This is a genomic window from Sphingobacterium chuzhouense (assembly GCF_014692525.1).
Classification (GTDB): Bacteria; Bacteroidota; Bacteroidia; order Sphingobacteriales; family Sphingobacteriaceae; genus Sphingobacterium; species Sphingobacterium chuzhouense.
On record NZ_JACNYL010000001.1, the window covers coordinates 1,153,428 to 1,211,098 of the forward strand.

At 42.0% G+C, this 57,671-nt stretch carries 42 protein-coding genes, 1 tRNA gene and 1 pseudogene (2 of these 44 cut by a window edge); 10 read left to right on the forward strand and 34 right to left on the reverse strand.

Translation table 11 applies throughout. The features are described from left to right. From H8B21_RS04430 to H8B21_RS04440, 3 genes are all read left to right on the forward strand, one after another. Window positions 1-1,247: the 3' portion of a RagB/SusD family nutrient uptake outer membrane protein gene (locus tag H8B21_RS04430; protein WP_190312554.1), read on the forward strand. Its footprint begins 553 nt before the window's first position; the window shows 1,247 of its 1,800 coding nt (coding positions 554-1,800); the start codon falls outside the window, past its left edge; the stop codon is at window positions 1,245-1,247. Between the two features lie 24 nt (window positions 1,248-1,271). After that, on the forward strand, window positions 1,272-3,131 hold the full coding sequence (locus H8B21_RS04435; protein ID WP_190312555.1) for a DUF5006 domain-containing protein: 1,860 nt from the start codon (window positions 1,272-1,274) through the stop codon (window positions 3,129-3,131). A gap of 64 nt (window positions 3,132-3,195) precedes the next feature. Further along, window positions 3,196-4,728, forward strand: coding sequence for a sulfatase family protein (locus H8B21_RS04440; RefSeq protein ID WP_190312556.1), 1,533 nt, complete (start codon window positions 3,196-3,198; stop codon window positions 4,726-4,728). Between the two features lie 65 nt (window positions 4,729-4,793). Here H8B21_RS04440 and H8B21_RS04445 read toward each other — a convergent pair whose 3' ends face one another. The 10 genes from H8B21_RS04445 to H8B21_RS04490 form a co-directional block, all read right to left on the reverse strand. After that, the gene (locus H8B21_RS04445) at window positions 4,794-7,304 is read right to left on the reverse strand and encodes a glycoside hydrolase family 2 TIM barrel-domain containing protein (protein WP_190312557.1); all 2,511 of its coding nucleotides are present in this window, start codon (window positions 7,302-7,304) and stop codon (window positions 4,794-4,796) included. Between the two features lie 68 nt (window positions 7,305-7,372). Continuing rightward, entirely contained in the window at window positions 7,373-8,185 is an 813-nt protein-coding gene (locus H8B21_RS04450) for a glycoside hydrolase family 16 protein (protein ID WP_190312558.1), read from the reverse strand. Window positions 8,186-8,266: 81 nt separating this feature from the next. Further along, entirely contained in the window at window positions 8,267-10,111 is a 1,845-nt protein-coding gene (locus tag H8B21_RS04455; protein WP_190312559.1) for a RagB/SusD family nutrient uptake outer membrane protein, read from the reverse strand. A gap of 42 nt (window positions 10,112-10,153) precedes the next feature. Continuing rightward, window positions 10,154-13,570 (reverse strand): TonB-dependent receptor, encoded by a 3,417-nt coding sequence (locus tag H8B21_RS04460; protein WP_190312560.1) that lies wholly within the window; start codon window positions 13,568-13,570, stop codon window positions 10,154-10,156. A gap of 89 nt (window positions 13,571-13,659) precedes the next feature. Continuing rightward, the gene (locus H8B21_RS04465) at window positions 13,660-14,796 is read right to left on the reverse strand and encodes a FecR family protein (protein WP_190312561.1); all 1,137 of its coding nucleotides are present in this window, start codon (window positions 14,794-14,796) and stop codon (window positions 13,660-13,662) included. A 66-nt stretch (window positions 14,797-14,862) separates the two neighbouring features. Then, a complete protein-coding gene (locus tag H8B21_RS04470) occupies window positions 14,863-15,381 on the reverse strand; it encodes an RNA polymerase sigma factor (protein WP_190312562.1) in 519 nt (172 codons plus the stop codon). Window positions 15,382-15,477: 96 nt separating this feature from the next. Then, complete coding sequence (locus H8B21_RS04475; RefSeq protein ID WP_190312563.1) at window positions 15,478-16,776, reverse strand: phenylacetate--CoA ligase family protein; 1,299 nt, start codon at window positions 16,774-16,776, stop codon at window positions 15,478-15,480. Window positions 16,777-16,819: 43 nt separating this feature from the next. Beyond that, entirely contained in the window at window positions 16,820-18,346 is a 1,527-nt protein-coding gene (locus H8B21_RS04480) for a phytoene desaturase family protein (protein ID WP_190312564.1), read from the reverse strand. Then, complete coding sequence (locus H8B21_RS04485) at window positions 18,343-21,987, reverse strand: 1-acyl-sn-glycerol-3-phosphate acyltransferase (RefSeq protein WP_190312565.1); 3,645 nt, start codon at window positions 21,985-21,987, stop codon at window positions 18,343-18,345. The genes H8B21_RS04480 and H8B21_RS04485 overlap by 4 nt, the downstream gene beginning before the upstream one ends. After that, window positions 21,987-23,171, reverse strand: coding sequence for a DUF2062 domain-containing protein (locus H8B21_RS04490; protein ID WP_190312566.1), 1,185 nt, complete (start codon window positions 23,169-23,171; stop codon window positions 21,987-21,989). Before H8B21_RS04490 ends, H8B21_RS04485 begins: the two co-directional genes overlap by 1 nt. 303 nt (window positions 23,172-23,474) lie before the next feature. On the opposite strand from H8B21_RS04490, the gene H8B21_RS04495 reads away from it, so the two are divergent. Further along, entirely contained in the window at window positions 23,475-24,011 is a 537-nt protein-coding gene (locus H8B21_RS04495; RefSeq protein ID WP_190312567.1) for a GNAT family N-acetyltransferase, read from the forward strand. Window positions 24,012-24,029: 18 nt separating this feature from the next. Here the strand turns inward: H8B21_RS04495 and H8B21_RS04500 are convergent, their stop codons facing one another. The 18 genes and pseudogenes from H8B21_RS04500 to H8B21_RS04585 form a co-directional block, all read right to left on the reverse strand. Then, on the reverse strand, window positions 24,030-24,410 hold the full coding sequence (locus H8B21_RS04500; RefSeq protein ID WP_190312568.1) for a hotdog family protein: 381 nt from the start codon (window positions 24,408-24,410) through the stop codon (window positions 24,030-24,032). Window positions 24,411-24,420: 10 nt separating this feature from the next. Further along, window positions 24,421-25,050, reverse strand: a complete 630-nt coding sequence (locus tag H8B21_RS04505; RefSeq protein ID WP_190312569.1) for a hypothetical protein — start codon at window positions 25,048-25,050, stop codon at window positions 24,421-24,423. Then, window positions 25,028-25,657 (reverse strand): outer membrane lipoprotein carrier protein LolA, encoded by a 630-nt coding sequence (locus H8B21_RS04510; RefSeq protein ID WP_190312570.1) that lies wholly within the window; start codon window positions 25,655-25,657, stop codon window positions 25,028-25,030. Before H8B21_RS04510 ends, H8B21_RS04505 begins: the two co-directional genes overlap by 23 nt. Beyond that, entirely contained in the window at window positions 25,647-26,420 is a 774-nt protein-coding gene (locus H8B21_RS04515) for a polysaccharide deacetylase family protein (protein ID WP_190312571.1), read from the reverse strand. The genes H8B21_RS04510 and H8B21_RS04515 overlap by 11 nt, the downstream gene beginning before the upstream one ends. Then, window positions 26,414-27,478 (reverse strand): beta-ketoacyl synthase N-terminal-like domain-containing protein, encoded by a 1,065-nt coding sequence (locus H8B21_RS04520; RefSeq protein ID WP_190312572.1) that lies wholly within the window; start codon window positions 27,476-27,478, stop codon window positions 26,414-26,416. The genes H8B21_RS04515 and H8B21_RS04520 overlap by 7 nt, the downstream gene beginning before the upstream one ends. After that, window positions 27,475-28,674 carry a beta-ketoacyl-[acyl-carrier-protein] synthase family protein gene (locus tag H8B21_RS04525; RefSeq protein WP_190312573.1) on the reverse strand — a complete coding sequence of 400 codons (1,200 nt, stop codon included), beginning with the start codon at window positions 28,672-28,674 and terminating at the stop codon, window positions 27,475-27,477. Before H8B21_RS04525 ends, H8B21_RS04520 begins: the two co-directional genes overlap by 4 nt. Then, window positions 28,674-28,931, reverse strand: a complete 258-nt coding sequence (locus H8B21_RS04530; protein WP_190312574.1) for a phosphopantetheine-binding protein — start codon at window positions 28,929-28,931, stop codon at window positions 28,674-28,676. Before H8B21_RS04530 ends, H8B21_RS04525 begins: the two co-directional genes overlap by 1 nt. 46 nt (window positions 28,932-28,977) lie before the next feature. Beyond that, window positions 28,978-29,526 carry a beta-ketoacyl-[acyl-carrier-protein] synthase family protein gene (locus tag H8B21_RS04535; RefSeq protein WP_190312575.1) on the reverse strand — a complete coding sequence of 183 codons (549 nt, stop codon included), beginning with the start codon at window positions 29,524-29,526 and terminating at the stop codon, window positions 28,978-28,980. 62 nt (window positions 29,527-29,588) lie between these two features. Continuing rightward, on the reverse strand, window positions 29,589-30,131 hold the full coding sequence (locus H8B21_RS04540) for a hypothetical protein (protein WP_190312576.1): 543 nt from the start codon (window positions 30,129-30,131) through the stop codon (window positions 29,589-29,591). 12 nt (window positions 30,132-30,143) lie between these two features. After that, window positions 30,144-31,562 (reverse strand): glycosyl hydrolase 53 family protein, encoded by a 1,419-nt coding sequence (locus H8B21_RS04545; protein ID WP_190312577.1) that lies wholly within the window; start codon window positions 31,560-31,562, stop codon window positions 30,144-30,146. 169 nt (window positions 31,563-31,731) lie between these two features. Next, the gene (locus H8B21_RS04550; protein WP_190312578.1) at window positions 31,732-33,588 is read right to left on the reverse strand and encodes a heparinase II/III domain-containing protein; all 1,857 of its coding nucleotides are present in this window, start codon (window positions 33,586-33,588) and stop codon (window positions 31,732-31,734) included. Next, window positions 33,585-34,841 (reverse strand): glycoside hydrolase family 88 protein, encoded by a 1,257-nt coding sequence (locus H8B21_RS04555; RefSeq protein ID WP_317170369.1) that lies wholly within the window; start codon window positions 34,839-34,841, stop codon window positions 33,585-33,587. Before H8B21_RS04555 ends, H8B21_RS04550 begins: the two co-directional genes overlap by 4 nt. 366 nt (window positions 34,842-35,207) lie before the next feature. Further along, window positions 35,208-35,831, reverse strand: a pseudogene (locus H8B21_RS20865) (DUF5017 domain-containing protein); the annotation flags it as partial. A gap of 8 nt (window positions 35,832-35,839) precedes the next feature. Further along, window positions 35,840-37,471, reverse strand: coding sequence for a RagB/SusD family nutrient uptake outer membrane protein (locus tag H8B21_RS04565; protein WP_190312580.1), 1,632 nt, complete (start codon window positions 37,469-37,471; stop codon window positions 35,840-35,842). Between the two features lie 6 nt (window positions 37,472-37,477). After that, window positions 37,478-40,609 (reverse strand): SusC/RagA family TonB-linked outer membrane protein, encoded by a 3,132-nt coding sequence (locus tag H8B21_RS04570; protein ID WP_190312581.1) that lies wholly within the window; start codon window positions 40,607-40,609, stop codon window positions 37,478-37,480. 163 nt (window positions 40,610-40,772) lie between these two features. After that, complete coding sequence (locus tag H8B21_RS04575) at window positions 40,773-44,738, reverse strand: hybrid sensor histidine kinase/response regulator transcription factor (RefSeq protein ID WP_190312582.1); 3,966 nt, start codon at window positions 44,736-44,738, stop codon at window positions 40,773-40,775. A 306-nt stretch (window positions 44,739-45,044) separates the two neighbouring features. Further along, window positions 45,045-46,130 (reverse strand): beta-ketoacyl synthase N-terminal-like domain-containing protein, encoded by a 1,086-nt coding sequence (locus H8B21_RS04580; RefSeq protein ID WP_223814828.1) that lies wholly within the window; start codon window positions 46,128-46,130, stop codon window positions 45,045-45,047. Window positions 46,131-46,159: 29 nt separating this feature from the next. After that, window positions 46,160-46,606 carry an acyl-CoA thioesterase gene (locus tag H8B21_RS04585; protein WP_190312584.1) on the reverse strand — a complete coding sequence of 149 codons (447 nt, stop codon included), beginning with the start codon at window positions 46,604-46,606 and terminating at the stop codon, window positions 46,160-46,162. Between the two features lie 95 nt (window positions 46,607-46,701). On the opposite strand from H8B21_RS04585, the gene H8B21_RS04590 reads away from it, so the two are divergent. Together H8B21_RS04590 and dcd are read left to right on the forward strand one after the other, a co-directional pair. Continuing rightward, the gene (locus tag H8B21_RS04590) at window positions 46,702-47,664 is read left to right on the forward strand and encodes an isopenicillin N synthase family dioxygenase (protein WP_190312585.1); all 963 of its coding nucleotides are present in this window, start codon (window positions 46,702-46,704) and stop codon (window positions 47,662-47,664) included. An 11-nt stretch (window positions 47,665-47,675) separates the two neighbouring features. Further along, a complete protein-coding gene (dcd, locus tag H8B21_RS04595; RefSeq protein WP_190312586.1) occupies window positions 47,676-48,212 on the forward strand; it encodes a dCTP deaminase in 537 nt (178 codons plus the stop codon). A 26-nt stretch (window positions 48,213-48,238) separates the two neighbouring features. Here dcd and prfB read toward each other — a convergent pair. Next, window positions 48,239-49,316 (reverse strand): peptide chain release factor 2 gene (prfB, locus tag H8B21_RS04600; protein WP_190312587.1). Its coding sequence is split into 2 segments (ribosomal slippage): window positions 48,239-49,255 and window positions 49,257-49,316, totalling 1,077 coding nucleotides; the frame shifts between segments, so codons are not numbered across the junction. Between the two features lie 69 nt (window positions 49,317-49,385). Between prfB and pgi the strand changes: the two genes are divergently transcribed. Further along, the gene (gene pgi, locus H8B21_RS04605) at window positions 49,386-51,032 is read left to right on the forward strand and encodes a glucose-6-phosphate isomerase (RefSeq protein ID WP_190312588.1); all 1,647 of its coding nucleotides are present in this window, start codon (window positions 49,386-49,388) and stop codon (window positions 51,030-51,032) included. Between the two features lie 48 nt (window positions 51,033-51,080). Here pgi and H8B21_RS04610 read toward each other — a convergent pair whose 3' ends face one another. The 4 genes from H8B21_RS04610 to H8B21_RS04625 are packed head-to-tail and all read right to left on the reverse strand — an operon-like array spanning window position 51,081 to window position 54,143. Then, complete coding sequence (locus H8B21_RS04610; protein ID WP_190312589.1) at window positions 51,081-52,220, reverse strand: TlpA disulfide reductase family protein; 1,140 nt, start codon at window positions 52,218-52,220, stop codon at window positions 51,081-51,083. A gap of 60 nt (window positions 52,221-52,280) precedes the next feature. Beyond that, the gene (locus H8B21_RS04615) at window positions 52,281-53,078 is read right to left on the reverse strand and encodes a TPM domain-containing protein (protein WP_223814829.1); all 798 of its coding nucleotides are present in this window, start codon (window positions 53,076-53,078) and stop codon (window positions 52,281-52,283) included. 7 nt (window positions 53,079-53,085) lie between these two features. Further along, window positions 53,086-53,520, reverse strand: a complete 435-nt coding sequence (locus tag H8B21_RS04620; protein WP_190312591.1) for a TPM domain-containing protein — start codon at window positions 53,518-53,520, stop codon at window positions 53,086-53,088. 44 nt (window positions 53,521-53,564) lie between these two features. Further along, window positions 53,565-54,143 (reverse strand): LemA family protein, encoded by a 579-nt coding sequence (locus H8B21_RS04625; RefSeq protein WP_190312592.1) that lies wholly within the window; start codon window positions 54,141-54,143, stop codon window positions 53,565-53,567. Between the two features lie 226 nt (window positions 54,144-54,369). Here H8B21_RS04625 and H8B21_RS04630 point away from each other — a divergent pair, with 226 nt between their 5' ends. From H8B21_RS04630 to H8B21_RS04640, 3 genes are all read left to right on the forward strand, one after another. Then, window positions 54,370-55,905: an NAD(P)/FAD-dependent oxidoreductase gene (locus H8B21_RS04630; RefSeq protein ID WP_190312593.1), complete on the forward strand. Its 1,536-nt coding sequence runs from the start codon at window positions 54,370-54,372 to the stop codon at window positions 55,903-55,905. 91 nt (window positions 55,906-55,996) lie between these two features. Continuing rightward, a tRNA-Gly gene (locus tag H8B21_RS04635) sits at window positions 55,997-56,069 on the forward strand. Between the two features lie 167 nt (window positions 56,070-56,236). Further along, window positions 56,237-57,064 carry a hypothetical protein gene (locus tag H8B21_RS04640; protein WP_190312594.1) on the forward strand — a complete coding sequence of 276 codons (828 nt, stop codon included), beginning with the start codon at window positions 56,237-56,239 and terminating at the stop codon, window positions 57,062-57,064. 72 nt (window positions 57,065-57,136) lie between these two features. Here H8B21_RS04640 and sufD read toward each other — a convergent pair whose 3' ends face one another. After that, on the reverse strand, window positions 57,137-57,671 hold the final stretch of the coding sequence (gene sufD / locus H8B21_RS04645) for a Fe-S cluster assembly protein SufD (RefSeq protein WP_223814830.1). 773 nt of this gene lie beyond the right edge of the window; the window shows 535 of its 1,308 coding nt (coding positions 774-1,308); the start codon falls outside the window, past its right edge; its stop codon occupies window positions 57,137-57,139.

Here is a 57,671-nt window from a genome sequence, read left to right on the forward strand (position 1 = left end):
AGGAATTGTTGCATAGCCGTTCTAAATTTAAAGGTCTACGTTTGTCCAAGGAAGCAGCCATGATCTTTGCCATGCGTGTAGCCTTATACGAAGGCACCTGGCAAAAATATCACAAAAATACCGTATTTGACGCCGAGGACAATCAATCGGTTTATTTTTTGGAAGAAGTAATGAAATGGGGAGATGAGCTGTTTCTACTAAATACACTGACGTTGCATGAGAAAGGAAATGGTACAGCTCAATCGGAAGAAGAGGCTTTTGGCCAGCTTTTTAACCAAAAAGATCTATCCTCGATATCCGAAGTGGTCTTTTGGAAACAATATTCCAATGCGAGTGGTATTTTTCACGCATTAACAGGGTTATTGGGAACTGGTGTCGTGGATCAAGCAGGGCCTGCCGGCTTGTCTTTGGAATTGGTCAATAATTACTTAAATAGCGACGGAACATTCATCCATCCACACGATGCTATTCATAAAGACTTCAATCAGATGTTTGTTGGTCGGGACGCTCGTCTTACCGCCACGGTAATGCACAGTGATACAAAATTCAGGTCTTCGGCCAGTGGAGCAAAACCTTTGCTGGTGCAGGCCTATTCCGATGCGGACAAGGACATTATCAACCCTCCTTATTTGAAAGGTGACGGTCAAAATAAAAATGTTACAGGTTTCCATATCCGACTCGGTGTGGATGAGACCTTTGTCAGTGGCAATGGAGAGACTGCTTTTGGTGTTATCCGATATGCAGAAGCATTATTATGTTATGCAGAAGCGGCAGAAGAGCTAGGCAAATGCGATGATAATGTCCTGAATAAGACCATAAAAGTTCTCCGAGAACGAGCGGGCGTAACGTATATCAAACCAAGTCTTATCGATCCCTCTTTTTCAGACTTTGGCTACCCATTGACAGCCAACCTACAGGAAATACGTCGGGAAAGAAGATCAGAGTTAGCTCTCCAAGGCTACCGATTGGACGACCTGATGCGGTGGAAAGGTCATAAACTTTTTCAGGGAAAATCTGGACGTGGAGCTTACTTTGGCCACGATGGCGTATTATACCAATCTTTTCCAGACATAGATGCACCTGTGTTGGCAACTATTTTGATCGATAATGAAAATTGGATGCACCCACTTCAACAATTCCTACCCGGAGGATATCAATTTAAGGAAAACAGGGATTACTTAATGCCTATACCTCCGGATGAGTTGGTGCTAAATAAACAATTGGATCAAAATCCGAACTGGAACTAACAAATTATGGACTACTACAACAAAATGATGATGAACAGAGTCATATACACCATACTGTCAATATTGATAGTGACCATCTTATATTCTTGTACGAAGAATTTACTGGATCCGCTCGTCAAGCCGGTTCCCTTGAAAGTTTCTCTCAGCAGCCAAAGTTTAGTAATGGGGGATGAATTAACCATTGAGATTTTTGTGGACGAGGAGGATAATGCAGAGGCCGTAAGTCCCGAAGAGTTTGATGTCTATCTTTCCGCTAAAGCGGGAACGAGAGACGTTGCAGGCGAGGTTTTCGAAAATATGCCGGAAAAAGTGACCTTTCCGAAAGGAGAAAAAAGGATAGCAGTCAAAGTTCCTATCTTAAAGGAAGGTATCACGTCTACTTATACATTGGATCTGACGACATTTGTACGTGGCTATAAAATCAGTGGGGCCACCCAATCGATTATTGTTTCCGATTTTCATTATACGATCGTCGGTTTGAAAAATAATCCCGATAAAGAAGTGCAGGAAGGTAGTGATTTTGTTTTGACAGCTAGTGTTGGGGTTCCTAGTTTGGAAGATATTGTGGTAAATATTGCCGCAAAAGTAGGCGAAGAAGATGAATATGAAAATCTGCCCGTTACACTTACGATTCCAAAAGGAGCAACTTCGATAGAGAGCGAAAACATTTTGCTCAAAGAGGATATGATCTATACTGGCAATAAAAATTTGACTTTGTTGATTTCCTCTAATGCAACCGTACATCCGATCTACGAAAGTGAGCTGATTATATTGAAAAGAGATATCGACGCGCCATTGGGGGCATTGCTTCAAGACGAGCGTTGGGTGTATGACAACCCGAGCATACCGTTCATGTCCAGTCGAAATAAAGCAGCGGTCGAGACGTGGTACGATAAGGATCCGATAGAAATGCATATAGGTGATCCACACCCCAAGATTTCGGGATGGAATTTTTATAATGCACTAGAATTTCATGCAATTCCTGCGGCATATGCCAATGTCACACCTAATACTTTCGGAAACTATGTTCCAAAAGGTTTTGCGGCACAAAACACAACGCTGGTGCAGACGGTTATGGCCGTGAACAATGATAAATATTCGACCATAACGAGTGAAGGATACCTGAAAATGTGGGCTGTCAAAGAGCCAACACAAGCTACCGGAGGTGCTTCTGGCATGAGAAATTATGGTTTTTCAGCTTTATATTCTTCTAAATTTAATGCAAATAATGCCACCTTTATTCCGCAACATACCCGCATCTATCCAGGTATGCGTATAGAAGTCAGGGCACGTGTTCGTGGCGAGAAAAATGGTTTCAACTGTGCCATCTGGCTACAAGGCAATGCACAGAGCAGTTTAGCTTGGCCATTGTATGGGGAAATCGATATTTTAGAGAATCCGGTGGGTTCAAAAACAGGAACCAATATGGCATATCAAACTTTTCATCTAAGCGACCAAGGGATGGCGGACTATAATCCGCATAGTGTAGTCAATATGCCTAATATGAGCGATTGGAATATCTATTGGGTGGAATTTGTGAACGAAAATACCGTCACGATGGGGATCAATGGCCAGGACAATGTCACACTTCGAAAGAGTGATATGAAAGACCCGTCTTTATGGCCATTTGATAAGGTCATTAATCCGGAGGGATTCCATTTTTTGTTGACATTAGGCGCACCAAGCGAATGGGGGCTAGGCAGTCCAACTCCTGCTGGCTGGGATTCGGCATTTGCTGATATTCTCTATAATGATAGCAAAACAAATCCAAGAACGCCAAGGCTAGAGCTGGATTGGATCCGATATTATACCAACGCCGTATACGATATAGGCAATAAGCAGAGTGCTTATACACATAACACAGCCAATGCTACTTTGTATTAATTATTTATTGTTTCCTATATTTGATGGTGGATATAGGAAACATTCTATACTATAGAAAAAAGGAATGAATTATTTATCAAAACTATTAGCCTTAATTTTTCTATGTATTTCAACCCTAACTTATGGGCAGGTGCAGAGAAAAAACATTATTATCATCATTTCAGATGATCATGCCTACCAAACAATCGGAGCATATGGATCTGAGATTGCCAGTACCCCGAATATAGATAGACTTGCCAAGGAGGGGGCACTTTTCAACAGAGCCTATGTTACGAATTCGATCTGTGGACCGAGCCGTGCAACGCTGTTGACAGGAAAATATAGCCACAAAAACGGCTTTAAAGATAATGAAACATCTAACTTTGATCACGGTCAGGATCTGTTTGTCAAACGACTTCAACTAGCCGGCTACAAGACTGCCTGGGTCGGTAAACAACACTTGGGAGATGTACCACAAGGATTTGATTACGCCAGTATCCTAGTCGGCCAGGGGCATTATTTCAATCCCGATTTCATCAATACCGACGGCAGTATGGAACGGGTAGAGGGTTACGTTTCCGATATTGTTACCCGCAAGGCGACAGGCTGGCTGGACACACTGGACAGAACCGCTCCTTTTTGTCTGATAATCGGCCACAAGGCCACACACCGTACTTGGATGCCGGATCCGCGTGACTTTGGCAAATATGATGATGTAGAGATTCCCCTACCGACGACATTCTATGACGCATACCAAGGTCGAGAAGCTGCAAAAGTGCAGGAAATGAGTATCGCCAAAGATATGCAGATGGGGTATGACCTAAAGATGTACAAAAATCCATCAGATCTGCGGAAAGACGGTAATTTCGCGAGAATGACCAATGAACAGTTTGACAAGTACCTAGCCTATTACCGCCCAATCCAAGAGCAACTGGAACAGTCGAACTTATCCGGACGTGCATTAGTAGAATGGAAATATAAAAGATATATGATCGATTATCTGAATACGGCGGAGTCCATGGATCGTAATATTGGTACTATACTGGAATACCTTGATCAACATAATCTTACCGACAATACCTTGATCATCTATCTATCCGATCAGGGTTTCTATATGGGAGAACACGGGTGGTTTGATAAACGCTTTATGTATGAAGAGTCTTTTAGAACACCAATGCTAGTCCGATTGCCAGGAGTAATCCAGCCCAACACGAAACTTAATTCTCTGGTCATGAACGTAGACATAGCTCCTACATTGTTAGAACTGGCCGGAGTGGACAAGCCACAGGACATGCAGGGAAAATCCTTTCTATCCAGTTTAACGGGGAAAAAGGGCAAAAGCAGAAAACACATGTATTATCATTATTATGAAAATGGCGAGCATGCAGTATCCCCTCACTTTGGCGTAAGCGATGGACGCTATAAGCTAATCCGTTTTTACAAAAGGATAGAAGGTTGGGAGTTTTTTGATCTGGAAAAGGATCCTAATGAACTGTCAAATGTCTACGGGCAAAAAGAGTACCATAAAGCCCAAAAGAAAATGGAGAATATACTCAAAAAGGAAATCCGCCGACTTGAGGACGAAGAAGCATACCGGATTTTACAATATAAAAACTAAAAAATCCCTATTTTTAGTTGTTACGAACGTCCTTGCAACGATGCTAAGGACGTTCCTTCCTACGCTTACTCACTGCGCACGGATACCATTGCTTTTTTCACTCCTTTCGCACTGGCTTCAAATATAATTTCACCACGTTCTTTGGTTGTTTCTAACACGGCGACTAGCTTTCCACTGAAGGCCTTCATCTTTGGCGCCTGGAACGATTCCAAACTTGCTGGATTCCCATTAGCTACTGCTTTGAAATTTCCTTTTCCTTTTACGGTAAAAGAAATTTCTCGATCATCCATTGGACACAAAATGCCATGTTGATCTACAACACTTATCGTAATATAAGCAAGATCTTTTCCATCCGCCTTTAAAATTGGCCGATCAACCTCCAACTTTAATCCATAAGGCTTTCCAGCCGTCACCACACTATCCACTGCCGCAATATGGCCTGCAGCATCATAAGCGACCACTTTCACTACGCCCGGTTCATATCTCGTGTCCATCCACATCAATCGATATCTTTTTTGGCGCACGAAACTATCCAACGATTGCTTATCGGCGGAGTCATCCCGTGTCACCGACAAGTCCTTGCTTTGAATCCCTTGGCTTTTCCCATTGATAAAAAGCTCCGCTTTGGGATAATTCGTATACACAAACACAGGTGTCGTGTCCCCTTCCCGACCCGGCCAAGACCAATGGGGTAAAATATGGAGTGTTTTTTCTTTCGTATTCCAATGACTCCGGTATAAATAGTATCTATCTTTTGGAATTCCCGCTAAATCGACAATACCGAATAGCGAGCTATGGCTTGGCCAATCGGTGTAATACGGTGTAGGCTCTCCTAAATAATCGAAACCTGTCCAGACAAATTCCCCAATGGCGTAAGGTAGATCCTCATGTTGAATGAAATTATCCTCAGGTAAATCGGACCAAGAGCAATGTTCTACATCATATGACGATGCTTGGTGATCATCATATTTAGCCATCGACCTTCTGACCACCGGAAATTTGTAGACGCCACGGGAACTGATTGTAGATGCTGTTTCTGAACCAAGAATAATCTGCTGTTGAAGTTTTTTGTATGCTTCACGATATTTAAACGGCCGATAATTAAATCCGGCAACGTCCATCGTAGAAGCAAAGGAGCTATTGATAACCGCATCGGGGTTATCCATACCTTGGGTTACTGGTCTCGTCGGATCCTCCCGATGACAGATATCTTGTAAAAAACGGGCTACTTTAGATCCTTCCGGGCTTGCTTGCTCGGGAACTTCATTTCCTATACACCACATGACAATGCTTGGATTGTTCCGATAATGATGAATGAGGTTCACCAAATCTTTTTCGGCCCATTCGTCAAAATATAAGTTATATCCATTCTTTACTTTGGGCAATTTCCATTCATCAAAGCTTTCGGCCATAACCATCATACCCATTTCGTCACAGGCCTTGACAAATTCTGGTGCTGGCATATTATGAGAGGTCCGGATAGCATTTACGCCCATATCCTTCAGTATCCGAATCTGTCGTCGGATAGCCGATTCATTGACTGCAGCTCCCAAAGGACCCAGATCGTGATGCATACACACACCTTTAAATACTGTCTTCTCGCCATTCAAATAAAATCCTTTATTAGGAATAATTTCTATCGACCGTATCCCGAAGGGAGTTTCATAGGTATCTTTGAGCTCACCATTAACATATAATTTACTAACAGCGGTATACAACGTAGGTGTATCCGGCGACCATAATTTTGGGTTGGAGACAAAGATAGTCTGTTGCTTTCCCCGGCTGTCATACGGGGTAATGGTATCATTGCCATAACCAACGGCCTGCCGCTCTTGATCAAAGACCTCCGTTCGTAAAACCAATGTTTCCTCCATATCTTCAAGCTGTCTATCTATCTGTGTTTTTATGGAAACTTCAGCGAAGTCTGCTTCGATATGTGGCGTCGTAATATAGGTACCCCAATGTGCTATTTTCGTCTTATTACTCAAAATAAGATGAACATTCCTATACAGACCGGCCCCTGGATACCAACGGGAAGATTCCGATAGATTCTCCAACCGTACAGCAATTACGTTCTCACCTGGAACGACGAATGCACTGATATCGAAGTAGAAACTATTATAGCCGTTGGGCCAATTTCCGACTCGCTTTCCGTTTACAAAAACGACTGCATTGCTCATCGCGCCATCAAATTGGAGCATACTGCGTTTGTCCTGCACATCCTTACCCAGTGTTATCTTCCTTCTATACCAACCTGTCCCCACAAAAGGAAGACCACCTGTACGCCCTGCATGTTCTAATGCTTCCTTTTGTCCATCTTGGGTAATAGCAGTATGCTGTTTATCATTATGAATGCTGAATGGGCCATATATTGCCCAATCATGGGGCACAGAAACCGTCTGCCATTTTGCGTCGTCAAACAGCGGAGCTGAAAATGTTTCTTCATCGTCTCTGCTGAACTTCCAATGGTCATCCAAAAGTATTTCCTCACGTTCTTGTGCCGACACCATAAAACAGCTGCAAGTGAGTATTAGACTACATAACTGTCGTAGTTTTCGGGTGCAAAAATTTCGCATGATGTATTGTTTTTAAAATAAATAACTATTTAAAAAAAGAATTTCGTTGCAACAAATGCATAGCCCTACTATTGATATACCTTAACCCAATCTACCAACATTTCCACAGGTAAGTCCGCGTCATCAACCGCCCCTACCCAAGCCCCACCTACGGCCTGATTAAGAATAAGATGGAAGTTCTGGTCAAAAGGCCACTGTTGATACCCCTTTCCGTCAACTTTTGGATAGACAAAAGTTTTTTTACCATTTACGCTAAACATGAGCAAGGTAGGCGTCCATTCTACTGCATACGTATTAAAAGCATCAACATCAATACTTGCCGTCGCGGTATTTGTTGGATTGGTAATACCTAGAGAATAGGTGTATTCACTGTGGAGTGTTTGATGTACAAAACCATCATTATTCAATCTCTCCATGATATCGATCTCCCCTGATTTCGGCCATCCACCATAAATCGATGCTTCGGGCATCATCCATATCGCCGGCCAAGCACCTTTACCACCCTTCATTTTGACACTAACCTCCACCTTTCCATAGCGAAAGGAGAAGTTGTCATAGGTAAAAACACAGCCCGTTTGATATTTAGCCGTATCGCTATCCTGGGTTTTATTTTTTATTGCTTTGAGGTATAAACACCCATCTTTTACATAGGTTACCTCCTCGGAATCCGTACAATATTTTTTCCAGTCGGGATTACCACGACCGGCGAAACTCCATTTTTTTTCATCTATCTTTTCGCCATTAAAGTCGTCATACCATATAAGATTTAACATGGGATTATTTCCGACGGGTGTGGAGGGAGTGACTCCTACGCCACTTTCGGGTTTAATACCGCTACATGCCGCAGCCACTGTTACAACAGCGAATAAGATCAGTTTCATTCTATACATTATCTTATCTATTTATTTTTCTGATCATCAATAGCTCAATTCCCTGATTATCATTGAGCATAACCAATGCATTTACCATCCTGGATTTTGAACTAAAACCTTGCTTTTCTGCATTTCCGTAAAAGGGATAGGATGGAAATATTGTTTGCGTTCAAAATACCGGGTTTGAAACCATGTTCTCTGGTAAAATGTCGTTTCACTACCCGCCATGTTCATTCCATGGAAATCCCCACCCTGCCTGCCTTCGGTATCTTCCGCAATCATCCATCTCCGTACATCAAAATAGCGTTGTCCCTCTGTCGCTAGTTCAATACGGCTTTCTCTCCGTATAGCTTGTCGTTGCAAATCCCGATTACCGACTATAGCCGGATTCAGCACTTGTAATGCCGGCAATCCTGCTCGTTCTCTCACACGGTTAATGTATTCAAGAACATTTGGATTGCCCGGTTCTACTTCATTTAGCGCTTCTGCATATAAAAGATAAAATTCAGCCAGTCGAAAAATAATAGATGGGCGGAATACCATTCTCACACCTGGACTAACCATGTGGACCGTTCTATTGTATCGCTTATAAAGAAGGTAACCATTGGGAGTATGCTGTCCGCTACGATCATTTGGACTACCCATATAAAAATGAGTAACGTTATTGGAAATATGCCAGCGCCTGCCTGCAAAGAATACCGTATTATAAAAACGTGGCTCGCGATCTATCCACATGTTGTAGACCTGAACCCCATTCAGCTCGCTTGTGCCTATTTCGGAATATAATGGTGATCCGTTCAAGAAGCCTGTCGAGCTGATAGGCAAACCATCCTTCATATAGAAATCGTCCACAAGTTCTTGGACAACAGCGGTACTGCCGATTCCATTAGGTTCACTCCGAGGAGTTGACCTCCGTTCAAAACGATCTCCCCATTCAATACCATTGAATCCGTTGACTGAAGTTGCCCAGATAATTTCCTTGCTATATTCTTGGAAGACTCTGTAAACTGATTGATCGGGATCAATATTACCGTTGTTGTCCCGAACTGTAAATAGCTCATAATTTCCTGCATCCGCATACTCGATAAATTCCCGCAATGCTTGTTCCGCTTTATTCCATTTGGAAGGATCGGCTGCCGGAAACAAGGAAGTACCATCGGAATTGGTCAGAGAAAGAGCTTCTTGGAATCCACCGTTAAATAGTGGACTGGCAGCGAAAATCCAAAGCTTTCCACGCAATGCCAAGGCAACCCCCTTGGTAGGCAATGCTTTAAAGTTATCATCGGTAATTGGGCTTTGTGGCAACAAGGGAATGACAGCTGTTAATTCACTATCGATGAAGTTAATAACATCATCTAAAGGACGACGGGGGACATCGAGATCTTCAAGAGGACCATATGCTCTATCCATAATAGGAATGGGTCCGTACTGCTCCATCAATAAATAATGATAATATGCGCGCACAAATAGAGCACTGATCCGCATCCGGTTAAATTCTTCTTCAGTAAGTTGGTCGGCGTTGGTACCGGAAGCAGGAATTACCTTGGCCTTTTCAAGAAAAATATTGGCCTGTCGAATTAACTGGTATAAGATGTTCCACCGATGGAAGCCCATATTGGAGGAATTTCTAACAGAAATCATGTAATTGGCATTATCTCCATACGAGGTGTTGATTTCATCGGTCATCCCTGTCCACGGATTATGTAGCCCAGTTTGTCCACCCCCGTCCCAATCTGCACGAACCATTTCCGAATAATCCGGTATCCCCGTAAAAATATTTGCATACCATCTTCTCGTATAAGAAGGATTGTCAAATATCTCGTCAACAGATTGCAAGCCGCCTGCAAGCTCATCCGATACGTCTAAATAGCTATCCGAGCAAGAACTCAACCCTAATATGAGCGTAGATATTGCGATTAAAAGTTTATTTTTCATTGTTATGTCGTAAATATGTTGGTTATAAATTCTTAGACCGTGTTAAAATGTAAACTCTAGTCCGAAAGTAAACATACGAGGTAGCGGATAATTTAGCCCACCATTGCTGTTTCCAGTTTCTGGATCCCAATGCTTGATTTCATCCCATACGGCGAGATTATGCCCCATCGCATAAATTCTCGCTGATTGTATTTTGATACGTTCTAGCAATGGTTTAGGCATATTGTACCCTATTTCAACATTCTTTAATCGTAAAAATCTTCCGTTGCGCAACCACCAAGTACTTGCTCTATTATTATTCGCAGAATTGGTATTACTACTATGAATACGAGGCATCAATACATTGTCTGTCGGGTTTTCTTCTGTCCATCGATCCAACGCAAAAGTTCGGTAGTTTGATTGGTCAACTCCCCACGAAAACGGATACCATCCCTCCGGTGTATTGCCTCCAAAAAGTACAGATGTATTTCCAACACCTTGAAAGAAAGAGCTGATATAGAAATTCTTATATTCCAAATTCATCCCGAATCCATAGACGATTTCCGGTGTCGCTGGGTTGCCGACTCCTCTTTGCTGGTCGAATGCGTCAATCAAACCGTCTCCATTCAAGTCCACGTATTTAATATCTCCTGGACCTATTCTTCCCCCCAATGTAGGGGTGGGAATCCCCTCTTTCAGTTGGTAGGATTTGGTGCCATTGGGGTTTTCTGTGATATTAAAATCATTATCGGTATATAGGCGCTCAGCGATGAACAACGTGTTTTCACTCACCCGAGAACCAGTCCACGCCATCCAAGGGTATGGTTGTGGCAACTCATCATATTCAGTAATTTTATTTCGAGCAAAAGTAAAGGTTCCTCGTAACCCAATGTTAAAAGCACCTGCTTGATGAGTTGCATTGATACTCCCATCGACACCCCAGTTTTCTACTTTCCCGTAATTCTCCCAAGGAGCCGCCCTAAAACCAACACTCGCTGGAATCGTTCTTCTGGTCAACAAAATGCCCGTTCTTTCGGATTTGAAGTAATCTGCTACGATCTCAATACGGTTGTTAAAAAGCCCCAGATTTATACCGTAGTTTTGCTTGTCTTCGATTTCCCATGACAAGTAAGGGGCTTCAAATCGACCTTCAACAATACCGGCACCTAGACCATTCGATCCCCCTCCATTGGTAATCCCTTGGTTGAAGCCTCCTGCCCCCATATTGAACGTCGGACGGTAAAGGAAACGTTCTCCACCCGTATTATCGTTACCCGTGCGTCCCATCGACACCCTAAACCGAACGCTAGTCAGATAATTTTTTATGGCATCAGGATAAAAAGACTCGTTGGATAGTTGATAGCTTACGCCCAACGCAGGAAAAAAACCAAAGCGATACCCCTTAGCAAACGTTTCACTTCCAGTATATCCAAAGTTACCCTCTATAAAATAGCGCCCATCATAGGAATAGGTAGCACGGCCAACAATTCCTTGTTTTCTGAAAGCAAGTGCCTCGTTATGGTACTGGCTTTCTTTTTGCATAAATAATGCCATTGCACCTACAGTATGTCTGTCGAATACATTGTTATAATTGAGCGAAGATTCCATATAGATATGTTTCACCGCACTAGAACCTTCTACGGGTTCACTCATGTCTTCCGTTCCAGAAAAAGTACGGGTGAAAATGAGATTCCCGGCCTCATCTCGCCCTGTAGCAAAATATCGGCTTGGATCATAGGTTCTTCTCGACGAGAAATCACCATCATAATCATAGCTGATAATTCCACGATAGGACAAGCCATTGGTGATGACGTCCAGCTTTTGATCCAACCGCACGGCCGATTGTATACGTGAGCGCCATTCCTTAGCATAGCCTGAGTTCATCAGCATATTATATGGATTCCGCATATTAGCATCGCGCTCTTGTGGAAATGTAGCGATCGTACCATCGCTATAAATCGGAGGAAAAACATAGGGCGGTGTAATTAACATCTGTCTAAAAATAGTTCCCGTACCTGTTCCAGGATAATTGTTCACAAGATATTGTCCACTTAAATCAACACTCACCATAGTTGTCTTTGTGACATCAATATCGATGTTACTTCTTAAATTGAAACGCTTGACACCGATATTGGTATCATAGCGATTATTGGGGTCGTCCTTAAAAATACCGCTTTCAGCGAAATATGCACCAGAGACAAAATAACGGGTACGTTCCGTACCACCGCGGGCGTTTAGTGTATATCGTTGATTGCGGGTTAGATCTCGAAGTAATGCATCCATCCAATTGGTGTTTGGGTAAAGATCTGGATCGATATTATTTCGGTAATTGGCAATCAGTTCATCGCTATAAATAGGCAGCTCGCCATCATTTCGAAGGGCTTCATTAAATAACGTGAGGTAGTCCGCTGAATTCACAAACTGAGGTAGTCGGGTTGGTTGGGAGAGACTATGTTCGGTACGGAAAGATATGACCGGCTTAGCAATACGACCTCTCTTAGAAGTAATGATAACCACCCCGTTGGCACCCTCGGCCCCATATACTGCAGTTGCTGCGGCATCCTTCAACACAGAAAATGTTTCTATTTCCTCCGGTTCAATATCATTGATAGAGCGCGGTATTCCATCAACCAGAACCAATGGTGACGTCCCTCCTGCAAAAGTACTAACTCCCCTAATCCAGAATTCAGAGTTATCGTATCCGGGCTCTCCAGATCGTTGGATAGCTATAAGACCAGAAACCTGTCCAGCTAAGTTATTGGAGAGGCTGCGGGTAGCGAATTGCAGCGATTTACCATCCACCGAGCTGATAGCACTTACTACTTCTGCTTTCTTTTGTTTGCCATAGCCTACTACGACTACTTCTTCGACTCCAGTTGCATCAGTCTCCAAAATCACGGTATAGGTTCCTGGAGCATTAACCAATATTTCACGAGAAGAAAATCCTATATAGGATACTACAATAATTGAATTTCGGGGTACTTCAAGGATAAACTTACCGTTCTTGTCCGTCAGCGTACCCACTTCTGGTCGTGATTTCAAGGCAACAGATGCACCAGCGATAATCGCTCCTGTACTGTCAGTCACACTACCCGTGACCTGGATATTATCTTGTTTTATCTGTCCTCTTGTTTTTAAAAGGGTAATATTATTCCCGCGTTTTGTATACCTGATTCCCGTATCCTTAAAGACGTTTTGTAATACTTGGTCAATAGGTTGGTTGCGAACATCGATACTAACTGGCTTTAAACTGGCCAACAAGCCATCGGCGTATAAAAAATGGAGACTATATTTGTCGGTAATTTGTTGCAATAATGTCTCTACACGTGCATTATTGACAACTAAGCTGATCATCTGTGCTTTAGCTTGAGCAGATAGCACAAATACCACCGTAAACAGCACGAAAATATAAGGTCGCACACTGGTAAATTTGGGCAACAAGACACTAGCCCACGTATTTTTTACGAAGTTTTTGTTCATAATTGATGTAATGGATGATTAGATTATTAGTTCAGTCTATTCTAACGGTTTGTTTGTATGGATTAAGTTTCGTTCATATACATATAGATTTATTTTGTAACGATTAATACTCTGTCTGTAATTTTAAATTTCAATCCTGAAATATCGGCCAAGCTGTATACAGCCTCCGCAAGTGTGGCTTTTTTATCGATCGTTCCGGTTATGGACCTGGATTGTTTGTCATCGATATGCAATCGGATATCGATATCATACCACGAAGCAAGCTTCATTAAAACGTCTTTTAAACTGTCACGTTTAAAGTAGAAATAGCCATCCTTCCAGGAGGTATATTTTTTTGTATCTACTCTTCTTGCATGAAGCCCTTTTGCACTATGATAAGCTTGATATCCTGGCTCCAGGAATAGGCGGTTCTCCTCTGTCTGAATACTTACACTGCCTTTCACTAGAGTTGTTAACGACCTTTCCCCGTAACGATCTACATTAAACGACGTTCCGTAGACTGAAACCGTATCGGTATCCGTAATTACGCGAAACTGTCTATCCTTATCTGGCGAAACTTCAAAAAAAGCCTCCCCTTTTAGTCGGACAGTCCGTGTTTCTTGGTTAAACGCTGGATCCACCTGAAGCGTACTTGACGCATTTAACCAAACGTTGGATCCATCCGGCAGTAAAATCTCGATATTACTAGCTCGGGGAGTTTGAATCGTCTTTACTTCAGCGAGTCGCTTTGCAAATACTTCTCCCTTTTCTGCAAATATGCTATCATTGGTAATCTGCAAAACTTCCTGTTCCACTTTCACGAATTTTCCGTCGGCCAGTTCTATAAGTGTTTGATTTTTGCCCGGTGTCACATCGTTCGCATGTCCAAATCTATGATCCGCAATAACCTCATTATAAAATACGGGATCCTGCCGATTGGGAAGTAGCCACCATGACAAAAAACCAACCAAAACCATCGCCGCCGCAGCGGCAATATAACGGTAGTAATGAAGTTTCCTTATCTTTGTTTGTCTCTGTGTTAGCCGTTTCCAAGTCTCTTGCTTCCTACTTTCAAAATAAACAAGCAGTTCCTCATTTATATTACGCTCTCTATCATAATCTTGGCACAGCTTATCCAATTGTTCTTGCGATAGGTGTATATCTAGCTCCTGACGTTCTACAGGAGTTAAACTACCATCCAAATACTTGGCGATAAGAGAGGCTAGATAAACAGATATTCTTTCCACGGTTTAATGTTCAGTTTTTACCTTTTGACATTATAACCCACGAAACTAAAAAACGGGTGGAAAGAATTATAAGTTTTTTAAGAAAAATAAAAGTGCTATTAAAAAATTAGTCGATACGCGCTCCTTCAACAGTTTAATACCACGCATTTTTTGGCTTTTTACAGTATTGATGGAAATATGAAGTTGTTCTGCTATTTCACTGTTTTTTAAGCCATCGATATAACTCATTCTTAGGATACGGCTGCACCCTTCCGGTAAATCTTCTAACAAATTTAACAACAAAACGGTCAATTCCGCCTTGATAATCTTTTCGTCGTATGCTTCTTCTGACTCGTTTTCAACTTTCTCTTCTAAATATTTAAGATGATATGCATTCTTTCGAATAAGATGCAAACAAGAGTTTTTAACACTTCGATATAGGTAGGGCACGGTAATATCTTCCACTTTTATCCTGTTATCCGAGGAGTTGATAATTTTTAAAAATACGGTTTGAACGACGTCTTCCGCACTATCTGGATCACCTAAAATAGACGTCGCATAAAGGCATAGACGGGCGTAGTTTTTCGTAAATAATACATCTATCATCGTCTCAAGTCTATTCAATAGCAACGTGCTTAGTAATCTCTTTATCCAACCAGGAAATGGAAACAAATATAGCGATAATTCCCATTGAGTATAAAATTATCCCTTTCGCTTATCAATAAACGTAACTGGCTTCCGACTTAAAGGATTAAAAATAATGCGTTGTAATTCTTCCGATGGTCGCTTTTCTACACGTGGTGCCACACGCAATTTTGCCCGAAAGTGATCTTTTATCTGCAATAGGAAGTCTTCTGCAGTTTCTTTTGTGCTAATGTAAATAACAATCTCGTCCGTTCCGATATCATTATGGGATATTTCAATAACGTGATGTTCAATTTCAGGGAAGCCAGCCAGTAGATCATGCATGGCGGGTGGATACAAGGTTGTCCCTTTATATTTCACCATCTGTTGTTTTCTTCCCTCTACCGGGCCAATCCGGTAGGTATTACGTCCACAACTACACGGAGCGATATGTCTGCGGACAATATCGCCGGTTTTAAATCGTAACAACGGAACACCTTGCACCCCTAAAGTCGTGATAACAAGTTCACCAGGCTCACCATCAGGTACGGGTTGCTCTTCCTCATCCAGCACCTCCGTAATAATAAGATCTTCATGAACATGTCCGCCTTGAAAAGCTTCACATTCCGTAAAAGCCGCACCCATTTCTGTAGATGCGTATGTAGAATACAGTTTTATCGGCCACTTTTCGCGTATACGCTGTGTCAGCAAGGAATCATGGAGCGAGGCATTCCGCAGAGACTCTCCGATACACAAAACAGCCTCTATACCAGCGTGGCGATAATCGATGTCGTGTTGTTCGGCATACTCCATCATTTTTAATAAAAAAGACGGTACCGCAATCAAAAACCGGGGTTTATGCTGCAAAATAACATCCCACTGCAGTTGGGGAATCCCAGAGCCTACACGTAGAATACCCGCACCAAGCTTCCGTAGACCAAGAAAATAGGCTAAACCTGCCATAAACCGTCTATCCATCGTGGTCATCAATTGTACCACGTCGCCCGGCTCTACACCAATAGTTTGAAACGAGCGCATCTCGTTATAGGCCAGACGTTCTAAATCTTCTTCCGTAAGTCCAAAAGTTACAGGCTTGCCCAGTGTTCCAGAGGTGGAACAATAATCGATAATCTTTTCCCGTCCGACACAAAAAAAATCTTCGTTGTGCGCTTGAATATCGTCTTTAGTTGTTGTCGGTATACGCTCTAAATCCTCTATGGTGCGAATCGTATCGATGTCAATATGATGGTTCTCAAACAATTGCTTATAATAGGACGAATGCTCCCGCAGATAAATCAATTGCCTTCGTAAGAGCTCCTCTTGATAAGCCTTAATTTCCTGCGGCGATTGCCTCTCCATAATTATCTGTTGTTTCATGATTTAGTATTCGCTATATCCTCCAAAAGAAGGACTATATCTCCTATTTCTCTTTAGCAGTAATTTTCCTTAATAAATACGATTTCCCCAATATTTCGGAACAAGTCGCTATCGCTCCCACTGTTACGCCCAAAATACCGTGCATATATACCCCATGCCCTGTCAAATACAGGTTTTCTATTTTCGTTTTCGGTGCGATAAACGTCTTCAAGGGGTCACTGGCATCCTTTATATGACCATACAGATTACCTTTATATGTTCCGATATAATCCCGATACGATAAAGGAGTCGATACATACGTCTGGTGAACAGCCTCTACCAACTCTGGAAAACGATGCTTCAGTTTCTTCAATAACTGTTCCGTTTTATTCCTTTTGAAAGTTTCATACCCCCCCCCTCGATCCGTTGGATGAACTACCGTATTTATCGTATCTGCCCACGTCTCCACTTCGTCAAAATGCATATAGGTCAATACGGTAAAGGTATCTGCATAGCCCGGATGGCGCGGATCCTCTGTCATCGACAACATGAACATATTTGCCCAATCGTCTTTTTTATAGGTAGCCGCATGCCAAACAGCATGTGCGTTTTGATGGTAATATACATTATGGGCTTTATACCGAACCTGTCCAGGTAGTAAAACCCCATGTAAACTAAACGAAGACGTCGTAACGGGTAAGGTCTGAATGCGATCATAAAAGGCCTTTCGAAAATATTCCTTTCCGACCAGTTGCAACGCTCTTTTCGGATCAACGTTCATAATAAACAGATCCCCTTGAACCTGGTTTCCGCCGTGTGTTATTGCACGACAGACTTGTCCATCTTCGATTTCCAGTTTTACGACTTCTTCGCGTTTATAAGCCTCTCCGCCCAATTTACGCAATTCACGGATCAATAATTTACTGATTTGACTACCGCCAAGTATACATTTGTAAGCACTTTGGATATAGGAATTGACAGCGAGTGCATGGACATAAAAGGGCGTTTTATCATCCTCGCCCGCATATAGGAAATTATTTCCAACCAATACCGCACGCAAACGTTCATTATCCGTTAACGTTGTAAAATAATCCTTAACACTTAGGCTTATAACTTCCGATGCATAACCCTCTCCATCTTCCGCATCATATAATGGGAACGCTTTACAAGTATATTGTAAATCGGCAACATAGCTAAGCAAAGCTGAACGCTCGGCCGGAAACGCCGCCGATAAACAATCCACAAACGCATCGTAGCCCTGCGCTATGGGGTAACACTCCTCTTCATCGCCAAAACAAATCTGGTCAAAAACTTTTGGCATGCGCTCCAGCCGAAGATGAGGCATAATCCCCAAATAGGAAAAATAACGGTGTAAATTCTGCCCTTCGGCCAAGCCTCCGATATAGTGCACGCCTGTATCGAACACTTTCTTATCGCGGGAAAACGTTTGCAAATTCCCCCCAAATTGATTGTTTTTTTCCAATACACAGACCCGTAATCCTTCCTTTGCCAGTATAACCGCTGACACCAAGCCTCCGAGTCCGCTACCTACGATAACGACGTCATATTGTCTATGTATTCCTTCGGTCATGTATAGCAAAACAATGAATCAGAAAGCGTATCTTCCTCCCATCCTAAAGCCCGTAATGACTGCGCTTTCCTAAAAGTATAGATTTCTTCAAAGGTCTCCAAAAGAGAAACGGGTAAACTAGCTATCTCTATCAACGGATGGATAACAAGTACGGTATATCCTTCTGCCGTATGCGGTGCAAAACGAACTTGGCGCTGTTTTATCCAATAAATACTCTCCGCCACCGCACGTCTCTCTTGATCTGCAATAATACCCAACAATTTCCGGTTCCCGCTCTGCAAGGACAACAGATAATCGAATTCACCATGCGTATCCGAAAGATGTGCAACGTGCGCCCCCTCTCCCAGATACGAATCTAGCTCATGATAATGCAGAGCAAAGCGGGCTATATTTTTCTTGACATCTCGCACAATATCCTCATCCTTATAGTAATAAGCCAGTTCTAATTTCTTTCGGAAATAGAACACACCTTCTTCGTTTTGACGCCAAGCACTATATCGCTTTCGAAAGTGTCTCATAACACGCTTGGTACGTTCCAGGTAACCTTCGCCAAAAGACGTATCATCTATACGAATGCGGTCTCCAATAACTGGTGTCATGGCTCCTCCGAAAATAAGCACATCACCTTTGGGTAATACATCACCATTTCCCAAAAGATAGATAGGTAGGATATCCAGCTGCAACTGCTCCGCAAGATAAAAAGCACCTTTGTGAAAACGCTTTACAACATTCTCATAAGAACGTGTACCTTCCGGAAACACAATCAACGAATAACCTTGTACAACTTTCTCCCGAAGGACATCTACCCCGTTTTCCAATCCTTGACTCACGGGATAAAACCCTAACGCTCTTACTGCCCTGCCAAAAACAGGAGAATTCCAGACCCAATCGTTTACCAGAAAAATGCCCTTCGGAACAAGCATACCGAGCGATAACGTGTCGAGAAACGAACTATGGTTCGCAATAATGACGGCGGGTTTATCAAATGTTTCTCTGCGCAGATTAATCGTCTTATGTTTTGTCTGCGGATGAAGGTATAGCACGGACTTCATAAATGCCGACATCGTTTTTCTAAAAAATGCGTCTTTCTTTTCCTTTGATAGAGGTAAAATCGACACGATCACCCGACCAAAAAAGGAAACGACCAAACATCCTATGCCGTAATAAGCAAAAAACAACAAAGACAATAAAAGGATCGTGATCGTAAAGGGAGACTTACCCTGTTTCGCCCGGTTGGAAATAAAGAAATGAAACAAGATAGGGTAGAATACAAAGGTAATAATGACGGCGGCAAACACCCCTATCAAGGAAACGGATGCAATGGACAACAGTGCCGGATGTTTAGCGAATACCAAGGCGCCAATCGCCAGTACTGTCGTTAATACGGCCAGTAAGATCGAGGTGCGATAGGTTTGCAGCGTATCCTTTCCTGTACTATATTGTTTCTGCAAAGCGGCCGTCATAAATATGCTAAAATCTACGCCATGTCCAAAAACCAACGTACACACGATCGCACTAAATATATTAAATTCCAACCCGAACAACCCCATCAGCCCTGCGGTGACCAATCCGGTGAGACCGATAGGAATTGCGCTCAGCAAAACCAGCTCTAGCCGACGAAAAAACACCCAAAGTATAAAAAGTACCGCAAAGAAAGAATAGCTTACCAAACGGTTGAAATCATCGCGCAATTGCCCTAAAAACGTTTCGTTCATGTTTTGGCGATCAACAACCAAAACATCTGCATTTTTCTCCATGGCTCGAAGAAACGGTTCCCGTTTAGCATCATCCAGCTTCACTAAGGTGGAAATAGTAAAGAAACCATTCCGCTCGGCGACAAAATCCGATAACCCCAACGCGCGTTGCAATTGAAAATCATGCCATCCTAACGCTTTCGGCTGTTCCTTCAATAACCTATAAAAATCGGCGTGGGTCTCTACTTCAAAACCATATTGTTCTCCTTCCTTTTGTAGACGAGCAATAAGGTTATCGGTATGCTGATTTTCCCAAAACTGATTCCACTTGTTAATCTTCTCATGCTGTAAAGTAGCGGATAGCGGTATAATCAAGCCATTATAATCCAGAATTTCTTTTTTGGTTTTTGCCGTGTTCAGATTTGACATCAAACGATCGGTCTTTTGCGCCGCGTCTTCAAAGGTCTTTCCTGTAGAAACCAAGTATACAGATTTAGATGACGTATTGGTCAGCTTATCCAATTTATGCTCCATCTGCTGCAACGCTTTTGGCACAAAATTTAAATCAGCCAGATTATTATTATAACCTACCCGTCCACCGGTAAAGCAGCTCAATACAATTAATACCAAACAAATAGCAATCAGTATCTTACTTCGCTCAAAAGGGAATGCCGCCAGTTTGTCCAATATGGAATTATGCCGAAGTTCTTGTTTTGGACGGTAAAGGTGCGGGACGATGAGCAATGTAAAAACAGCCGACGAAAAAATACATATCGATGCAAAGATGCCCAAATCCACCAACGCTTCCGAATGTACAAATAACAAGCATAGAAATACGACGGCATTCGTCGCTCCGCTCATTAACAGCGGACGCGTCAGTTCACGGTAAAGCGCACGGATATCACCAGATTTTTTATAGTGGGTTAGGATATGTAAAGCATAGTCAATGGTAATTCCAATCAAAACGGCAGCGACACTGAGTGATATCGCTGAAATAACAGGTTTGTAAAGATAAAGACAGGCCATACCAAACAAGGCTGCGAAAACGGTCGGTATAAAAACGAGTAGCGGAACATATATTTTTCGATAGAATAGGATAAGTAGCAGCATTAATACTGACATCGAAATCAGCACCGTCGTTGAAATATCCATCTTTATCTGTTTGGCATTCGCTACTGCAATAAAAGCCGTTCCATAATAAGAAATGGCGGCTTTCTGTTCAAATTGTTGATGTAATGTGTCTCGCAAGCGTTCAAGATGTTCTACTAGCGCGGTATTATGTTCGGTATCTGCACCTTGAAACGTCGGATCCAGAAAAAGCAGCAATTGGCTGGTGTCTTTGGTAGCTATAAATCCATCGTACAACATAAAATTTTCACCCACCGTATGCTGTTGCATTTTTTTCAATCCTAACAAAGCCAATCCCAACGGGTCTCTCTGAATAAAGTTCCGCATAACAAGTCCCGTGGGCGAAATCAACGTACGGTAATTTTCCGATACACGTTCTGCGATAGAATCGGGTTGTAATCGTTCGGCTATCGTGCGATAATCCCTTTCATCTAAAAACAACGGCAGATGTTGGTACACCAAATTATATGTACTCTCCATCTCTTCTTGCTCAATTCTACCCGTGATCCCACGGATATAGGCAATGTCTGTCTCCATGGAATCTATAAATGCACCAGCGATCGCCGTCAACACACTGGGCTTGGTGGCTTCGTTCCTTTCAATTAAAACCGTTATTTTATCCGCAAAATTAATTTGCTTTAGTACTTTCGATAATTCATCCGTTCGCTCATTTTTCGGGATAATCTGGGTAATATCTTCTTCAAAACGAAGCTTGGAAGCCAGCAGGCCGCAGCCCGCTAAAAACAACAACGCAATGGTAGCAGCAAGGAGTTTGTTACGTCGTACCCAAACATAGATATGGTAGAATATATCCTCCATTATTGAGTGGAAACAGCTTTCTGCCGATATAGTTTTATAAAAAAGTAACTGAAAGAGCCAATGAGTATCGCCATTCCACTAGCGAGGATAAAGCTACCTATAACATATTGCCAAAGGTGGGATTTAATAGTTTCCAAGGAAACGCCATCGAGCTTAAACGTGGTGGAAGATGGATAGACCATTCCGCCTACGAGCAATGAAGCATAAATAACCAATGGGATGAATGGAGCAAAACTGATATTGGAAAAAACGAAAGCAAGCACCTTGTTCAAACGTAGGAAAACCGCCAATGTGATCGTTATAGCCGTCTGAAATCCCCAAAAGGGTGCTATACCCATAAAAACGCCTAGCCCGATAGACAGCGCTTTCTTTATCGGGGAATCGGTACTGCCCAATATATTTTCTTTAACGAAGTCAGACCATCTTTTTTTTTTGAAGCTCCGAAAAAAGTTACGCGGGAGGATATAAAAAAAGGTTAAAAACACCAACACCGTGTTCAAGATGCTGATACGGGCAAAGTCTTTAAAGGGGCGAAAATGGGAAACACGTTCACTGGGATCGTACAGCACTTGAACGGGCACATTCTTGACTTCAATACCTCGCCAAGCGGCACGTACAATGATTTCAATCTCAAATTCAAATTTGTGGGTATAGAATCGTTGGGATATAGCTGCTAAGGGATACGCCCGAAACCCAGATTGCGTATCGGTCAGCTTAATGCCAGTTTCAAACCAAAACCAAAAATTGGAAAATTTGTTTCCAAAACTGCTCTTTCGCGGTACTGAATCGTGGCTCATGTTACGGCTTCCGATCAGTAACACGGGTCGGGTTGCTTTAGCGATAGCGTCAACAAATACCGGAATATCAGATGGGTAATGCTGTCCGTCGGAATCAATGGTTATCGCGTACTGAAAATGTCGGTCTCTAGCCCGCTTTATTCCTTTTCGCAAGGCCATACCCTTCCCTTGATTATGCGCCGATGTGATGACTTCGATTTGTGGATATTGATTTAAGATCGTTGATGTTGTGTCGGTAGATCCATCGTTGACGACAATAACATGAGAGGTGTATAGGAGCACACCATCTATTACGCGTTTTAAGGTTTTTTCATTATTATACGTCGGTATAATAACAACAATCCCCAAACGCTCTATTTCTCTTGTTACCGTCTCGCGTTCAATCATTTTTCAAGCCCAACGTGATACATCACGTTTATACAATATCTACAAAAATAATGATTTTTATCTTCTTTTTGCCGCTGAAGCTGCGGTGTGGCTGTTACTTTCTTGTCCTTGAAGAAGCAAAACCCAATCTGCCAGCTGGTGGAGAGCTCATTCGGGAATGAACATGATTTGATGAATATAATCAGCCGAGTCTTGGTAGTTCTTTAAAGATGTAACAATATAAGCTATGCGTTCATATATTCGGAAATGAAAAACAGGTCAGTTTTCAGTTTAACAGTAGGTTTTTTTATAATTTTACAGCTTATGAATGTCAAGATAAGAAAAGAAGAAAAGGAAGATTTTAAGACCGTATTCGAACTGATACAGAAATCTTTTGAAACCGAAGAATTGAGCGACCATAAGGAGCATTATTTAGTAGAGCGGTTAAGAAATTCAGATGCCTTTGTTCCCGAACTGTCACTCATCGCCGAAGTTAACAATCAAATAGTCGGTTATATCCTGCTTACAAAAATTAAAATTGAGGATGATGCTAAGAATAGTTATACCTCTCTTGCATTGGCTCCTGTTGCTGTATTGCCGGAGGTTCAGGGCAAAGGCATTGGCGGAAAGTTGATAGAAGCAGCCCACAAAAAAGCAAGAGAATTGGGCTTCGGTTCCGTAATATTGTTAGGGCATGAAAACTATTACCCCAAATTCGGCTATAAGCTGACCAAAGAATTTGGAATTAAGTTGCCTTTTGATGTCCCCGAAGCAAACTGCATGGCAATAGAATTGACTGAAGGCAGTTTGCAAAATGTAAACGGTATTGTCCACTATCCGAAAGAGTTTGAAATTGAATAAGGGAATAGCTTATACCTATCAAAAAATAGCCATATTATATAAGACGGTCAATTTCAACGCTACTGTCTCTTCAAAAGTCGTCGTATTCTTTACCTTTACCTGCCCTTGTTCATCATGCGAGATTTCGAATTCAAAGTGCAGAACAGGGTTTTCATTAGGATTTATCAAGGCGGTGAACTTTACATTTGATGCATGTGCTAAAAAGAGTGGTTTTTGTTCAACTTCTTCTACTAACTCTTTTAATATCTGCATCATACACACACCCGGAGCAACCGGATTATTTGGAAAATGACCTCCAAATATCGGATGACCGGGGTTCAAATGTACCTCGGCAATATGTATATTGTTTGACCGAGAGGTGATATTCTCTACGTGATAGAAATCTGGCAATAAGGTCATATCACTCTTTTTATAAGGTAGACTGATCTACATCCAAGGTAAGATCAATTGTCAATGGGAATTTTTTATGTTCTACCGCTATTTTCGTAGGAATGTCTTCCTCATTCCATTCACGATAAACAATCGTTAAATGTTCTTTAGCGCCTTTGGCCTGCTGGATACGCTCAACCTTGCGTTCTTTCAGCACATAATAGCAGTTATCTACGACATATACAGGATAATAATGCTGCTGGTTTGCAAACATCACGGCCGACGTCGCATGACGTTGTTCTGTCATCGTCCGGAAGATATTGACGATTTCCCTCACGACTATACGTTTATTTAAATCATGCATGGCATAATGCAGTTCATGTTCATCGGGCGAAATACTGACATCAAATAAGGTTTGACCGAAATCGCTTACCAGTGCAACGCGATGTTCATTTCGTCCCAACGTTTGCACTACTAGATTCCCATTAATATCTTTCTTAAAAGCATTCAGTTTCGCACGATACACAAAAGCCCGGGTAGTATCAAGATAATAATTATTCAATTCCTTTGGTTCTGATCTGCGAATTCCCGAGGCATTCGGATAACGGTATGTACCGCAGGAAACAAAAAAGAACAGCAGGAAAAAACTACAGGTTAAAAATCGATTCATCAATCGTTGTATTTACTTTTCTATTCTTTATAACAAAACGTGTATAGTCGTTAGAAGGTTCCACAAGCTTTACCTCCTCTATTTGTTTATCCGTCGACGAAAATAGCAGCACGATCTCCTTGATATACTTTTTCGCACCGGCTAATTTTGGTGTCAAACACACCATATCCGCATCGCCTTGCTTTAAATAAGAAACCGCAAATTCCTTTTCATCATATTGCCCGCCACGCATACTGGACGAAACGAGGGTACTTATTTTTTCAAATTGCTTGCTATTCCCCACATCAATCGTCTGTTTCTTGCCTTGATCATCGATAAAAATCTTATGGTCTTTAAACACCATTTTATATTGAAACGGCGCTGTATATGCCCAACTTAGTTTATCGGGATGTTTTAAATACAGTTTCCCAGATGATTCCACCGGTTTTTTCATAAAACTAAGGTGCTTATATTGCACAAAATCTGCCGATATCGTCTTGATTTCCGCAAGCTGCTGTAAAGACTTTTGAAAGCTGGCTCTTTCGCTCGCTGACATTTCCCTTGTTTGTGCCCATCCGCCATAGGGCAACAACAAAATCATCAAAAAATAAAGCAGTTTAGTCTTCATATCCATGCAAATTTAACAAATCATCTACAGAAACCGATATATATCCTTGTTTCTGTAAATGGGGCAGCAACCGTTTTAGGACATTGACGGTACGTTGTGAGGTGTCGTGGAAAAGCATAATATCTCCTGATTTCAGCCTTTTACACACCCGTTGATAAATTTTATCCTCTTCCAACGTGACCGTATCCAACGAGCGGTTGCTCCACCCGATGATCTGATGTTTTGTATATTGGACTGCCTTAGCTACCGATGGATTAGTCACCCCAAAAGGCGGACGAAAGAATTTAGGCTTTTTTCCTACAATCTGTTGGATAATTGAATTACATTGTTCCAGCTCTGCAACAACCTCCTTTTCTTTTAAAAAGCCAAAATTTCTATTATGGGAATAGGTATGATTACCAATGGTATGCCCTTCGTCGATAATCTGCTTCGCAATATCGGGATACGCCAACACCTGCTTTCCGATACAGAAAAAGGTAGCTTTAAACTGATAGGTATTCAATAATTCCAAAACTTCGGCTGTATGGGGAGAGGGGCCATCGTCGAAAGACAATGCGATCAGTCCCTTCGCATTATATTTCTTTCGGAAAAAAGTATGTGTAAAATATCCTAAACGTATATCAAATGCGCCCCAAGCGGTCATTCCAACTGCCAATAGCAGAACAACAAAAAACCATGCAAAAGAACCACCAAAGATTCCGATAAGCAGGGAAACGAATCCTACCACAAGAAACAACGGATATAGTATAGCGTGTTTTAACATGCCCGAACAACAACCAGCGAATGATCTTTACCTTTATATTGATTATATAACAGGATATTTTTCCAAGTTGTTTTCGGTGGATTTTTTTCGTTCCAATACAAAATGGGTGGAACAGTTTGATATTTCAGCACGAAAGCAGCGGCAGCCAATCCAAAAGCCGAACAGCTATCATACTGACCACTTAGGTGTTTGTAATATAAAGGTGTTGCCAAGGGAAGCTCCTGTTGCAATGCATTGTAAAACAAGTCATCTTTTTCATCGCCGTTGTAACCTAGGATAACCGCGTCGATATCTTCTGGTCGAAAATTGTTTGCCACGAGGAAATCCTGTAAAAAGGATGCCGTTTCAGACACTTCCAGTTCATTTTGCAACGTCACATCTATCATTTCAGCATAAGAAGAGGTCATTCTGCTCGCGCCCATCGAAAAGAATTGCGCGCCTTCCGCATAATTGACGCCCGGAGACACATTATTTTTGACTGTTTCCTGTATACCATCCGCTTTGATATAGCCCGCGGCTTGTAGAAACGCGTAGGTCTGTTCCGCGATTTCATCTACCCCACCAAGAAGTACATGCTCCTCTTCACCCGTCTGTAACAATAAAAGCGCATCCAACAAAGCTGATTCAAAAGAGATGCCCCCGTTTACATAGGTTACATTATAACCTTTACATTGCAGCTGAAGTGCAATCTGCGCGGCAACGGTGTTGTGTGTAGACTGGATAAAAGATGTTGGCGTGAGAAATTGCTCTTCATTTTCCCACAAACTACGGAGAAATTTATCGGAATCCTCAGAGCACCCTAACCCTGTTCCCGTAACAATGGCATCGGGTATCGTTACGGAAGCCTCCGCTAACGCTTGCTGCGCAGCGTAAATACCCATCTTCATTCCTCTCGACATGCGGCGGATCGCTCCCGGAGAAATAAGGCCTTTATAGGAGGGTTGATCTGCGGGTGTGATCGCATGATCTAATACCCGTACTTCTGAAAAAAATTCTGCACGCCATACACCTTGTGTCGTCACCACACCTATACCGTTTATGAACACACTTTTCTTCACGCTTTTGAAAAAATAAGGGATGAGCAATTGCCACCGAACCCAAAAGAGTTAGAAAGCACGTGTGATAACGACCGGTGTTGTCCCGTTGTTTCTGGTATCAAATCCAGTTCTTCCATCGGGGTATTGAAATGAAGGTTGGGTGGCACGACACCTTGTTGCAAAGCCAATATACTATACACGGCTTCGATCGCACCAGCCGCAGCTAATGTATGCCCCGTAAAGGGTTTTGTTGAGCTGAATAGGGGTACATTGCCTTTGAAGATACGTTGCATGGCTCGCCCTTCCGACAAATCATTGTTCGGTGTTGCCGTTCCATGCGCATTGACGTAATCAATGGCTTGCGGGGCTAATTGCGCTATCGCCAAAGCCTTTTGCATCGCCAAAAAAGCCCCTTCTCCGTTTTCGGAGGACGCCGTTTGATGAAACGCATCATTTGCATTGCCATATCCTGCCAAGTAAGCCAAAACATGTTTATCCTGCCGCTGTATGGATTCTTCAGATTCCAATACAAGATACGCCGCGCCCTCTCCTAGATTAAGTCCTTTACGATGCTCGTCGAAAGGTTGGCAAGGGGCGTCCGATAAAATCATTAAGGTATGAAACCCATTAATGGTAAATTTGCTTAACGCGTCCGTTCCGCCCACGATCACCCTATCCAAGCGACCAGAACGAATTAAACGGGCGCCCATCATCATGGCGTTTGCTGCGGAAGAACAAGCCGTGCTTACGGTAGTCACTAAACCTTTTATTCCCAAATGCTGGGCTATTTTATGGGAGGAATCACCTGCCGGATGCGAGGAGATATAACGATGCCATTCGGGAGAATTGAGATAAGTTGGACCATATCGCTCTGTATAATCCATACCGCCGACACTAGTGGATGATATAAATCCTGTCCGCAGATCGTGGGCATCTCGCAGTTCTGCTGATTCTACCGCTTGACGGGCGGCATAAGCACCCAAAAGGGCGGTTCTCGTAAAAGCGTGAGGTAACGATAATCCCAAACTATCCGATAGCTCTTCGTTGGTACGCTTTATCTCACCGACCCAAATGTGTTCTTGTAAACGAGTAGGAAAGTTTGCTATTCGTGAGAGGCCGTGTTTACCTGCTAATAGCGCTTGTAAGTTTTCCTCAACGGTCTCGCCAATCGAAGAGATAATGCCTATCCCCGTAACCGCAACTCCCCTGTCCGTCATTACTTCGTTCTATTTTCCGAAATATAGGTGGCCATCGTTTCTATGGATTGAAAAATGTCCCTTCCTTTTTTTGGATCAGACAGTTTAATCCCATATGTTTTATCCATCAAGACAATCAGCTCCAATGCATCGATAGAGTCTAAACCTAACCCTTCACCAAACAACGCTTCATCATCTTGAATATCAGCGGGCGTGATATCCTCTAGATTTAAAACGTCGATAATTTGTCTTTTTAACTCTTCTTTTAATGCTGTCATTATGTATAAAAATAAAGACAAACTTAATTAAAATGCGCTGTTTTCACTAAAAAATATACAAAACTGCCCGATACGCTTCTTGAAAGTATTCTACCCAGCCGCATAAAACTCGGTTTGCTTTACCGGATTGTAACAGGTAATCGGCGTAGGCGAAAATAGTTTCCTCCGGGAACTCTTCTGCAATAAAAAAAGAGTTCTCTGTTTGCAAGCCATGCCGGATAGCAATCTCACCGGAGCAGATATTGGATAGCGTGTAGACAAAAGTGGCTGGACGGGGATAATAGTTGTCCATATCTTGAATGCTTTCCTGATGTTTTATATCGGTATCCAAACTACCGGATTTGTTAGCTAAAACAAGCGCAAGTCCATTGGTTTCTTCATCCTGTAAAATATATTCAGCGGCAAGAAAAGCCAACTTGCTCAATGCATCCATTTTATAGAATTTCGGATAATCGATGTCTAGATGTTGAAACGCTTCCTTCGCAAAATCTGAAAACGGCAGATTCTCTTCGTTTGTCCAAACCAGCTTATCATCGACAACAATCCGATGTTGTTCAATAGTACAGGATTTTTGTATGTTAGCTTTTTCTAGCATGTCGCGACGATTCTATTTCCAAAAATATATAAAACAGTAGCGCCAATGAAAAAAATACGAAATTATTGATGATAAAAGTTTATATCATCGAACAGCAAATTATCGGCCTCGTTAACACATATGGTGAGCTGGTAGGAACCGCTTTCACGAACGTCATAAATCAGTGTGTACGACACCCAGTCTTTATTATCTAACTGTGTTATTGCCGGTATTCCAACGATATTACCCTCACTGTTTTTTCCAGAGGCTTCCTGTCCCTCTCGGTGCAAGGATATAAACCGGATATCTCCTTTACCTTTTGTAAAAAATTGCAATTTGTATTTACCGGAATCGAGCCGTGTGGCTGAAGAGAAAAAACGTCGGTTATCAAAAGCCTTCTTAGGTGCAAAATCAGCTTGTATAGCATTTGTTCCGCTGTGTGATTCCCCAGCCTTTCGGAATATCCCCTCTCTATCGATGACATGAAATGTTGCCCATCCCTGTGGAAGTGATTTACCGTTTTTCCAAATTTCCAAATCACCGTTATTTAGTAGTCCGCGTTCTTGTGCATAACTGTACTGCGCACAAGCGGCAGCAATTACAAAAAATAAAATAATACTTTTCATGATACGTGTTTATTATTGTTTAAAAAATTGAAAATTATCTACACTGCTGTATTGGTTATTGCCCTGGGTATACATGCCTATGGTACATTCTCCGTTCGATATCGGAATATTCTCTATACGGAGTTTTATCCACGTACTTCCAGGCATGATATCGGCTTTCAACATTGCCCCACCAAAATCTTTAGCGAAAAGATAGTTTTCTATTAATCCAGTACCACTCCTTACCCAAGCTTGTAATGTATACAACCCGTTAGTCAACCCGCTTATCGTTTGTTTGGTTTCGACATTATAGCCGCTATTCTTAAAGTGAGTCAAACGATAGCTTCCGGTGTGAGGCCCTCCTTCGAGATAATTCGCATCGGGATTACTACCACCTGTTTGCCAAGAAGCAGGATTCGTTGCCGCAGCTTCGTCTACTTCGAAGCCCGGGTTTTGCACCAATGAAAATCCATCTATTCCGACCGTTGAACTTTTCGTCGTGGCATCGAAGATACTTTTATTGATTGGGGGACGCTGGTAATATTGCGGTTCCCAATAATATACGCCTAAACCTTTCGACTCTGGGAGTGTTGCCACTCCATCCAATAGTCTAAAAATCATTTCTCTAGCACGCTGTGGATCATTTTGGTAGTAGCCGCATTCCACCACCATGACCTCTTTGCCATATCTAGAAGAAAGATCTTCTAAGTTATTAAGGCTTGCTTCAATATCACTATCATACGTCTCCAAAATGGGATATACCGATATACCTATCAAATCAAAAATAGCATCATTAGCCAAAAGTCCATCAAGCACGTACCGGCAACTGTCATTGTATTTACCCTTTGAAAAATGTACCATTACTTGAATAGAATCGTTGACCTCTTTTACAGCTTCATAACCGGCTTTATGCAAAGCTGCATAGTTAGACATATTACCTAGTCGGATATCACCTATGGGCCATAACATACCATAGTCCGTTTCATTTCCGACCTGTACATATAATGGTGTAATTCCTTGCGCTTGCAATGCATTCAGACAATCCTTGGTGTGGTTTGCCAATGCTGTCTGCATTTGGAGCAATGTGTATCCCATCCAGGCGGCGGGGATATTTTGCTTTTTAGGATCTGCCCAACTATCACTATAATGAAATGAAAGAATGACGCTTAGCCCTAAAGCTTTTGCACGTATAGCTTTTGCCACCACATCCGCGATACTATTGTAATAATAGGGGCCAACAGGATTTACCCAAACGCGTAATCGAACGCTGTTGAGCCCCCGTTCTTTTATTAAAAGAAATAAATCTTGCTGATCAGTAGTGTTATAAAAGAGAAGATTTTTTTGTTCCATATCCGTTACATGGCTAATATCTGCACCTTTAAGAAAATGATAGTTATTCACCTGGTTTATAGTAGCCAATTGGAAGGTTTCTTGCGTTTCTTGTTGATCCATATGCTTAGAAGCAAAACTATCTTCTAGGATAGATTTGTTACAACTTTGCAACAAAATCACGCTTATTAAAAGGCAAGCCGCCTTCCTCCCCGTACGTATACGGAGCTTGTTTGTGAAATATTTCATAGTAACTTTAAGTTTATTCGGCACTTATTTTTGCATAATTGTTTTACCATTCGGAAAGTGCAAGCGTATGGCCAGATCTCTTCTCATGATCCCCTACGTTAAAGGAAATATTCAAATGCTTTACCTCATGTGGATTCATTTGGATTTCAAATCCTACAAATACGAATCCTGGATTAGGTGCGTCATACTCTTTCGGTGGTTCGGCGCTCCAACTTTTCCATTGAATATCATCCATATCTTCTAAAAAAACCGTTATTTTCTTTTTCCCGTTTTTTAACACCAAACGATTTCCATCAATTTTATCTACGCGAGCAGGTGTAAGCATCGCCCAACGTACGGTAGCACGGTTTTTCCCTGTTTTTATTTCATCCCGAACGATTACATATGATTTATTCAGAACAGCAATCCCTCTGGTTGCTTTTTCCAACTGCGATGCAAATACAGATGTTAAATCAAATACTGCGTTGATTTGTTCCTCATTTTCGCTTTTTTTGATAAGCTTGGCATTGCCTTCCATCTGATGCAACTGCCCATTTATGGTCAAGGTATTATGTGAGAAGTTATTCAATCGGAAAACATCCCATCGAGGCGATTGCTGGTGCATATCCCAAATTTTTAATCCCGCCGACTCCAATGAATTATATTGTTGCATTCCTAGTTCACTTGCCCATCGAACGCCATCCATGTCTAACACAAAAGATCCAGCATCCATGTGCCCGTGGCTGACCGATGCTGTCCCTCCTTTAAACCCTACATAAATATCCTTCGTCTTGTTCCATCCCGTTCTTAATACCGCAATTTCGTTCTCTGAGGTAGCATGCCAAAGCTTTGTTGTGGGCGCTTGGATTTTATTAACGTCGATACCGTCTGCCCACAACATCGCCAACGGTAAGAGACGATTGCTTTTTTCATTAAATTTCTGACGTTCTAGAAAATCTTTTTCGATAAAAAGCACACTGCGGTCCTGAAGCTTATTGGCAAACCAGAACATGGCCGGCTGAAGTCCTTCCACACCACCTGCATCGCCATAGTTAAAAACCCGCCCTGAAGTTCCCATAAGATTGGCGTAAAAGGATGCTGTTTGTAAAAAACCAGGCTGGGAAGAAAGGCCAAAATCGCTACCAAATGCTTTTTCCAGCATATCGATAAAAAGTACATTGAAAGATGTGCCGTATGCCCAATAACTATATCCTTCTGTATAATTTCCAGCAGGGGCATAGGCTTCCATTGGTATGCGAATACTGGCTATCGCTTTTTCGATTATATCGTTGCAGAGTGCTTCGTTTTCCTCAAAGACAGCAAGTGCACCAAAAGAAAGTCCTGTATTACAAACTTGGTTCCAGTTGTTCTTCGCTCTTCGCCATCCGTTATATGCAGCATCCTGTCCTGGAGCCAAACCTTTCTGTAGAATAGCATTTCGAATGGTCTGCCGGGATGCTTCCGGCAATTCATGATAAAGCCAATCATATCCGATAGCCGTTGCCAGTGTCATTTCCGCAACATCCAAGAAATGGCTTGGATTCCAATCGGCGAACTGACTTACGGCAAGGAGCTCTTGCTCCGCTTTTTCCAAATAAGATCGTTCTTCCGTCATCCTCCAACTGTAAGACAGATAAAAAATACGACGTAATGCCTCTCTGGACGTTTGTAGGATCCGGCGTCCGATCTGGTTACGGGTTAACGGTTTCATATCCAATATGGCGGTACTTTCCCGTAAAATAACCTCATGTAGGTTACGCCACGCTGTATGTGTCAATACCCCCTCTTTTAGCTTCTCTTCTTCACCTTGCCGTAATAAAAGCCGAGGGTGATCGGAAATACGTGAAAAATCCGGTTTTATTTGACCAGAGGTTACCGATATAACCCCTATAAAAAATAAACAACTTATTAATTTCTTCATGGAGTAGGTGATTGAATATATCGATTTAAAGCCTCTAAATAGTAATAATCAGCATAGACCAATGGAACATCTATTTCGACTCCGTGTGGAATGCTTCCGACACTGTGTTTGAGCAGAAAACCTCCATTTGTTCCGTGTGATGCGAAATAGGCCGGATTGCTTAAGCTTTCTAAAATTTGAATCGCCGCAGTTCTATACTTTTTTTCATGTTGACCGGTGAATGTCGCCAGTTCGAATAACGCCGACGCCACTACGGCTGCTGCCGACGCGTCTCGGTAGTTGGTACGGACATGATTTGCATTGGAACGTTTAGAGGGCGTATATCCGCGTTGGTACGCATTGAAATCCCAAAAAGTAATCTTATCTGCGGGTAAATTGGGATGATCGATATAATAGTCCGCCATTTTACGGGCCGCTTCCAAAAATCGCGGATATTTCGTTTCCCTATAGGTCATTGTAAAACCGTATATCGCCCAAGCCTGTCCTCTTGCCCATGTTGAATTATCGGCGTATCCCTGTGCAGTTTCTTGCGTAAGCACCTGCCCATTTTTGGGATCATAACAAACCACATGAAAACAACTATAATCTTTTCGTATCTGGTTTTTTAAGGTGTTTTCGGCATGACGGATAGCCATATCCCTATAACGAGTATCTCCGGTCACCTTAGATGCAAAAAATAACAGTTCCAGATTCATCATATTGTCAATAATGACCGGGAAAGTATATTTTTCTTTCCCCCTCCAAGAGCCGAAGGCATTCCACGATTTAATTACGCCGGTCTTTTCACAAAAACGCGTACTTAACGAATGTGCAGCCTGTACCAGAATGTCCTTATATTTTTCATCTTTTGTCAGTCGATAAGCATTGCCGTAGCTACAATAAACCATGAATCCCAAATCATGGTGCTCTTTAAAATCTTTAAGTCCTTGTAATTTTTCCGTCCATTTTATCGCTTCTTTGCGCAGGCTTTCATCCCGTGTACCTTCATACGCATACCATAGACTACCCGGAAAGAAACCGGACGTCCATTCATATTGATTCGTAAATACAACCTCTCCCTTATTATCTATCGTACGCGGGAAAAGTGAATCGATCTCGTTTGCTTTTGTTAATAATGTATTCAATTGTTGTTGTGCCTCATGAAAGCACGCTTCCAGTGAATCTAAGGGAGGAGCAGCTTGCGCTCCCGTCGATACGATTGACCTTAACACCAATAGAAAGAATAAACTACTTTTAATTCGGATTTTTTTCACTGGATTTTATTCTATAATTTTAATTTCCATTTCTTTTACTACAATTTTCGTATTTGCATACGCGGAATTGGTTGCCACAAAACTTACTGTAAATGTGCCTGGGTTGTTGTATATAAATTGATAATTCCGTAGCCAGTCGTCGTTATAGGCTTTAATTCCCAGTCCTAAATCCGGAGAAATGGACGTCAGGGCAATCGGTGCGGTAATCGCCCAATCATCGCTCGCTAAATCACTGTCATACCCTATCGAGATACGATCGTCACTTGCTGCATTTCTAAAATCCCATATTCGATTAGGTCTACTCCCTCCCGTTGCCAAATAAGGATCTTCATCTTCTCTTGCATTGAAATCAAATGCTGTCCAACCCGCATTGCCCGTCCGCATAACGTCGTAAGTGATACCATCCGCGTCGTTGCCAACTCTAAAAGCCCTAACTTGATAACGTGGCCAATCTCTATTGGCTGGGCGGTCATACCTAAAGGCCACATACAGCGGATTGTTACCATAGCTTGAAAGATCTATCTTAGGCGATAGTTGTGTTGTCTGTGTTAGGGGAATATCACATTGTTCGGTAATATCTTCCCAAGTTGCATTACGGATTCTTTCTGCATCCGTCGTCCGGTCTTTAGAGAATCCCTCAAAGTCCGAGGACAACAATACGTGGAAGAATCCCGGAGGCATGTCACCATTTTCCATTTGCGTCTGGAATTGCAAAAACGGAATACCATCGATTTTTGTTCGATCTCGATGTTCATACATCATCCCGGGTTCACCGGAGAAAAAAGTAACCATGTCCGCTGTTCCTTGTATATTGAACATGATACTGCTCCCTACTTCAAATACGGGTATGCCATCTTCGACTTTCAGTGCATTCTCCGTGTCTATCTGTACATCGAACACGGGAATGTCCAACTCCTCATCTGTACAAGCCATGCACGTAAGCAAAAGGAGAATACTATATTTATTAAATGTTTTCATGAAAGTTAACATATCATTGTTTACCAAAATCTGTTTTGCTTTATCTTATTATTTAAGTTCAATTCTTTTTGTGGGATGGGAAACAACTTATATTTTTCAGTCGTCTTGCTGGCGATGGCGGCCATCGTGGTGCGTTGTGATGCACTGGCGGTACGTCCGTTTCCGGTATTTGCAGCTAAGAATGGTTCTGCTGCTGCTTCCTGCATGGCCGTTTCAAATATTCCCCATCGAATCAAATCATGTTTGCGAAGTCCTTCGAAGCATAACTCCCGGGCGCGTTCGTCCCGTACGATTTGACGAAAATCATCTTGGCCCCTAACGGCGATCTTGTCTGGGTCAGCTGCCAAACTATACAGCTGGACACCTGCCCGTTGTCTTACCGCATTAATGGCATTTAGAGCTGTCTCGGTCGGGCCATTTATTTCGTTTTCTGCCTCAGCAATCATTAAGAGCACGTCGGAATACCGTAAGATGGGGAAATTGGTCGCATTGAAATTCTTATCCTTGGGTTTTAACGTCTCTTCCTCACGTCTCCATTTCGCCGCACAACGATCGGCTATTGCCGTAAAAGTTGTCAGCTTTTCATTGTATTTGGTATTGTCTGTAACATTATACCGATGTGGTGCAATACTTCTATATTTTCTTTTATCCGTTTCATCAAATAAATCCCAAAGCTTAAGCCGAATTCGAATATATCCATAGGAATATCCCAAATCATCGGAATCATCATAACAAATAATACCGTTGGTTACGCCTATCCAACTATATTTATCATCTTTCCCCGGATCTGTCGCGGAATTTCCACTAAATTCTGCTTCCCACATACTCTCTCTATAATCCGTATCATATAAATCCTGGGAATGGTTCTTAAATATCTGGTCGTAGTCTGGATTCAGACTATGCATGCCGCTTTTTTCCACTTCTTGCGCCCAATAAAGGGATTTAGCATAGGCACCGCCTATTTTAAAGGGTTCGCCTGCAAGTTTTAGATAAATACGAGCTAAAATACCCGCTGCGACAGTCTCGGTCACTCGACTGCTGTGTGCATACGTAGAAGCAGGCAATAGTTGACCAGCCTCGATAATCTGTTCTATCTCATCGACCGCCATCTCCATCACTTCCCTAGCGCTTGTTTGTTCGATATTAACGTCTGTTGCCGCTGCCGTCGGCTTCAAACGTACGGGTACATCACCCCACAGATCCGCCAAGAGATAATGGTAATATGCTCTTAAAAATCGGATTTCCCCTTCATATCGGCTTTGCACAACAGGATCCAATACTGCTCGGTGTATGTTTTCCAACAATACGTTGGCACGTTCAATACCTTGATATAACTTATACCACATACCATTGATTTGTGGTTGAGCTGAGGTATAATTCCAACTTGCTAACCGGTCTATAATATTAGCTTCTGATTGATTCCAATACCCCAGATCATCCATAGCGCCATCCACGACCATGAAACGACCGTAGGTAAAATTGCTTCCTAATGTAACATAGACACCGGCCAAAGCACTCTTGATTTCCTCCTCATCTCTGTAGTAAGTATCTGGTGAAAGAAAATCTTGTGGTTGCGTTTCGAGAAACTTATCACATGAACTACAAATCAATATAAGATGTAGAAATATAATTATTGTACTAGTGTTTTTCATAAGTCCTTATTTTAAGTTCATATTAATACCAAATGTGATCGTACGGGCTCTGGGATAGGCTGAATAGTCAAACCCTGGCGTCAAAGCTCCGGGTCTCGTAGATACTTCCGGATCCATTCCCGTATAATTCGTCCACGTCCATAGGTTCTGTGCTGCCACATACATTTTTATACCGTTAACAAAGGAATTTCGGAATACGTTGGCAGGTATGTTATAACCCACAGACAAGGTTTTGAGTCGGATATACGAACCATCTTCTATGCCATAGGAGGAATAATAGCTTCCGGAACCCTCATTGACACGTGGAATCTCACTCATCGGATTTTCCGGTGTCCATCTTTCACTATAGGACGCGAACATATTGGAGTTCGGCATATAATACCGATTGAACATATATGTATTGGCATTTAAAATATCATTTCCATAACTCCACTGGAAGAATATACTTAAATCGAAATTCCTGTAGGTAAATGTATTATTGAAGCCTCCTAAATGAGTTGGAAAGCCATTGCCAATAACCGTTCGATCGTTTCCGTCAATAACACCGTCTCCATTTAAATCTGCATATTTCATGTCTCCTGGTCGTACATTCGCTCTTGATCCCGGGTAGGCGATATTATCTTTCAGATAGTAATTGGCCCCAGTTTGCGTAAATTCCTCTGGTTTATATGTTCCTTCGTATACAAATCCGAACATTAAGCCTACAGGTTCTCCTATCCGTGCTATATAGGCAGGCTGACTATCCCGATTGTATTCCCACCAGACCGAAGTAGCTAACGTTTGCTGATTTTCGGTAAGTGAAATGACTTTATTGCGATTGAATGAAATATTAAAACTAGAAGACCAGGTAAAACTTGGTTTTTTGATATTGATCGTGTTCAAGGTCAGCTCCAAGCCTCTATTTTCCACTTCTCCGATATTCTTGAAAGAGGTGAGATAACCAGAGGATCCGGGTAATTGCGCTTCCAGTAAAAGATCTTTTGTTCGCTTATTGTACACTTCGGCAGTAAATCCTATCCGCGAATCGAACATATTTACATCCAGTCCAATATTACTCATATACGTACTTTCCCATTTTAATTCTGGATTTCCCATAACGGTCTTTGCTGTGCCAATGGTCAATTGATTGCCAAAATAATATCGATCTGTTCTATTCGCAGTTATTTGAGGAAGAGAAGCGTATTCCCCCACTCTATTATTTCCAGTAGCGCCCCAGCTTACCCGGATTTTCGCGTCGTTGATAAACCGAAGGTCTTTCATAAAACGCTCTTTACTAACGCGCCACATCAACGCTGCGGAAGGAAAATAACCCCAGCGGTTTTGCGGTGAAAATTTTGACGAGCCATCCCCTCGCATGGTGCCTGTAAAATAATACTTGCCATCATAGTTGTAATTAGCTCGTCCATAGAACGACATCAATGTCCATTCGTTACGATAAGAATTCATAGAATAAAAGTCACCTTGATCCATTCCGCTCATCCCTAAGGACTCGTACGGTATCTGTTGCATTCTGGTATTGGTATACAATATATTTTCGTTTTGCATCGAAAACCCCACCATCGCGTCATAGCTGTGCCTTCCTGTTTTCTGCTTGAAAGTCAGTGTGTTTTCAGTGAGCCAGTTAGACCGCTCTCCATACGTTTGTCCGGCATTTACACCCAGTGTCGTTGTCAATGGATTGCCACTTCTACTTTGAGAATTGTTGAAGATATCGTTTCGTGTGTCGTTTTTTGTATACCCTACAATACTTCGATACTTTAAGTTCTTCCAGATGGAGATATCGACATAGGCATTGCTCATAAAAAATCGATATATATTTTCGTTATGTTCGTTTTTTACAGCTATGATAGGATTTATCCGATAATTATCATTGGAATTGAGAATAGGATCGAATAAATCGTTTTCCAAATCAAAATCACTTGACCCTGTAACAGGACGATAGCCCCACGTATTTTGGATGAGATTGTAAGTACCGGTACCTTCGGAAAGAAAAGCTCCCATGTATCTGCTCCTATTGTAATTTACTTTTGCACCTACCTTAAGCCATTTGCGGATATCTTGATCAAGGGAAAAGCGTCCTTGTATACGGTCAAAGTCGGTATGAATGACGACACCGTCCTGCCCAGTATAAGAAAAGGAAAGATCATATTTTGTGGCGCCTTGCCCAGCCATAATAGATAGACCGTGTTTCTGCATTAACGCATTTCGAAACATATCATCTTGAAAGTCTTTCCCTGTTCCACGATAATCTTCCAATGTACGTCCATCAAAAAAGTAATATTTTTCCATCGTCTCCGGACCAAATACTTCACCTTGCAGCTTCACAAACTCATAGCCATCCATAAGTTCCATTTTCTTTAGGATGGATTGTGTACCAAAAAAGCCATCGTAAGTGATGCTAGCCTTATCTCCAGTCCCTTTCTTTGTTGTGACGATGACAACACCATTAGCTCCTCTGGCACCGTATATCGCTGTCGCTGACGCATCTTTCAAAACTTCGATAGACTCGATATCCTTCGGATCTATGGCGTTACTAATCGATCCTTCAACCGGAAAACCATCAATTACATAAAGCGGATTATTGTTTTGTGTCAACGAATTAGCCCCACGGATAATAATGTCTGCTTCCGCACCTGGCCTCCCCTCGGAAGAGACAACATTCACACCTGCGACTCGTCCTGCCAGACTTTGATCAAACCCAACGACAGGCGCTTTCTGCATTTCTTTGATATCGGCTTTGTCCACCGATCCCGTCAAGTCTCTTTTTGCTACGGTGCCATAGCCTATTACGACCACCTCGTCAATATTGACCAGGTCACGCTCTAGAACAATATTCAAAATAGACTGACTGGGGACGAGTACTTCTTTCTGTTTATATCCCACGGATGAAACGACCAATGTTCCTTCCTTTGACTGTCCGCTTAAATCCAACGAAAAGATGCCTTGGTTATCGGTAGTCGCCCGCAAGACGGCCCCTTTTAAAAGTAGTGTCGCCCCACTTATGGGATCATTTTCCGTGTTTGAAACACGCCCCTTGAGTACTTGTGCCTGTATTTCTGAAGGGATTGCACAGAAACACAGTAAAGCACCCAAAAAAAATAAGCTTTTATAGCTTGATACATGATTAGTTACTTGCATACTTTCTCAAAATATTAAAGAATGTTATATAAGTTTATTTATGTTGGTATTAGCTCGACCAGGCAAGCAACTCGCTCGATTGGATACATACAAAAGTAGAGGTATGTATCTAATTCGTTTGGATAATATCGTCCAAAATAGGTGATAAAAACGTCCAACAAATCTATCTATGGTTCGTATGCGCGTGTTTTTTACGATATTCCTGTGGAGAACACCCAAACTGCTCTCGGAAGCATTTATTAAAATAGCGAGGGCTACTGAAACCCATGGTATAGGCAACCTCTCCAATATTTAGCTCGGGAGAATGAAGGAGTAGAAATGCCGCCTTCTTTAGCCTAATGGTAGAAATAAATACATTGGGAGTTAAACCGGTAATTCCCTTCAATTTACTGAACAAGGAAGAACGACTAAGCCCTAGTTCCTGTGCCAGAATTCCAATATCCAGCTCCGATTCTAACCTACTTTCCACGATAGCGGTAGCCTTTTCTAAAAAGGCACGGTCAACCTCAGAAGTACCCACCAGTTCTTTGCTATCGGAATCGGGTTCTTTAAAAAATCGCTTTTTTAACAGGTTTCTGCTATTTATCAAGTTGTTGCATCGCTGGATTAGAAGCTCGCTGTGAAATGGCTTAACGACATAATCGTCTGCGCCTACCCGTAGCCCTTCTAATTGATGTTCTACCGCAGCCCGAGCTGTGAGCAGTATAATGGGGATGTGAGATGTGTCAAAATTATTTTTCAGCTTTGCACATAATTCTGTTCCCGAAAGGTTGGGCATCATGACATCACTGATAATTATATCGGGCTGTGCGACCGTAGCCTTTTCAAACCCTTGCAGTCCATCTGTGGCGACAATCACATTGAACAAAGGCATAAGGATTTCGCGAACGAAAGCCAACAATTCTTCATTATCTTCTACAAGTAAAATAGTTGGACGTCCCGGCTTTTGTTCCGGGTCCGTTATCCCTTCATGTTCGTCAATCCATTGTAAGTCCGCTCCTGAATACACCTCTTGTTCATAAATTTGGGATATAGCACTTTCTTCGGATATTACATTTGTTTTCTTCAGATTCACCTGGAACGTCGTCCCTATTCCTTCTTCAGATACGACCTCTATACGGCCACCATGCAATTCAACAATATTCTTCGTAATTGCCAGCCCGATACCGGTACTTCCCACTGCATTCGGCTCAATTTGGTAAAAAGGCTGAAATAAATGTGCTAGCTTATCTGTCGGTATTCCCCTACCGGTATCACGAATGGTCAAGATAACATCATCGGTTAATTCCTCCAATGTAATTTTAATACGGCCTCCGCTCTGTGTTGCCTTAAACGCATTGGATAATAGATTATTGAGTACCTTATTCATTTGCAATCTATCAAGCACGAGAAAGACTGGTTTGTCTTCCGGCAGCGATACCCGAAAATCAATTTTTTTATGCTGTGCCTTATTTTCAAATGCCAGGTATACCTCCTGGATTAGCTCCGTCATATTAACCGTTTCTAAAGAAAGCGAAAGCTGTCCTTCGTCCTGCTTTCTGAAATCCAATAGTTCATTTATCAAACTCCCCAAATTCAGCGCATTGCGATATATTTTTTGAACCCTATTCTGCGTTTGTGTATGAATATTACCAGACTTCATCAATTGTTCTACTTGTCCGATAATAAGTGATATCGGCGTACGGATTTCATGCGATACCGCGGTAAAGAAATCCAGTTTTGATTTTGCCAGTTCCTCCGTTCTTTCTTTTTCCTTTTTTTCGAAAGCCAGTGAGCTTTTTAGATATGCCCGGATTCTTATTTGTCTTAATAGCCAATACACTGCTCCTGCTATTAACAAGATATAAAACACGTAAGCGAATGTTGTTTTATATATAGCGGGATGTATCCTTATAGGGATGGTTCGTTCATCTAAAATCTCATTATCGTTGCCCAATGCTCTGAGATGGAATTTATAGTTGCCTGGGTTTAGATTTGTATAGTTCACCATATTTTCAGTACCTGGAGCGATCCAATCCTCATCAAATCCCTCCAACTTCCACATAAACCTTCGTTCGACAGATTGACTAAAGTTGATTGTAGTAAACGATAATCCGAAAGAGTGTTGGCTATGTTCTAAAGAAATATCTTTAAGCTCGTCCAACGGAACTTCCAATGGGCTACCCGGCATTCCGGACTCGACGACCTTATTGAAGAGATTAAAATTCAGAAATACAATTTTATCGGATGGTCTTGGCGTAATCATCTTCTCGGGATCGATTTGAACAAACCCTTTCGTACCTCCAAAAAACAATAAGCCAGCATGATTTAGCACTTGAGATGCTTGCAGGAAGTTTAGATCTAATGCTAATAACTTCTTGGGATAATTCTTCACTGCAAGTGTTTTCATATTCACCGAACTAATTCTATCTATTCCTGCAAGCCATAGATAATCTCCCTTTTTATCGGCTACGATGCTAAAAATAATTTCCTGTCTGGTGGATTCATCGGTTAAGACGGAGATCGTTTCTTTTGTGTTTAAATCATATCGTACCAGTCCTCCTCCATATGTCGCCAGCCATAATGCTTTGTCACTTTCTTGATAGATATCACAGATATACTTACTCCGAAGCTTTTTATTCAGTTCATGTTCCGCCACCTGCAATGACAACACATTTACTTCAAATAGTCCAAATTCAGTGGCGGCTAGCAAATTGCCGCTTCGTGTTTTTATTAAGCTGTTCGTCTGATTAAGTGGAATAGGCGTAAATAAATCCGTTTTTCTATCCAATCGGCTTGCTTCTCCTTTTTTACCGGCAAACCACATATTGCCCATAGTATCTTCCTCAATGCCATAAACAAAATCTGTCGATAAAGAGGTTTGGGTATTTGAGCTTCGAGAATAGCGCTTTATCAAGTTCCCTTGTTTATTAAATTGATAAACTCCCGCACCAAACGTACCGGCCCATATCATCCCCCGGCTGTCTTCGTACAAACTAAGTATATAAATCGATGGAAGTAGATGTTTGATCGCTTTGGTTCTCTCATTGCGATACGAAAGCCCGGCATTCGTACCTATCCAGAAATTCCGCTCTGTATCTTCCATCATCTTTGTCACAAAATCATTCCGCAAAATCCCTGTTTTATCATTTTCCTTAGATGAGACCGATATACCATCCAACGATCCCTCCATACGCGTAATTCCATTATTTGTCGCCACCCACATGCGCTGCTCTTTATCTTTGAAGATATCATAAACCGCATCTCCTCGTAAATGTTCTTCACCTTTTCCATAAGATGTTAATTGGTGCTTTAACTTAAAAGAGTGGCTATCTATTAAAAATATCCCACTACCGTCTGTACCGACAATCATCGTGCTGCTCCCCATAGTCTGTATTGCGGACACCATAGTCGACGCATTTAGGGATACATGGTTTTTTAAGACTTTACTATTTACATCATACACTAACACCCCTTTTCCCACCGTTCCTAGCCACAGCGTCTTTTTATCTTCCGTCAGATACGCTGTTTCGATTTGTATATTTTTCAAATCGTTATACTGCTTATCTGAAAGGAATGGAAACATCCTACCGTTGGTCGTATCAAACCATAATATGGCATAATCTGCTATGATGATTTTCTCCTGTGGGGAATAATCAATAATTTCCTTCACAAGGCATTCGTGTAACAATGGGGACTTGTGTAGCACAATCGTCGTATCTGGTCGGAGTTCACCGATAACGTCATGGCTGCCAAACCAAACTTTTCCATTGTTATCTACCATAGCCGTACGTACATACAGCCCTAAATTTTTCACTAAGCGAAAACGATCACTATTGGTGTTATAAGCAAGGACATCTCCATTGCTGTTATAGGCGTATACTTCCTTTCGTTGATTGGTGACGACTTTTATATATCGTGCAGGAACATTGTTTGAAACTAAAGGGATTTCATAATGTTTAACTTGGTAACCATCATATCTATTTACTCCATATCTATCTGAAAACCAAACAAAGCCTTTCTTATCCTGGGCTATTTTAAATACTTGTTGGGAGGATAAATCCTTATCATTTATTGTACGGAGTGTCTGTTGCGCACTTAACTTTATACTTATAAAAAGTATCGATATAGATAAGTAGATTCTCCACATATGGATGAGATATAAAAGGTTATTATTAATCTAAAGTAGGAAGTTCAACAATTAAATGCAAATGAATTCAATCGTTTCTGTGTGCTATAAACATCAGTATCCGTACATTGAAGTGAAATGTGGTTAAGTCAAAAAAATATTGAAATTATATATCCAATTTGAAATCCACGATCTTATACTCTGTGAGCTAAAAGGACGGTCAGAGCTGATATTGCTTTTCCGCAATTTCGCACCATCTTCGAGAACTACAACGAATGTTTCGTTGACCTGGTGTTCTTTGGTGAAGATTTGGATGATTTGCTACACTTATTGGGTAGCCGTTGTTTTTTCTATAATCATCGCGGCATTGCTACCCCCGAAACCAGAAGCTGTTTTCAAGAAACGGTTTAATGGTCGATGGGTTATTTCCTCGATAATGTTCAGCGGTTGTGACACGCCCAACGTTTTAAAACCTTCAGTCGGAATGAGTGTGCCCGACCGCATAGATTGCAGGGCAATGACCGTCTCCAATAAGCCAGATGCACCCAATGTATGCCCGTAATAACCTTTCAGGCTATGGACGGGAATATCCTGTAACCCTAACCGATGAAAGGCAACAGCCTCCATCTCATCGTTGTATAGCGTTGCCGTTCCATGTGCCGAGATAAAATCGATATCTTTTATGTCGATGGCTGCTTCCTGTCCAGCATGCAACACACTTTGCACAAGCCCCTCTCCCGTTCGCGACGGCCCAGAAATATGATTTGCATCGTTTATGGCTGCTTCTCCTAAGATCTTAAACTCCCCTTTTTCTTTAGAAACATATACACAGGCAGCCGCTTCGCCTAAGGACACCCCTGCACGATCTCTGTCAAAAGGTTTACAAGGAAATGGGCTCATGACCTGGAATGCCTGAAAACCGGACACCACAAATTCACTGACTACATCTCCTGCCAAAACTAAGGCATCGTCGTACTGACCGATCTGTACCAGACGTTTGGCAACCGATAAAGCCAATAAGCCCGATACGCAGGCTTGCGATACAATAATAGGCTGTGTCTGGAATCCCAGCACCTCTGCCATTTTCTTGGCTAGCACCGTGAGTTGCGCATCTGTCGTTTTCCCCTCCTCTAAAAACGACACATTACCCTTGGTGGTGGATAAGATCAGCGCCGTACGTGAGGTAGGTACATGTCTCTCTACAACCGGTTTCGCCGCCGTAAACAACATGCGTTCCAATAAAGTACTATCTTCCTCAGGTATTAACAGCGCTAGGGTTTCCTCGGTTGCAAATACCGATGTATAGATATTTTCTATCCGGCCGACATCATTCCGCACGACACCGCTGATTCCGCACAGTAACTGCGTCCAGTTTGATTGCCAATCCACACCCAACGGGGTGGCACAATTCATGTCGTCTATGTATATCGGATCAAAAACCATTATAACAAACCTACCTTGCGTTTCCATTCCAACACAAAATCTGGAATGTTCAACACGAGGTTTTGTGCTTTATCCAAGAATACCTGTACTGTTTCCCCTTGGCAGACCAGCTGGTCTCTCCTATTATAAATCTTAAATCGGAAAATCATTTTCGCGGCGGGCGTATCTACGTATGCGGTCACGACACGTGCGATGTCTCCGTAGCGTAGCGGTAGTTTATGTTCGCAGGTAGATTTTACAATAGGTGTCGTATATCCCGCTTTTTGAACGGTCATATAATCGATGCCATAGGTTTTACCAAAAGCTTCCCTCCCTTGTTCGAAATATAGAATATAATGCCCGTGCCATACGATACCTAGTGAGTCCACCTCGCTAAAGCGCACGGGAATGGTCACCGATTCTGTCAGCCCCGATTCCTCATAAAATTGTTCTCTTCTTTTTATCATATAACTAATGGGCTGTCAAAATAAGTATCGGCTCTAAAACAGTCATTTCTGTAAAGCAAAGGTATAATTTTCTTATCTTTACCACAAAAAACACCATGGCATTAGTAAATATCCCTCGATTGGATTTGCTTCAATATACGCAAGGTCGTGCGGAAGAGCGTAAACAGTTCGTACAAGATATAGGAAAAGCATTTAACGAAACCGGTTTTGTAACCATTTCAAACCATGGGTTGAGCCAAGGACTCATTGATGAACTCTATGCTGTTGTAAAAGCTTTTTTTGATCTTCCAGAGGCGGTCAAACGGAAGTATGAATTTCCGGAATTAGCCGGACAGCGTGGGTATACCGCCAAAGGGAAAGAGAGAGCAAAAGATGCCCATACGCCTGATTTAAAGGAATTTTGGCAACGTGGGCAAACTATCGTGGGCGAAGACTATTCTAAAACCGATTTTCCCGATAACATTATTGTTGAAGAACTACCTAGATTCAACGAAGTGACTGGGGAAGTATACAAAAAATTAGAAGATGCCGGACGTGAACTACTTAAAGCCATTGCCTCCTATTTAGATTTAGAAGAAGACTATTTTGAAAAGTTTGTTATCAACGGCAACTCCATTCTCCGGGCTATCCATTATTTTCCTATTGAAAATCCGGACGCTATCCCAGCTGATGCTGTTCGAGCCGGCGCTCATGAAGATATTAATCTCATTACCCTACTTATCGGAGCGAGCGCTGATGGTTTGGAAGTGTGGACAAAAGACGGCGAATGGTTCCCCATCAAAGCTAAAGGAGAGGATATTGTGGTGAACGTTGGTGATATGTTGCAACGGTTAACGAACAATAAACTCAAATCTACCACCCACCGCGTGGTAAACCCACCGCGAGAACTCATGAAAACATCACGGTATTCCGTGCCGTTCTTCTTACATCCAAAAGCGTCCATGAGCCTAGCCTGTTTGGATTCTTGTATTTCCGAAGATTATCCGAAAACGTATAAGGATTATACCGCGGGACAGTATCTGGACGAACGATTGCGTGAGATTGGGTTGAAAATGTAATAAAAAAAACAATGATATTATCAGATAAAAGAATTCTAGAAGAAATAGATAACGGCAGCATCGTTATCGAACCATTTGACCGAAAATGTCTGGGAACGAACTCTTACGATGTCCATTTGGGCAAGTATCTCGCCACCTATAAAGACGGCGTATTAGATGCAAAAAAACACAACGAAATAGCACATTTCGAAATACCGGAAGAAGGATTTATTCTCCAGCCAGGCAAGCTCTATCTGGGCGTTACGTTAGAATATACAGAAACACACGGACATGTTCCTTTTCTGGAAGGGAAGTCCAGTACCGGTCGTTTGGGGATCGACATCCATGCAACTGCTGGTAAAGGAGATGTCGGCTTCTGCAATACATGGACGTTGGAAATCTCCGTAGCACAGCCTGTACGGGTTTACGCCGGCATGCCTGTGGGACAGCTAATTTATTTCGTTGTAGATGGTGACATCGAAACCTTTTATAATACAAAGGGAAACGCCAAATACAACAACAAGACAATCCGCCCTGTAGAGAGCATGATGTGGAAAAATGCATTTTAATAGAGAAGTCGCATTTAACTTCTCTATTAAAATTCCATTAAATAAGCTTTCAAAAACTCATCGAGTTCGCCATCCAGCACGGCTTGTGTATTGGATGTTTCTACATTTGTTCGTAGGTCCTTGATCAATTTATAGGGATGCAACACGTAATTACGAATCTGCGAACCCCATTCTATCTTTTTCTTGGAACCTTCGATTGCTGCGGTTGCTTCTTGTCGTTTACGCATCTCTATCTCATAAAGTTGAGATTTCAATAAGCGCAGCGCATTTTCTTTATTTTGGAGCTGTGAGCGCGACTCTTGGTTCTTAATGATAATACCCGTCGGCTTATGGTGTAGGCGGACAGCCGTCTCGACCTTGTTCACGTTTTGACCTCCTGCACCACCAGAACGAAAAGTATCCCATTCGATATCCGCGTCTTTAACTTCTATTTCGATGTTATCATCCACCAATGGATAAACATATACTGAAGCAAAAGACGTATGTCGTTTTGCGTTGGAATCAAATGGTGAGATCCGAACCAGACGATGTACACCATTTTCTCCTTTCAAATAGCCGTAAGCAAAATTTCCGGAAAATTGTAATGTCACGGTTTTGATGCCAGCTACATCGCCTTCCTGATAATCCTGTTCCACTACCTTGCATCCGTGCTTTTCACCCCACATGATATACATCCGCATCAACATGGAAGCCCAGTCGCAAGATTCGGTCCCCCCCGCTCCTGCCGTAATCTGCAAGATAGCGTCAAGTTGGTCTTCTTCAGAACTCAGCATGTTTTTAAACTCCAACTCCTCTACTTCCGAAAGAGCCAATTCATATTGTTCATTTGCGTCTTGCTCGCTTGCATCGCCGGATTGAAAAAACTCGTACATAACACCGACATCATCCACCGCAGCAGCCACTTCGTCAAAATGCTCAGTCCATAGTTTCAACCCTTTAATTTCCTGTAACACTTTCTCTGCAGCCTTAGGGTCATCCCAAAAATCCGGACGTAGCGTGATTTCTGTTTTTTCTGTTATCTCTGATTTCTTCACATCGATGTCAAAGATGCCTCCTTAGGGAAGTTACTCTATCCCTCAAGTCTTGAATTTGTTCCTTGGTCATGCTCAAAAGTAAAATAAAAAGACAAAAAAAGCTATCTTTGGTTTCGATAAAAAACAAACTATTACATATATGTTTCCAAACGTAGATTTTACAACGACACAAGCGTACAAATATTTAGCAGACCATTATATCTCTATTAACGAGAAATCCTTAAAGCAATTATTTGCCGAAGATCCGAAACGCTTCGAGAAATTCTCGTTACAATTAGAGGATATCCTATTGGACTTTTCAAAGAACAGGATAGATGATGAGACCCTAGCACTTCTAATACAACTGGCAAAAGAATGCCAGCTGGGAGAAGCTATCGATGCCATGTTCTCCGCAGAGAAGATCAACCAAACGGAAGGGCGGCAAGTATTGCACACTGCACTACGCAACCAATCCACGAATCCTGTAGTAGTTGACGGGGAAGACGTTATGCCCAAAGTAAAAGCAGTACAGGCTCAAATGAAAGACTTCACCAATCGAATCCTTTCTGGGGAATGGAAAGGTTATACAGGCAAAGAAATAACGGATGTGGTCAATATCGGCATCGGCGGTTCAGATTTGGGTCCCGTAATGGTGACGGAAGCTTTGAAAGCATACAAAACGCGGCTGGATATGCATTTTGTATCCAATGTGGACGGTACACATATTGCGGAAACGTTAAAAGGACTAAACCCCGAAACAACGTTATTTCTTATTGCCTCCAAAACTTTTACGACACAGGAAACGATGGCAAATGCCCAATCTGCAAAAGATTGGTTCTTGAAAGCAGGCGCGGAAGAAGCGGATGTTGCCAAACATTTTGCAGCATTGAGTACAAATGAACAAGGTGTAGCCGCCTTTGGTATCGATACCAAGAATATGTTTGAATTTTGGGACTGGGTAGGCGGTCGGTATTCTTTGTGGTCAGCCATCGGGTTATCTATCGCCTTGGGTATAGGTTATGATAATTTCGAGAAGCTTCTTGAAGGTGCATATACGGCAGATGTACACTTTAAAGAAACAGAGTTTGAACAGAATATTCCTGTTATACTTGCTTTATTGGGTATTTGGTACAACAATTTCTTTGATGCTGAAAGCCACGCCATTTTGCCGTATGATCAATATATGCACCGCTTTGCTGCTTATTTCCAACAAGGGGATATGGAGAGCAACGGGAAATATGTTGATAGGAACAGTAATCGGGTAGATTACCAAACGGGGCCGATTATCTGGGGAGAACCTGGAACGAACGGACAACATGCGTTCTATCAACTCATTCATCAGGGTACGAAATTAATTCCATGTGATTTTATTGCACCAGCTGTCTCACATAATCCCATCGGAAACCACCACCAATTACTGCTATCTAACTATTTCGCTCAAACCGAGGCTCTCATGAACGGAAAGACGGAAGAAGAAGTGATAAGTGAGCTACAAAATGCCGGCAAAACGGAAAAGGAAATCGCGGCATTGAAAAATTTCAAGGTATTTGAGGGCAACCGCCCTACCAACTCATTCCTTATTAAGAAGATCACACCATATACACTAGGATGTTTGATAGCCCTTTATGAACACAAGATTTTTGTTCAAGGTGTCATCTGGAATATATTCAGTTTTGACCAATGGGGTGTGGAGTTAGGCAAACAATTAGCAAATAAGATTCTTCCCGAGTTGGAAAATGAAGAACCGGTAAGTGCGCACGATGCGTCAACAAATGGCTTAATCAATCAATATAAAGCTTGGCGGTAAACAACGTCAAACAAATAGGGGCGAATTGCATTCGCCCCTATTTGCTTATTAATTCAACACCTCTTCCAGTTTTTTCTCCAATGCAGGACCTCGTAGATTCGAAGCGATAATTTTTCCTTCGGGATCAAGTAAGTAATTTTGGGGAATACTCTGTATAGCATACAGTTTCACAACTGGTGAATTCCAATATTGCAGATCGGAAACATGTGGCCATTGTTCCAGTTTATCGTCATTTATGGCTCTCATCCAATCTTCTTTTTTTCCCGGACGATCGAAAGACACACCTAAAACAGTAAAATCTTTATCTTTAAATTTCTCAAAAGCTGCCACCACTGTTGGATTTTCGCGCCGACAAGGGCCGCACCAGCTGGCCCAGAAATCCACTAATACGTACTTACCTCTTAAAGAAGAAAGGGAAAGTTCACTACCGAGGGTATCGGGTAGCGTAAAATCCGGTGCGACAGCTCCAACGGCAAGTTTTTGCGTATCCGCTATTTTCTTTTCCAACTTCTTCCCTAGATCTGTCGACTTTAAGCTGTTGGACATCCGCTCATATGCAGGTTTTACAAAGCTGATTATATTTTCAGCGGAAGCTAACTCTTCCAAAACAGCTAACGATATATAACTATTGGGGTTAGCATTTACAAACTCTTCGGTAAGGGTTCTCTGCTTTTCATAAAAGCCTTCTGCTTTCGTCTCCAACTCTTGCAGAAAAGCTTCGTCTTGCTTTTGTTCATCTGAAGCAGCTTCATACTCAGCATCTAAAGCTGCGAAATTCGCATAAATCTCGTCCGACAATTTCTTATATTTCGTATAATCTTTATTGATTGCGTTTCCTTTTGCCGTAGCCGTTAGGAAATCTTTACCTTCAAACTTAATTACACCTTTAGATAAATAAACGGAATTAACAGGTGGACGCTCCTCGCTTTTAAGCAATTCTGACATGGTCTGCCCAGTGCTTGATAAAATTAGCGTTGTGGGCGTAGGTTGTGATACCGATCCTTGATATTTGAATTTATTATTTTTAATCGTCACGGAGTCTAAAATAGTCTCTCCATTATCTCTATATTGGAAAAATACTTTTGCTCCGTTCTGTATTCCTTTTATTTTTCCTTTTAAGGTAAAATCCTCTTGCGAGAATACCAATAAGGGAACGACCCCTAAAATCGTTAATAATCCTTTTCTCATGCTTATGTTCATCCTATGATAACGTGAATAGACCCCATTTGTTACAACGTATAAGAATTGTTACCAACGCCCACTAGCTCCGCCACCGCCAAAGCCGCCACCACCAAAGCCTCCGAAACCACCTCCACCTCCGCCGAAGCCGCCGCTCCCGCCTCCGCCACTTCTTCCCATACCGCTAAGCAATGTCCACCAAAACACATCCGAAGCTCCTCTACCTGTCATCACACGGCCGCCGCGGCCGCCGCCACCACCTCTAGAAAACAAGGATATGATAACGATTACGATAACAACGATTAGGACAACAGGTACACCATCGCCCTTTTCTCGACGATCCCGAGGATCAGCTTTATATTCACCTTTCGTATACGCAATAATTGCATTTGTTGCCGCATCAAGTCCCTGATAATATTGCTGCCTACTAAAATTCGGTCTTATTTCATTTTGGATAATCCGATGGGCTATGATATCGGGCAAAGCGCCTTCCATACCGTAACCTGTTTGGATAGTAACTGTTCGGTCTTCCAAAGCAGCTAATAAAATGACCCCATTGTTGTATTTTTTACCTCCGACACCCCACTTTTGGCCTAACCGCACGGCATAATCCGCAACATCATAACCATCTGTGGTCCGAATCAATACGACCGCAACCTGCGTTGATGTTGAATCTTCAAATGCCAATAATTTTTGCTCCAATGTCTGTATTTCGGTACGGCTCAACGTACCCGTATAGTCTGTAACCAAATGGTTCGGAGCCTCTGGTAGATTCTGTGCATAAAGTGAAAAAAATGAACCTAAAAGCACAAAAAATATACTCCCAATCCATTTAACGGTCGGCTTAACTAATATATATATTTGCATCGGATCTTTAATTTTTTCCAAAATAGATATCATCTGGAAGCTCATTCACATCATCAACACCACGGGGAAAATACTTCTGTAGCTGTTCCCCCACATCATGTATCCCTTCAATTAGTCCTTGGACGATATCATTCCGGCGAAAGAAAGAGATCATCAGCTCTTTCGTTTCATCCCAAAAATTGGCTTCTATTTTTGTATCTAGGCCACGATCACCTATAATAGCAAATTCGTGATCATCGATGGCCATATAAATAAGAACACCATTACGGAGACCTGTTTTATGCATTTCCAGCTCCTCAAAATAGGAGACGGCCGCGTCCATCGCAGAAGTTGTCTTTAATTTCTTATCGATTACGAGTCGAATCTCTCCTGACGTCTTTGCTTCTGCCACACTAATGGCCTGAACAATACGATCTTGTTCTTCTGTTGAAAATATGTCCATATCAAGCCCTCCTGTTCATCTTACCGTTATTATATTATAATATCCTAAAACTCAACCGTAGGCGCTTTGTCAGATCCCTCTGCCGCTTTAAAGGTTCCTTTCGGTTTAAAACCAAAAATTCCAGCCATAATATTATTTGGAAAGCTCCTTACCGTCGTATTATAATCCTGGACGGCTTCATTGTATGAACGGCGTTCTACGGAAATACGATTTTCCGTACCTTCAAGTTGTACCTGCAATTCTTGAAAGTTCGAATTTGCTTTCAAATCAGGATAAGCTTCCACACTGACTAACAACCTTCCGATTGACTGTGACAACGCATCTTGGGTCTGCTGATAGTTCGCAATAGCCTCTTCCGATAAATTAGATGGATCAACTGTAACCGAAGTAGCTTTTGCACGTGCTTCCACAACCGCAGTCAATGTACCCTCTTCGTGTTCGGCCGCACCTTTTACAGTTGCGACTAAATTAGGAATCAAGTCTGCACGGCGTTGATAGGCATTTTCTACCTGCGCCCATTTTCCTTTTACATTCTCATCTTTGGAGACCATGGTATTATACCCACAGGAGCTGAATGACAGCGCTGTAAACAAACCTACGATTGCAATAACTAATCTTTTCATCTGTGAAGTTTTATTCAATTTTTTATAAAAATAACATTTATTCTTCTTTTTTCCCGTAAAAAAGAAGCAAAAACCTCGTCGCTTCAGATATTTGAGAGGAATGAATAGTACTAAGAATGGGTTTATACATACCTCAAATATCTGGATGCGACCTTTAGTGTTAATTGGGGATTGTGCAAAATGCGTATCTTTGTAGTATTTTGGGATAAAAACCCAACCAGTAGATATGCAGAAAGAAATTGAAATCGCAGTATTTCCCGATCAAATCCATGACACCGACAATCTTATTGCTCTCGGCGCGGAACAATTAAAGGTAGAACGCTCACGTATACAGGGGCATCACGTCCGTAAACGCTCTATTGACGCCAGAGGACGCAAAGTTGTGTATCGTCTTCGCGTCGTTTTCTATATCGACGAGCCTCGCTTCCCAGAAGTATTCACCTCTTCCATTAACAACGTGCATCATGCTGCACCTGTCATTATCATCGGAGCTGGGCCAGCAGGTCTGTTTGCTGCGTACCGATCTTTGGAGCGCGGATTTAAACCTATTGTATTGGAACGCGGAAAACCCGTAAAGGATAGAAGACGGGATTTAGCAAAGATAAACCGGGAGGGCGTAGTAAATCCCGAGTCCAATTACTGTTTCGGCGAAGGTGGGGCAGGCACATATTCGGATGGTAAATTGTATACGCGCTCCAACAAGCGCGGCGACGTCGATAAGGTGCTGCAGATTTTTGTACAGCATGGAGCTCCCCATGATATTTTAATCGATGCCCGACCCCATATAGGTACGAACAAGCTCCCCCATATTATCGAAGATATGCGTAACACCATCTTGGAATATGGAGGAGAAATAAGATTCGATTGTCGGGTAGATGATATTCTCGCCGATTTCGGAAAGATAAAAGGTGTACGAACATCGTCAGGAGAAACGATACACGCGCATCACGTCGTCGTAGCTACGGGACATTCCGCCCGTGACATCTTCCATCTTTTTCAGCGGAAGGGTTGGTTAATAGAAGCTAAACCTTTTGCATTAGGGGTTCGAATCGAACACCCTCAGGAAATCATCGATCAAGCGCAGTATCATTGTGCAATACGTCCAGAGAATCTCCCACCCGCTTACTATAGTCTGGTAGAACAGGTCAATAAACGCGGTGTTTTTTCATTTTGTATGTGTCCGGGTGGAATTATTGCCCCTTGCGCTACAGAAGATAGGGAGATCGTCGTCAACGGCTGGTCTCCGTCAAAACGGAATAATCCACACGCCAATTCAGGTACCGTTATCCAAATCAATTTAGAAGATGTGCCAAATTCGTTATCTGATCCATTCGCATTGCTACGATTTCAACAAGAAGTAGAACAACAGGCATTTCTTTTAGGAGGCGGCAATCTCGTTGCTCCGGCACAACGCATGGTCGATTTTGTACAACAAAAAGTATCGACAACCCTTCCCGAAAACTCCTATAAGCCGGGGACAAAAAGCGTCGATCTTAATGAAGTGTTACCCCCTTTTGTGCACCAAGCATTACGTGGAGCGCTACCTCTTTTTGGTAAGAAGATGAAAGGATATTATACCAATGAGGCCATTTTGGTGGGTGTTGAGTCCCGCACATCGTCCCCCATTCGGATTCCTCGTGATAAGGAGACTTTGCAACATCCGGAAGTTTCCGGACTTTATCCCTGCGGGGAGGGTGCAGGTTATGCCGGTGGAATCGTATCAGCAGCAATCGACGGGATTAATTGTGTGGATGCTATCTAAAGTAAAAGAAACAGGGATAAATTATAAATAGCAAAAATCAAAAAAGCTATTGACAGATATATACCGAATCGCTATCTTTGTACCACAATCAGCGAAAGTAGCTCAGTTGGTAGAGCACAACCTTGCCAAGGTTGGGGTCGCGAGTTCGAATCTCGTCTTTCGCTCAAAACAAAAGCCTCTGAAAAGTTCAGGGGCTTTTGTTTTTCAAAGATTTGAGCCAAACAAATAAAAATTTTCAGAAGAGGGGTAACAAAAGAGACTTGAGGTGGATATTAAAGTAATCCATGTGAAATAGGATTGCTTATTATTTATTCATCTAAAATTAAAAGTCATGAAAAAACTGAACTATCTATTATTATGTTTGTTGGCGACAACCGTATTACTATCTGTTATCAGCGCCTGTTCAAAGGAAGAAGGCTCAAAAGAAGAGCAAACTCCTATAGCCAATTTGACTCCTTTCCTGTTGCCGGAAAATTCTGATGTGGAAATGGTCGGCAATACGATCAACTTTTCTATCCCATCAAGCCATACAGGTTACGGCGTCGATCTAAAGGGAAACTATATCAGCTTTAACAAAGGGAGCATCACCTGTACGTGTAAGAGCGGGGAGGATGGCGGATGTAGCCCGATAACCAGTTCAGCAGGAAATGGCTGCTTAATGACAACCTGCACGAACTGTGAACTCACACGCTCTTCGAGAACATCCGGATTTGACGTGGAACTCGAAGAAATGGTGGTCTTCGACATGAGCATACCTACGAAAAAAGTAAAAAGCGTCGAGGACTTAAAGGGCAAGATTATGCTGCCCCATCAGTTCGTAGAACTTGACATTATCCAAGAAGAAATTAAAAAAATCGAAAAAGAGGCAGCACGCTATCCTAGCGAACGTACCAAAATCGCCCCCGTTATACTATATGGATATATTGTCATGCTGGAAGTACCGGAAGCTTATGGTATATCTACTATATCCACCGTCTTCTACGTTTGTAATTGTACGGGAGGCAGTCGAGGTTTCTGTCATAAGGTAAATCACGGCACGTATATCTATTGTGATTCGAGATGCAAGTCTTGTACCATGACTGCTACACTTAAAGATGAAGACTTCGACAGTAAAGAATATGTAATGGAAGTATCCAACCATCGCATTTCGATTCTGTAAGGAAAATAAAATAAACAAAGGCGTCAGAATTCGAATCTGACGCCTTTTATGATATAATAAATATATGAAAAACTACTTATTTTTTTCCAGTCCCCTTTCTACCAGATGTTCGATATATTGACGAACATTTTCATTAGAGAAACGGGAGGTTACATCAAAAGCAAATGCATGCACCAACAATACTCGTGCAGCTTCCTCGCCGATACCACGGGCGCGTAAATAAAACAGTGCATCATCGTCAAACTGTCCCATGGTACAACCATGAGAACATTTCACGTCATCTGCAAAAATCTCCAATTGTGGCTTTGTATATACGGTAGATTTGTCCCCGATAAGCATATTATTATTTTGTTGGAAGGCATTCGTTTTTTGCGCATCCTCCCGAACAAAGATCTTACCGTTGAACACCGCTGTGGATTCGTCTTGAGGAATATTCTTATACCATTCGTAGGACTCACAATGTGGTTTCATATGATCCACAATGGTATGGTTATCAACAAACTGTTGGCCTGCCGTCAGGTTAATGCCGTACAGATGTGATTCTACCTGTTCTGCATCCAAGCGCACATTGATGTTATGCCGTACAAAAGACGCTCCCGGCAAATTA

Excerpts from the sequence above, each read along its gene's own strand:
- H8B21_RS04450 (WP_190312558.1), bottom strand. The coding sequence starts at position 8,185 with ATGAAACTGATCTTATTCGCTGTTGTAACAGTGGCTGCGGCATGTAGC.
- H8B21_RS04485 (WP_190312565.1), bottom strand. The coding sequence starts at position 21,987 with ATGGAGGATATATTCTACCATATCTATGTTTGGGTACGACGTAACAAA.
- H8B21_RS04530 (WP_190312574.1), bottom strand. The coding sequence starts at position 28,931 with ATGACAGCATTAAAAGAAGAGTTAAAAAGACAAATTATCGACGTTTTA.
- H8B21_RS04590 (WP_190312585.1), top strand. The coding sequence starts at position 46,702 with ATGGCATTAGTAAATATCCCTCGATTGGATTTGCTTCAATATACGCAA.
- H8B21_RS04545 (WP_190312577.1), bottom strand. The coding sequence starts at position 31,562 with ATGGATCAACAAGAAACGCAAGAAACCTTCCAATTGGCTACTATAAAC.
- H8B21_RS04625 (WP_190312592.1), bottom strand. The coding sequence starts at position 54,143 with ATGAAAAGATTAGTTATTGCAATCGTAGGTTTGTTTACAGCGCTGTCA.
- H8B21_RS04515 (WP_190312571.1), bottom strand. The coding sequence starts at position 26,420 with ATGTTAAAACACGCTATACTATATCCGTTGTTTCTTGTGGTAGGATTC.
- H8B21_RS04620 (WP_190312591.1), bottom strand. The coding sequence starts at position 53,520 with ATGGACATATTTTCAACAGAAGAACAAGATCGTATTGTTCAGGCCATT.
- H8B21_RS04610 (WP_190312589.1), bottom strand. The coding sequence starts at position 52,220 with ATGAGAAAAGGATTATTAACGATTTTAGGGGTCGTTCCCTTATTGGTA.
- H8B21_RS04525 (WP_190312573.1), bottom strand. The coding sequence starts at position 28,674 with ATGACGGACAGGGGAGTTGCGGTTACGGGGATAGGCATTATCTCTTCG.
- H8B21_RS04580 (WP_223814828.1), bottom strand. The coding sequence starts at position 46,130 with ATGAATTGTGCCACCCCGTTGGGTGTGGATTGGCAATCAAACTGGACG.
- H8B21_RS04615 (WP_223814829.1), bottom strand. The coding sequence starts at position 53,078 with ATGCAAATATATATATTAGTTAAGCCGACCGTTAAATGGATTGGGAGT.
- H8B21_RS04455 (WP_190312559.1), bottom strand. The coding sequence starts at position 10,111 with ATGAAAAATAAACTTTTAATCGCAATATCTACGCTCATATTAGGGTTG.
- H8B21_RS04460 (WP_190312560.1), bottom strand. The coding sequence starts at position 13,570 with ATGAACAAAAACTTCGTAAAAAATACGTGGGCTAGTGTCTTGTTGCCC.
- H8B21_RS04550 (WP_190312578.1), bottom strand. The coding sequence starts at position 33,588 with ATGAAGAAATTAATAAGTTGTTTATTTTTTATAGGGGTTATATCGGTA.
- H8B21_RS04585 (WP_190312584.1), bottom strand. The coding sequence starts at position 46,606 with ATGATAAAAAGAAGAGAACAATTTTATGAGGAATCGGGGCTGACAGAA.
- H8B21_RS04565 (WP_190312580.1), bottom strand. The coding sequence starts at position 37,471 with ATGAAAAACACTAGTACAATAATTATATTTCTACATCTTATATTGATT.
- H8B21_RS04445 (WP_190312557.1), bottom strand. The coding sequence starts at position 7,304 with ATGCGAAATTTTTGCACCCGAAAACTACGACAGTTATGTAGTCTAATA.
- H8B21_RS04435 (WP_190312555.1), top strand. The coding sequence starts at position 1,272 with ATGATGATGAACAGAGTCATATACACCATACTGTCAATATTGATAGTG.
- H8B21_RS04535 (WP_190312575.1), bottom strand. The coding sequence starts at position 29,526 with ATGCTAGAAAAAGCTAACATACAAAAATCCTGTACTATTGAACAACAT.
- dcd (WP_190312586.1), top strand. The coding sequence starts at position 47,676 with ATGATATTATCAGATAAAAGAATTCTAGAAGAAATAGATAACGGCAGC.
- H8B21_RS04630 (WP_190312593.1), top strand. The coding sequence starts at position 54,370 with ATGCAGAAAGAAATTGAAATCGCAGTATTTCCCGATCAAATCCATGAC.
- pgi (WP_190312588.1), top strand. The coding sequence starts at position 49,386 with ATGTTTCCAAACGTAGATTTTACAACGACACAAGCGTACAAATATTTA.
- H8B21_RS04500 (WP_190312568.1), bottom strand. The coding sequence starts at position 24,410 with ATGACCTTATTGCCAGATTTCTATCACGTAGAGAATATCACCTCTCGG.
- H8B21_RS04510 (WP_190312570.1), bottom strand. The coding sequence starts at position 25,657 with ATGAAGACTAAACTGCTTTATTTTTTGATGATTTTGTTGTTGCCCTAT.
- H8B21_RS04570 (WP_190312581.1), bottom strand. The coding sequence starts at position 40,609 with ATGCAAGTAACTAATCATGTATCAAGCTATAAAAGCTTATTTTTTTTG.
- H8B21_RS04470 (WP_190312562.1), bottom strand. The coding sequence starts at position 15,381 with ATGATAGATGTATTATTTACGAAAAACTACGCCCGTCTATGCCTTTAT.
- H8B21_RS04490 (WP_190312566.1), bottom strand. The coding sequence starts at position 23,171 with ATGATTGAACGCGAGACGGTAACAAGAGAAATAGAGCGTTTGGGGATT.
- H8B21_RS04640 (WP_190312594.1), top strand. The coding sequence starts at position 56,237 with ATGAAAAAACTGAACTATCTATTATTATGTTTGTTGGCGACAACCGTA.
- H8B21_RS04575 (WP_190312582.1), bottom strand. The coding sequence starts at position 44,738 with ATGTGGAGAATCTACTTATCTATATCGATACTTTTTATAAGTATAAAG.
- H8B21_RS04495 (WP_190312567.1), top strand. The coding sequence starts at position 23,475 with ATGAATGTCAAGATAAGAAAAGAAGAAAAGGAAGATTTTAAGACCGTA.
- H8B21_RS04475 (WP_190312563.1), bottom strand. The coding sequence starts at position 16,776 with ATGAAACAACAGATAATTATGGAGAGGCAATCGCCGCAGGAAATTAAG.
- H8B21_RS04480 (WP_190312564.1), bottom strand. The coding sequence starts at position 18,346 with ATGACCGAAGGAATACATAGACAATATGACGTCGTTATCGTAGGTAGC.
- H8B21_RS04540 (WP_190312576.1), bottom strand. The coding sequence starts at position 30,131 with ATGAAAAGTATTATTTTATTTTTTGTAATTGCTGCCGCTTGTGCGCAG.
- H8B21_RS04505 (WP_190312569.1), bottom strand. The coding sequence starts at position 25,050 with ATGAATCGATTTTTAACCTGTAGTTTTTTCCTGCTGTTCTTTTTTGTT.
- H8B21_RS04440 (WP_190312556.1), top strand. The coding sequence starts at position 3,196 with ATGAATTATTTATCAAAACTATTAGCCTTAATTTTTCTATGTATTTCA.